Here is a 56209-nt window from a genome sequence, read left to right on the forward strand (position 1 = left end):
CGCCGCAAGCGAGCTGAACGCCAGGGCGCAGACGGCCAGGGCGCGGATCGTGTTGAGCATCTTGCTACCTTTTTCTTCTTATCTGTGGTGAGGCGCGGGGCGCCCGGTGTTGGTGGCGTTGGCCGCGGGCGGCGGAGCTCGGCAGCGCCGGTTCGCGGTCAAGGCTGGTGGCTTGCATGGCAAGGGCTGTGCCAGGGTGGCGATTTTCCGCCAGCGCCGTGACCACGGGAAAAGCCCCGTGACGCAGCGCACAGCGGGTGGCGGAAAACCGCCATACGCCCGCTCGGGCCTAGCGGAATCTTGCCGGTGTCAGCCGAGCGCGACGCCCTGCAGCATGGCCAGCAGGGGCTGCGGATAGACGCCGATGGCGAACGCCAGCAGCGCCACCAGCAACAGCATCATGCCGCCGGCGCGCTGGCCCCAGTCGAAGGGCGCGTCGTGGCGATGCAGATTGGGCTCGCGCAGGTAGAGGGTGACCATCACCCGCAGGTAGTAGAACAGGCCGATGGCGCTGCCCAGCACCAGGGCGCCGAGCAGCCACCACAGGCGCGCCTCGACGCCCACGGCGATCAGGTAGAACTTGCCGATGAAGCCGGCGGTGAGCGGAATCCCGGCCAGCGACAGCATCATCACGGTGAGCACCGCGGTCAGGTACGGGCGGCGCCAGAACAGCCCGCGGTACTCGTACAGGGCGTCGGCGTCGCGACCGCTGTAGGGGGTGGACATCAGGCTGATCACGCCGAAGGCGCCGAGGGTGGTCAGCACGTAGGTCACCAGGTACACCGCGGCGGCTTCCAGGGCCAGGCCGCGGCTGGCCACCAGGGCCACCAGCAGGTAGCCGAAGTGGGCGATGGAGCTATAGCCGAGCAGGCGCTTGAGGTTGTTCTGCAGCAGCGCCAGCAGGTTGCCCACCAGGATCGAGGCCACCGCCAGGGCCGCGAGCAGCTCGTGCAGGGCCGGCGCGGCGGCCACCGGTGCCAGCTGGAACAGGCGCAGCAGGGCGGCGAACACCGCCACCTTGCTGGCAGTGGCGAGGAAGGCGGCGACCGGCGCCGGCGCGCCTTCGTAGACGTCCGGCGTCCACAGGTGGAAGGGCACCAGCGACAGCTTGAAGGCCAGGCCCACCAGCATCAGGCCCAGCGCCGACTGCGCCAGCAGGCCGGGGGTGCCGAGGCTGGCGCCGATGGCGGCGAAGGCCAGGCTGCCGGATTCGGCGTAGAGCAGGGCCATGCCCAGCAGCAGGAAGGCGCTGCCGGCGGCGGAGAGGATCATGTACTTGATCCCGGCCTCCAGCGAGCGGCGGTTGAAGAAGGCGTAGGCGACCAGGGCGTAGGTCGGTACCGAGAGCAGCTCCAGACCGATGAACAGCCCGGCCAGGTGCTGCGCGCTGACCAGCACCAGGCCGCCGCAGGCGCTGAGCAGCATCAGCAGGTAGAGCTCCTCGCGGTTGCCCGGGTAGCCCTTGCCGCGGCCCTCGCCGAGGTAGGCGTGGGCCAGGGTCACGCAGGCCAGGGTGGCCACCAGGATCAGCGCCATGTAGAAGGCGGCGAAGCTGTCGATGCGCAGCAGCGGGGTGACCTCCAGCGGCATCACCCGAAGCGCCGGCAGCAGGGCCAGCAGCGCCAGGTTGAGGCCGATCACGCTGAGCAGAAAGCTCTGCCGATGGCTGCGGCGCCAGGCGATGCCGAGCATCACCGCGATGGCAGTGGCGGCGCAGACCAGCAGCGGCAGTAGGGCGATGAAGTGCTCGAGGCGTAGATCCATGGCCGGCTACCTCGCGACCGTCAGTTGGGCGAAGGCCGCGCTCAGCCACTGCTGCACGCCCTGCATGCTGGCCGCCGAGGTGTCCAGCACCGCCTGGGGGAACAGCCCGAGCCACAGCAACAGCGCCACCAGGCCGAGCAGCATGGCCAGCTCGCGGCCGTCCAGCGCCTGCAGCGCCGCCTCGCTCTTAGCCGGCCCGTAGAAGGCGCGCTGCATCATGATCAGGGCATAGACCGAGGCCAGCACCAGGCCGCTGGCGGCGACGACGGTGAACCAGGGCCAGTCCTTGAACGCGCCGAGCAGGATCAGGAATTCGCCGACGAAGTTGCCGGTGCCGGGCATGCCCAGGCTGGCGGCGGCGAAGAACAGGGTGATCCCCGGCAGGTAGTGCATGCGACTCCACAGCCCGCCCATCTGCCCCAGCTCGCGGGTGTGCAGGCGCTCGTAGAGCTGGCCGCAGAGGATGAACAGCGCCGCCGCCGACAGACCGTGGGCGAGCATCTGCACCACCACGCCCTGCAGCGCCAGGGGGTGGCCGCTGTAGATGCCGATCAGGATAAAGCCCATGTGCGAGACGCTGGTGTAGGCGATCAGCCGCTTGATGTCGCTCTGGGCGAAGGCCAGCAGCGCGCCGTAGATGATGCCGAGCAGGCCGAGGCCCATGGCGATGGGGGCGAATTCGGCCGAGGCGTTGGGAAACAGCGGCACGGCGAAGCGCAGCAGGCCGTAGGCGGCGGTCTTCAGCAGGATGCCGGCCAGGTCCACGGAACCGGCGGTCGGCGCCTGGGCATGGGCGTCGGGCAGCCAGGAGTGCAGCGGCACCACCGGCAGCTTGACCGCGAAGGCGACGAAGAAACCCAGCATCAGCAGGTATTCCAGGCCGGGCGCGAGCTCGGCGCGCAGCAGCAGGGCGTAGTCGAAGGTGAGCACGCCGCTGGCATTGAAGTGGCTGAGCACCAGGCCGAGGATGGCCACCAGCATGATCAGGCCGCTGGCCTGGGTGTAGATGAAAAACTTGGTCGCCGCATTGATCCGCGAGCTGCTGCCGTCCGCCGCGCTGTGCCCCCACAGGGCGATGAGGAAGTACATCGGCACCAGCATCATTTCCCAGAAGAAGAAGAACAGGAACAGGTCGAGGGCGAGGAACACGCCGATCACCCCGCCGAGAATCCACATCAGGTTGAGGTGGAAGAAACCCACCCGCGCCTGGATCTCGCGCCAGGAGCAGAGTACCGAGAGCACCCCGAGCAGGCCGGTGAGCAGGATCATCAGCAGCGACAGGCCGTCCAGCGCCAGGTGGATGTTGATGCCCAGGCGGGGAATCCACGGCTGCTTGAATTCCAGCTCCCAGACCGGATCGCGGCCCGGCATCGGCGCCAGCTGGAAGTCGCCCTGGGCCCAGAGCAGCAGGCCCAGCGCCAGCACCAGGAGCATGGTCAGCAGCGCCAGCCAGCGCGGCAGGGTCTGGCTGCGCTGCTCGCCCAGCCAGCACAGCAGGCCGCCGATAAAGGGGATAAGGATCAGCCAGGGCAGGATCATGCCGCCTCCATGCTAGGGTCGGTTGCCGTTTCGTTCGTGGCCGCGCCGGAGCCGGTTTTTCCGCGGGGCTAGGCACGAGACGCGAAGTTTGGTCGTCCAAATGAGCCGTCGAGTAACAACGCACCGCGGAAAAACCGGCCCGGCCCGTAGGGTTGCGCGGCAAATGGCGCCAGCTGTTGTTGCAGGACTTGGCAAGGGAATGGCCATTACCGGCGTCCTGCGCCTAACCTGGCGCCATTTGGCGCAGCAACGCGGCTCACGAACGAAACGGCAACCGACCCTTAAGTCCATGCCAGGGCTCCCAGCAGCAGCACCGCGCCGCCCGCCAGCGAGGCGGCGTACCAGCGCAGCCGGCCGGTCTGGCTCAGGCTCAGCAGCAGGTGCGCCAGCCGCGCCAGGCGCGGCAGCAGGCCGAGGCCGCGGTCGCAGGGGTCGCGGGCCAGCAGCCGGCACAGCCACAGGTAGGGCAGCACGAACAGCCGCTGGTAGAGCCAGTCGAAGCCCCAGGCCGCGCCCCACCAGGCCACCAGCAGGCGTCCCGGGGCGCTGGCGGCCAGTGCCGCGACGTGCCGGCGCTGGCCGAGGAACAGCCCGGCGGCCAGCGCCACGCCGATGATCGCCACCGCCGAGGACAGCAGCTCCAGGCCCAGCCTGCCGTCGCCGTGGGCCGCGCCGGGACCGGCCGGCAGCACATCGGCCAGCGGCGGGACGATCAGGCCGCCGACGAAGGTCGACAGCACCAGCAGCAGGCCCAGCGGCAGCCAGTGGGCGAGGCCCTGGCCGGGGTGGGCGTCGATCTGCGCCTGGCCGTGGAAGGCGATGAAGATCAGGCGGAAGGTGTACAGCGAGGTGAGCAGGGCGCCGACCAGGCCAGCCGCCAGCAGCAGGCGCTCGCCGCCGGCCAGGGCCTGCCAGAGGATCTCGTCCTTGGAATAGAAGCCGGCGGTCACCAGCGGCAGCGCGGCCAGGGCGCCGCCGCCGACCAGGAAGCAGGCGTAGACCAGCGGCAGACGCCGGCGCAGGCCGCCCATCCTGAAGATGTCCTGCTCGTGGTGGCAGGCGTTGATCACCGCGCCGGCGCTGAGGAACAGCAGGGCCTTGAAGAAGGCATGGGTCATCAGGTGGAAGATCGCCGCCTGCCAGGCGCCGACGCCCAGGGCGAGGAACATGTAGCCGATCTGGCTCATGGTCGAGTAGGCCAGGATGCGCTTGATGTCGCGCTGCACCAGCGCCGCGCAGCCGGCCAGCAGCAGGGTGATGGCGCCCACCGCGCCGACCAGGGCGAGGCTCAGCGGCGCCAGGCTGAACAGGCCGTGGCAGCGGGCGATCAGGTAGACCCCGGCGGTGACCATGGTGGCGGCGTGGATCAGCGCCGACACCGGGGTCGGGCCGGCCATGGCGTCGGCCAGCCAGGTCTGCAGGGGCAGCTGCGCCGACTTGCCCACCGCGCCGCCGAGCAGCAGCAGGGTGGCCAGGGTCAGCAGCGCATCGCCGCTGGCGAAGCGTTGCGGCGCCAGCTCCAGCAGCTCGCGGATGTTCAGCGTGCCGAGGGCGTGGTAGAGCAGGAACAGGCCGAGGGCGAGGAACACGTCGCCGATGCGGGTGACGATGAAGGCCTTCAGCGCCGCCGCGCCGTTGGCCGGGTTGCGGTAGTAGAAACCGATCAGCAGGTAGCTGCACAGGCCCACGCCTTCCCAGCCGAAGTACAGTGCCAGCAGGTTGTCGCCGAGCACCAGCAGCAACATGCTGGCGACGAACAGGTTCATGTAGGCGAAGAAGCGCGCGTAGCCTTCCTCGCCGCGCATGTACCAGCTGGCGAACAGGTGGATGAGAAAGCCGACGCCGCTGACCACGCCGAGCAGGGTCAGCGACAGGCCGTCCAGGTGCAGGGCGATGGCCGGGGCGAACCCGTCCACCTCCAGCCATTGCCACAGCGGCTGGACGTGGACGCCGCCGGCCGGCGGCGCGCTGAGGAACTGCCAGCCGACCCAGAGCGCGGTCAGCGCGGCGAGGCCGACCGAGCCGACGCCGATGGTCGCCGCCTGGTTCTCGCTCAGGCGCCCGCGGGAGAACGCCAGGGCGAGGAAGCCGAGCAGCGGCAGGAGCAGGGTCAGGGGCAACAGGTTCATCCGCGCATCTCGCTGGCCGAGTCGATGTCGAGGCTGTCGTGGCGGCGATACAGCTGCAGCAGGATGGCCAGGCCGATGGCCGCCTCGGCGGCGGCCAGGGTGATCACCAGGATGAACATCACCTGGCCGTCGGCCTGCGCCCAGCGGCTGCCGGCGACGACGAAGGCGAGGGCGGCGGCGTTCATCATCACCTCCAGGCTCATCAGCATGAACAGGATGTTGCGCCGCACCAGCAGGCCCAGCAGGCCCAGGCAGAACAGCAGTACGGCCAGGGCCAGGCCGTGTTCCAGCGGTACCGTGTCGATCATGGCTGGTTGGCCTCCGCGCGGCCGAGGTGGAAGGCGGCGACCAGTGCCGCCAGCAGCAGCATCGAGGCCAGTTCCACCGCCAGCAGGTAGGGGCCGAACAGGCTGATGCCCACCGCCTTGGGCGGCACCGTGGTGTGCCCCAGCGGCTGGCCGCCGTCGAGCCGCCACAGGGCATGCAGCAGCAAGGCCAGCAGCAGCGCGGCGAGGATGCCGGGGCCGATCCAGATGCCCGGGGTCAGCCACTTGCGCTCCTGGGCGATCACCGCCGGACCGAGGTTGAGCATCATCACCACGAAGACGAACAGCACCATGATCGCCCCGGCGTAGACGATGATCTCCAGCGCCCCGGCGAAGGGCGCGCCGAGGGCGAAGAAGCACATGGCCACGGCCAGCAGCGAGATGATCAGGTAGAGCAGGGCGTGGATCGGGTTGTGGTGGCCGATCACCCGCAACGTGGCGAGCAGGGCGATGGCGCCGGAGAGGTAGAAGGCGATGGCCATGGTCAGTGGCTTCCCTCAGGTCTATGTTTTTGGAGCACTTCAGGTGCAAAGGCAGCCGCCGCTTTTGCGTGTGCCGGTAGTTCTGGTTGCGCCCCCTCGGGCGCCTTACTTTTCTTTGCTCGTGCAAAGAAAAGTAAGCAAAAGAAACACGCCCCTGCATCCGGGTCTCGCTGCGCTCGACTCCCCTCTCTCCGGTATCGCTCCGGGGGCCGGCGTACATGGGCCATCCCTGGCCCATTACGCCTCTCGCCGCGTCCCTGCGGCTCGTCCCCCTGCGCAATACCTCCGTTCGGCCTCCTGACGGAGGACTTCGCGCGCCTGATGAATTGAATGTTGGCAGGATCCTGCGTGGTAACCCCTCCGAGGAGCCGCCTGGAGCCTATCGACGCGAATGTTCTCGTCATGGCAACAACCCCTTCACATTGACCGGCTCGGCCTCGTTCAGCGCCGCGCCCTTGGGTTTGCCGGCGATGGCCAGGCCGGCCACCCGGTAGAAGTTGTAGTCCGGGTACTTGCCGGTGCCGGCGATCAGCAGGTCGTCCTTCTCGTACACCAGCTGCTGGCGGTCGAACTCGCACATCTCGAAGTCCGGGGTGAGCTGGATCGCGGTTGTCGGGCAGGCCTCCTCGCACAGGCCGCAGAAGATGCAGCGCGAGAAGTTGATGCGAAAGAACTCCGGGTACCAGCGGCCGTCGGCGCTCTCGGCCTTCTGCAGCGAGATGCAGGCCACCGGGCAGGCCACCGCGCAGAGGTTGCAGGCCACGCAGCGCTCCTCGCCGTCGGGGTCGCGGGTCAGCACGATGCGCCCGCGGTAGCGCGGCGGCAGGTACACCGGCTCCTCCGGGTACTGCAGGGTGTCGCGCTTGCGAAAGGCGTGGGCGAAGATCATCGCCAGGCTGCGTAGCTGGGTGTAGGTGCCGTGCAGGATGTGGCCGATGGCGCGGAACATAGCAACCTCCCTAAGCCGCCGCGACCAGCACCAGGGCGCCGGTCACCAGCAGGTTGAGCAGGGTCAGCGGCAGGCATACCAGCCAGCTGAAGTTCATCACCTGGTCGTAGCGCGGCCGCGGTATGGACGCGCGCAGTAGGATGAACAGCATGATGAAGAACGCCGTCTTCAGCGCGAACCAGACGAAGGGCGGCAGCAGCGGGCCGTGCCAGCCGCCGAAGAACAGCGTTACCAGCAGCGCCGAGACCAGCACGATGCCGATGTACTCGCCGACGAAGAACATCCCCCATTTCATCCCGGCGTACTCGATGTGGTAGCCGTCGGCCAGTTCCTGTTCGGCCTCCGGCTGGTCGAACGGATGACGGTGGGTGACCGCCACGCCGGCGATGAAGAAGGTGCAGAAGCCGAGGAACTGCGGAACGATGAACCACAGGTGCTGGTGCTGGTAGTCGACGATTTCGCGCAGGTTGAAGGTGCCGGCCTGGGCCACCACGCCCATCAGCGCCAGGCCCATGAACACCTCGTAGGACACCGTCTGCGCCGAGGCGCGCAGGCTGCCGAGCAGGGCGAACTTGTTGGCGCTGGACCAGCCGGCGAACAGCACGGCATAGACCGCAAGGCCGGCCATGGCGAAGAAGAACAGCAGGCCGATATTCAGGTCGGCGATGCCCCAGGTAGGGGTGATGGGCACCACGGCGAAGGCGATCAGCAGTGCGCTGAGGGCGACTATGGGCGCCAGGGTGAAGATCAGGCGGTCGGCGAACGGCGGCGTCCAGTCCTCCTTGAAGAACATCTTGATCATGTCCGCGCCGAGCTGGAAGGCGCCGAACGGGCCGACCCGGTTGGGTCCGTAGCGATCCTGCCAGAGCCCCAGCAGGCGCCGCTCCACCCAGCTGAGCAGGGCGCCGCAGAGCACCACGGCGACCAGGATGACCAGTGCCTTGAGCACGGCGGTGAGGATCGCCAGCAGCTCGGGGCTGAGCCAGCTCATGGCCGCACCTCTTCGATGCGCTCGGCCAGCAGGCCGTCGAACACTGCCGGCAGCCCGGCGATGCCATGGGGCAGGGCGAGCAGGCCGGGGGCCAGCCGATCGCTCAGCTGCAGCGGCAGCTCGAACGACTCGCCGGCGATCTGCAGGCGCACCCGCGCGCCCTCGCTCAGGCCCAGGCGCTGGCCGTCGGCGCGCGCCAGGGTGGCGCAGGGCGACGCCATGCGCGCCTGGATCGGCGCGGCCAGGGCGCTGGTTTCCTCGCTGCCGAACAGCTGCTGGCGCGCCACCAGCCGCCAGCAGCCGGGTTCGGCGACGAAGGCCGGCGGAATGTCGTGGCACCAGTCCAGGCGCGCGCCGGAAGGTTCCAGCAGGCGCACGCCGGGGTCGCCGGCACGCAGGTGGCCGCCCACTTCGTCCTGGAACTTGTTCCAGGCCTGCGGCGAGTTCCAGCCCGGCGCCCAGGCGAAGGCCACCTGCTGGCGCGGTTCGGCGCTGCCGGCGTAGCCCTCCATGGAGAAGGCGAAGGCGCTGTCGATGTCCTGCGGCGCACGCGGCTCGTGCACGCTCTGGTTGGCGCGCATGGCGGTGCGGCCGCTGTAGCGGTGCGGCTCGCGCGCCAGCTTGAGGCCCTTGATGCGAAACGCCGCCGACGGCGCCGCCTCGACTATGCCGGCCAGTGCCGGAATCGCCTGGGCGCAGGCGGCGGTGACCTGATCCAGCTGGGTCCAGTCCACCGCGCGGCCGTCGCGGGTGCAGTGCAGGGCGTGCAGCCAGCGCCAGCCCTCGCGGATCAGGCAGTCGGCATCGTAGTAGCTCGGCTCGAACACCTGGAAGAAGCGCTGGGCGCGGCCCTCCTGATTGACCAGGGTGCCGTCGCCCTCGGCGAAGCTGGCGGCCGGCAGCAGCAGGTCGGCGCAGGCGGCGGTGGCGCCGTGCTGGTGATCGAGCACCAGCAGGCTGTCGACCGCCTGCAGCGCGGCCTCGACCACGGCATGGTTGGCGCGGCGGTACAGGTCGTTCTCCAGCACCACGGCGGCCTCGGCCTTGCCGTCGATCAGCGCGTGCAGGGCGGCGTCGGCCGAGTCGCCGCCGAGCAGGGCCAGGCCCAGGCTGTTGGCCTCGCCCAGCACCAGGCCGATGCGCGCGTGCTTGCCGTGTTCGTGCAGGGCCTTGGCGATGCTGGCGGCGGCCTGCAGCAGCGCCGGCTGGCCCAGCGAGGTGCCGGCGATCAGCAGCGGCCGTTCGGCGGCCAGCAGGTCGGCGGCGATGCGCTCGGCATGGCGGCGAGTGGCTTCGTCCAGTTCGGGCACCGCCGGCGCCTCGGCATCCAGGGCGTGGGCCACGGCGAAGCCGAGGCGGGCGATGTCGGCCGGCGCGCCGTGCCAGGGCAGGGCCACGTCGTCGAGGCGGGTGGCGTCCGGCGTGGCGCTGTGCAGCGGATAGCGCTCCTGCTGGCCGATGGTCTTGACCGCGGCGTCGAGCCAGGGCTGCACCTGCAGCGACGCGGCCAGCTGCACGGCCTTGCCCTTGACCATCTGGCGCAGCGCCAGGGCCATGCGCGCGGCGCTCTGGGTCAGGTCCTCGCCGAGCACCAGGGCGGCGTCGCAGCCCTCCATCTCACGCAGAGTGGCGCTGGGCAGCGGGCCGTGCTGCAGCAGCTGCACGGCCAGGTGCAGGCAGTGCAGCTCGCCGGCGGCGATGCCGCTGTAGAAGTGGTCCGCGCCGACCAGCTGGCGCAGGGCGAAGTTGCTCTCCAGGCTGGCGCGCGGCGAGCCGATGCCGATCACCCGCTTGCCGGCCAGGAGCGCCGCGGCGCGGTCCAGTCCGGCGTCCAGGTCGAGCTGCGTGCCGTCGGCCAGCTGCGGCCGCCGTGGGCGGTCGGCGCGGTTGACGTGGCCGTAGCCGAAGCGGCCGCGGTCGCAGAGGAAGTAGTGGTTGATCGCGCCGTGGTAACGGTTCTCGATGCGGCGGATCTCGCCGTAGCGCTCGCCGGGGCTGATGTTGCAGCCCAGCGAGCAGCCGTGGCAGATGCTCGGGGCGAACTGCATGTCCCATTTGCGGTTGTAGCGCGCCGAGTGGGTCTTGTCGGTGAATACCCCGGTCGGGCAGACCTCGGTGAGGTTGCCGGAGAACTCGCTCTCCAGGGTGCCGTCCTCGACGCGGCCGAAGTAGAGGTTGGCGTGGGCGCCGTACACGCCCAGGTCGCTGCCGCCGGCATAGTCCTTGTAGTAGCGCACGCAGCGGTAGCAGGCGATGCAGCGGTTCATCTCGTGACCGATGCAGGGGCCCAGGTCCTGGTTGAGGTGGGTGCGTTTGCTGAAGCGGTAGCGCCGCTGGCTGTGGCCGGTCATCACGGTCATGTCCTGCAGGTGGCAGTGGCCACCTTCCTCGCACACCGGGCAGTCGTGCGGGTGGTTGGTCATCAGCCACTCCACCACGCTCTCGCGGAACTGGCGCGCTTCTTCGTCTTCGATGGATATCCATGGCGCGCTGCCGGCCGGGGTCATGCAGGCCATCACCAGGCGGCCGCGCTGGTCGTTCTCGTCGTTGAACTGCTTGACCGCGCACTGGCGGCAGGCGCCGACACTGCCGAGCGCCGGGTGCCAGCAGAAGTAGGGGATGTCCAGGCCGAGCGACAGGCAGGCCTGGAGCAGGTTGTCCGCCCCGTCGACCTCGTATGCCTTGCCGTCTATATGGATGGTGGCCATCTGCTGCTGCCTCGTCGTCTGCCTTGCCGTAGAAGCGGTTCGCGCCGCGAGTCGATTCGTCTAGCCCACGCCTTCCGCCTGCATCCGTGTGCGCTGCGCGATTCCCGCTTCGAACTCGTCGCGAAAATACTGCAGGGCGCTGGCCAGTGGCTCCACCGCCCCCGGGGCATGGGCGCAGAAGGTCTTGCCCGGGCCGAGGAAGCGGCACAGCTGCTCCAGCGTCTCGATATCGCCCGGCTGGCCTTCGCCGCGTTCCAGCGCGCGCAACAGCTTGACGCTCCACGGCAGGCCGTCGCGGCAGGGGGTGCAGAAGCCGCAGGACTCGCGGGCGAAGAATTCCTCCATGTTGCGTAGCAGGCCGACCATGCTCACCGAGTCGTCCACCGCCAGCGCCAGGCCGGTGCCCAGGCGCGTGCCGTACCTGGCGATGCCGGCGCCGTGCAGCGGCGCATCCAGGTGCTCGGGCAGGAGGAAACCGGTGCCGGCGCCGCCCGGCTGCCAGCACTTGAGGCGATGGCCCGGGCGCATGCCGCCGGCGTGCTCCTCGAACAGTTCGCGCGCCTCGATGCCGAACGGCAGCTCCCAGAGGCCGGGACGCTTGACCTTGCCGGAGAAGCCCAGCAGCTTGCTGCCCATGTCTTCGCTGCCGGGGCGGGCCAGGGCGCGGTACCAGTCGACGCCGTGCTCGATGATCGCCGGCACGTTGCACAGGGTCTCGACGTTGTTGACGCAGGTCGGCTTGCCCCACACGCCCACGGTGGCGGGGAACGGTGGCTTGGCCCGCGGGTTGGCACGGCGGCCCTCCAGCGAGTTGATCAGTGCGGTTTCCTCGCCGCAGATGTAGCGCCCGGCGCCGGTATGCACGAAGAGTTCGAGGTCGAAGCCGCTGCCCAGGATATTGCGCCCGAGCAGGCCGGCGGCTTGTGCCTCGGCGATGGCGCGGCGCAGGTGCTGGGCGCACTCGACGTATTCGCCGCGCAGGAAGATGTAGCCGCGCCCGGCCTTGAGCGCGCGCGCGGCGATCAGCATGCCCTCAACCAGCAGGTGCGGCAGCTGCTCCATCAGCAGGCGGTCCTTCCAGGTGTTGGGCTCCATCTCGTCGGCGTTGCACAGCAGGTAGCGCACCTTCAGCGCCTCGTCGGCCGGCATCAGCCCCCATTTCACCCCGGTGGGAAAACCGGCGCCGCCGCGACCCTTGAGTCCGGAATCCTTGACCTGCTGGACGATGTCCGCCGGGGCCAGCTCCAGCAGCGCGCGGCGGGCCGCCACATAGCCACCCTTGGCGCGGTATTCCTCCAGCCAAACCGGCTCGCCGTCGTCGCGCAGGCGCCAGGTCAGCGGATGGGTCTCGGCCGGGCGCACGACCTGGTTGGCCGGGGCGAAGGAGGGCAGGCGGCTCATTCAAAGGCCTCCAGCAGGGCATCGAGGTGCTCCACCGCGACCTCGCCGAAGGTCTGCTCGTCGATCATCAGCGCCGGCGCCTTGTCGCAGTTGCCCAGGCAGCACACCGGCAGCAGGGTGAAGCGGCCGTCGCCGCTGGTCTGGCCCGGCGTCAGGCCGTGGCGCCGGGCCAGGTGGGCCAGCAGCGCTTCGTGGCCGGCGACGTAGCAGGTCATGCTGTCGCACACGCGGATCAGGTGGCGGCCGACCGGCTGGCGGAAGATCTGGCTGTAGAAGGTGGCGACGCCCTCGACGTCGCTGGCGGGAATGCCGAGCAGCTCGCCGATGGCGGCGATGGCGCCGTCCGGCACCCAGCCGCGCTGCTGCTGGACGATCTTCAGCGCCTCGATCGAGGCCGCGCGCGGGTCTTCGTAGTGCTCGCGTTCGTGCTCGATGGCCGCCTGCTCGGCGGCGCTGAGGACGAAACGGTCGGTCTGGATCAGGTCAGTCTGGCTCATGTGATTAGCGATCCACGTCGGCCATAACGAAATCGATACTACCCAGGTAGGCGATCAGGTCCGCCACCAGGCTGCCCCTGATCACCGCCGGTATCTGCTGCAGATGGGCGAAGCTCGGGGTGCGGATGCGCGTGCGATAACTCATGGTGCTGCCGTCGCTGGTTAAGTAATAGCTGTTGATGCCCTTGGTTGCCTCGATCATCTGCAGGCTCTCGCCGGCGGGCATCACCGGGCCCCAGGACACCTGGAGGAAGTGGGTGATCAGCGTCTCGATATGCTGCAGCGTGCGTTCCTTGGGCGGCGGCGTGGTCAGCGGGTGGTCGGCCTTGTAGGGGCCGGCGGGCATGTTGTGCAGGCACTGCTCGATGATGCGCAGGCTCTGGCGCATCTCCTCGACGCGGATGATGCAGCGATCAAAGGCGTCGCCGTTGGCGGTCAGCGGCACCTCGAAGTCGAAGCGCTCGTAGCCGGAGTAGGGGCGCGCCTTGCGCAGGTCGAAGTCCAGGCCGGTGGCGCGCAGGCCCGAGCCGGTGACGCCCCAGTCCAGGGCCTGGCGAGTGTTGTAGGCAGCCACGCCGACGGTGCGTCCGCGCAGGATGCTGTTGTCCAGCGCGGCCTTCTGGTACTCGTCCAGGCGTTTGGGCAGCCAGTCGACGAACTCGCGCACCAGCTTGTCCCAGCCGCGCGGCAGGTCGTGGGCGACGCCGCCGATGCGGTACCAGGCCGGGTGCATGCGGAAACCGGTGATGGCCTCGATCACCTGGTAGGCGCGCTGGCGGTCGCTGAAGGTGAAGAACACCGGGGTCATGGCGCCGACGTCCTGGATGTAGGTGCCGAGAAACAGCAGGTGACTGTTGATGCGGAAGAACTCGGCGAGCATCACGCGGATCACCTCGACCCGCTCCGGCACGCGGATGCCGGCCAGCTTCTCCACCGCCAGCACGTAGGGCAGGTTGTTCATCACCCCGCCGAGGTAATCGATCCGATCCGTATAGGGGATGAAGCTGTGCCAGCTTTGCCGCTCGGCCATCTTCTCGGCGCCGCGGTGGTGGTAGCCGATCTCCGGCACGCAGTCGACGATCTCCTCGCCGTCCAGTTGCAGGATGATGCGGAAGGCGCCGTGGGCCGAGGGGTGGTTGGGGCCGAGGTTGAGGAACATGAAGTCCTCGTGGGCGCCGTGACGCTGCATGCCCCAGTCCTCGGGGTTGAAGCGCAGCGCCTCCTGCTCCAGGTCCTGCTTGGCCGCATCCAGGCTGAAGGGGTCGAACTCGGTGGCGCGCGCCGGGTAGTCCTTGCGCAGCGGGTGGCCCTGCCAGGTCGGTGGCATCAGCAGGCGGGTCAGGTGCGGGTGGCCGTCGAAGCGGATGCCGAACATGTCCCACACCTCGCGCTCGTACCAGTTGGCGTTGGGCCAGATGGCGGTGGCGCTGGGCAGGCTGAGGTCGTCCTCGGCGAGGGCGACCTTGAGCAGTACATCGCTGTTTCGCTCGATCGACAGCAGGTGGTAGAACACGCTGAAGTCTGCCGCCGGCAGGCCTTCGCGCTTGGTGCGCAGGCGCTCGTCCATGGCGTGCAGGTCGTACAGCATCAGGTAGGGGCGCGGCAGCTGGCGCAGCGCGCGCAGCACCGCCGGCAGGCGTTCGCGGCCGAGCCAGAGCACCGGCATGCCGGTGCGGGTCGCCTGCACCACGAAGGCGTCGGCGCCGAACAGCGCCTGCAGCTCGGCGACCACGTCGTCGTGGCCGGCGGGCGAGGGGGCGAGGCGGGCGCTGCTGGTGCTCATCAGATCTCGTCCGGGCTGCGCAACTGGGTGACCTGGATACGCTCGGCGCGATTTTTCTCGCGCTGCGAGGGCATCTCGGCGCGGTACACGCCCTGATCGCCGACCACCCAGGACAGCGGCCGGCGTTCCTCGCCGATGGACTGCTGCAGCAGCATCAGACCCTGCAGGAAGGCCTCCGGGCGCGGCGGACAACCCGGCACGTAGACGTCCACCGGGAGGAACTTGTCGACGCCCTGGACCACCGAGTAGATGTCGTACATGCCGCCGGAATTGGCACACGAGCCCATGGAGATCACCCACTTGGGTTCGAGCATCTGTTCGTACAGACGCTGGATGATCGGCGCCATCTTGATGAAGCAGGTGCCGGCCACCACCATGAAATCGGCCTGGCGCGGCGAGGCGCGGATCACCTCGGCACCGAAGCGGGCGATGTCGTGCGGCGCGGTGAAGGCGGTGGTCATCTCCACGTAGCAGCACGACAGGCCGAAGTTGTAGGGCCACAGCGAATTCTTGCGGCCCCAGTTGACCGTCTGGTGCAGCACCTGCTCGAGGCGGCCCATGAAGACGTTGCGGTGCACCTGGCCGGCCAGCGGGTCGTCGACCAGCTCGCGCTCGCCCATGGGGTAGCGGCTGCCGGGGGCGTCGGGATCGATGCGGGTGAGCTTGTATTGCATCGCGATGACCTCAGGGTTTGCGTGCGCCGAGGCGCCGGCGGCGTGCCTCGGGGGCCCAGTCCAGGGCGCCGACGCGCCACAGGTAGAGCAGCCCGGCGAGCAGGATGAGGATGAACACGGCGGCCTCGATCAGCCCGGCCCAGCCGCTTTCGCGCACGGCGATGGCCCAGGCGAAGAGGAACAGCGCCTCGACGTCGAAGATCACGAAGAGCATGGCCACCAGGTAGAACTTGGCGGAGAAGCGCAGCCGCGCGCTGCCGGTGGGCACGATGCCGGACTCGAAGGGTTCCTCCTTGCTGCGCCCCCAGGCCTTGCCGCCGAGCAGGCTGGATACGCCGAGCATGAAGGCGCACAGGCCGCCCACCGCCACGAGGAACACTGCCAGCGCCCAGTGCTGGGCGAGCGTTTCGTTCATCACCGTACCCCCGCGAGTGAAATCACTACAGAGGACGGACCGCGTGCTGCTGGATCGATGCGGCCCATCGACCGGGCTGACCGTCGGCTGCAGTGGACGGAAGTTCTCCCATTCCCCGGAAAAGCCTCCATCCCGAACCCACTGGCCTAGCTCCAGTGATTTAAATGCTAGGCGCAGTTATCGGGTTGCGCCGGTATAAATTTCAATATCGTCAGGACATCCAGCAGGGGCGGCATCTGCAGCTTATGGCTGGAAAGGCCATGAATCCGATTGGATGAGCACAACTGGCGAGTCGGAGGCTGAGGTTGGCGAAACTGCAACAGTCGCCATCCCCGCGCAGGTGGGCTCTGTACTACCTGGGCTCCCGCCTTCACGGCAGTGAGGGTAAATGGCCCTGTCAGAACCCTCTTAGTGGCTACTAAATAGCGATAAATAATGAAAAGAGGTGGAGCTATCTCCAATTGATATGTTCCATCGCTCTAGCCGACGTCCCGCTTCGCACAGGCTGCGCCAATCCGAGGCCATGTCCGTTTCGTTGGGGACCTTGCCTTGCCTGGTGCTGCGGGCCTCGAGCGGGACGTCCGAATGGTTCACATCGAATTGATGTAGTCGCGCATCTGCTGGGCCCGCTTGAAGAAGCCGGCGTCGAGCAGCAGCAGGCGGTTGTCATGGCGCCAGGCCACCGCCCAGTTCTCCACCAGATGGCCGTTGCGGTCGATATTGACGATGACCCGGTTCTGGCTGCGGCCGTGCATGGTCTTGCCGCTGCCGGGGCAGTCGCGCTTGAGGAAATGACCGTTCCAGCTGACGCCGCACTCGCGCAGCTCATGACCGCCGTAGTAGGCATGGCTGGTGTTGCGATCCAGCTTGCCCTTGTCGATCAGCCCCTGCATCTGCCCCAGGGTATCGGCAAAGCCGCGGTGCTCCTGTTCGTTGTCGTTGTAATTGAGGGTGGTCAATGGCATGGCGGGGCTCCCGGTAGTGATGGATGGCACCGGCGCTCGCGCTTCTTCGGGCGAGTCGAGCGGCTTCTTCAGCGTAGAAGCTGGTGCCGTACCGTGCCGGTGCGAGGGAGCTCCCTCTCCCGTTGCGGGAGAGGGGATCGCCAGCGCGCTCAGAGCAGCGGTTTGCCGTCGTCGCGGGTGACGATCACGGTGGCCGAGCGCGGGCGGCGGCCGGGGCCGTCCGGCCAGGTGCTGCGGAAGTTGGTGGGGGTGGAGCCTTCACCCGGGTGCTGGATATTGACGAACAGGGTGCGGAAGTCCGGGGTGGCGGCGATGCCCGTGACTTCGCAGCCCACCGGGCCGACCAAAAAGCGCTTCATCTCGCCGGTACGCGGGTCGGCCACCAGCATCTGGTTGTTGCCGAACGGGCCGCTGGCCAGCTGGCTGCCGCTCATGTCGGTCTGGATCCACAACCGGCCATCGTCGTCGAACCACAGGCCGTCCGGGCTGGCCAGGCGGTTGTCGGCGCTCAGCGGCTTGCCGTTGACATCCAGGCTGTCGCCTTCCGGGCCGGCCAGCAGGAACAGGCTCCAGGCGAACGCGCGGCCGGCGTAGTCGCGGCTCAGTTCGCGCCAGCGGATGATATGGCCGTAAGCGTTGGCCGGACGCGGGTTGGCGGCATCGGCGACGGTGCGCGAGCTGTTGTTGGTGAGGGTGAAGTAAACCTCGCCGTTGTGCGGGTTGACCGCGCCCCATTCCGGGCGATCCATCTTGGTGGCACCGACGATGTCGGCAGCCAGGCGGGTATTGATCAGCACCTCGCCCTGGTCGGCGAAGCTCACCCCGGCGGCCTGGCAGGCGGCCTGGAAGGCCTTGTCCTGGATGTCCAGCGCCAGCCATTCGCCCTTGCCGTCGGCCTTGAAGCGCGCCACGTAGAGGGTGCCCTCGTCGAGCAGGCTGCCGTCGCTGCGACCCGGCAGGTACTTGCCGCGGCTGACGAACTTGTAGATGTACTCGTTCTGCGAGTCGTCGCCGGAATAGCAGACCACCGGCCGGCCCGGTTTGACCGGGGCGAACACCAGACCCTCGTGGGCGAAGCGACCCAGCGCGGTGCGCTTGACCGGGGTGGATTCCGGGGCGAAGGGGTCGATCTCGACGATCCAGCCGAAGTGGTTGGGCTCGTTGCGGTAGTCGCCTGTGGCATCGGCGGCCAGGCGGGTGGCGTTGAAGCGCTGGAATTCGTCGCCGGCCAGGTGGTCCCAGCCGTAGCGGCTAGCGCTGCCGACGCCGTAGCGGGTCAGTTCACGCGGGCGCTCGGCGTCGCCACTGGCGAAGTAGCCGGCCCAGTTCTCCTCGCAGGTCAGGTAGGTGCCCCAGGGCGTGAAGCCGTTGGCGCAGTTGTTCAGGGTGCCGCGGGTGACGGTGCCGTCCGGGCTGTAGCGGGTCCGGAGCAGGGCGTGGCCGCGCGCCGGGCCGGCGATCTGCATCGGCGTGGCGCCGGTGATGCGGCGGTTGCGGGCGCTGGGCAGCACCTCCCATTGGCCGCGCACGCGGCGCACTTCCACCACCGAGGCGCCATGGGCGTTGATTTCCTTGCGCACTTCGTCGGCGCTGCTGCGCTTGCCATTCACCAGCGTCGGGCCGTTGGGGTGCAGCAGCGGCGCGTCGATGTACTCGTGGTTGAGCACCAGCAGACCGTGGTCGCTGTTACGACCGCCGCCGCGCTGGCCGTCGATGGGGAAGAAGTGCATGCCGTCGTGATGCATGCCGACCTGGTCGGCCTGGTCGGCGGCGCTGTTGCCGGCGTTGTCGAGAAAGGCCGGAAAGCTGCCGCGGATCGGCGTGCCCCAGGGAATGAAGGGCGTGGCCTTGTAGCCGGGCGGCACGCTGATGGTGTCGGCGCGGGTCACCGCCACCGGGCTGAACGGCAGGCGCCTGCCGCGCTTGTCCAGGCGCTCGAGCAGGTCCTTGAGCGGGTTGCCGGCGGCCTCGGCACTGCCGGGCAGGGCCACGCCGAGAAAGCCCATGACGCTGAGCGCGGCGCCGCCGGCGACCACCTGGCGGCGGCTCAGGCCGGCTTCGATCAACTCGTTGATATGGGGATTGGCGGAGGCGTTGCTGAGCGGCTCGTCGCCGTTGCCGAATAGCACGTCTTGCTCGTGTTCATTGCGCATGGGGGGCTCCTGAGGCTGATCGACGGAGCCATGACGCTAACCAAGCAAGACGACGGGAAAGTGACAACGGCTGTGCGCTGCTGCACAAATCTGCCCGGAGGACGGGCCGTAGGGGGCGTCGTGCGCAGCAGTCGTTGCCAGCGGCAGCGCTGCGCACGACCGCGGCGGCCCGCGACTCAGGCATAAAAAAGCCCCGGCAAGGCCGGGGCGGATTAGGCAAACGAGACGCTGCGGGTGCGTGGCCCGCAGCGGGGGAACCGTTCTTAGTGGAACTGGTTCATGGTGTTGTCTTTACCGCTCGCCTTCAGAGCAGCTTCGCCAGCGAAGTACTCCTTGTGGTTGTCGCCGATGTCGGAGCCAGCCATGTTCTGGTGCTTGACGCAGGCGATGCCCTGGCGCAGTTCCTGACGCTGTACGCCCTTGACGTAGGCCAGCATGCCCTGGTCGGCGAAGTAGCCCTTGGCCAGGTTGTCGGTGGACAGCGCGGCAGTGTGGTAGGTCGGCAGGGTGATCAGGTGGTGGAAGATGCCGGCGTGGGCCGAACCGTCGCGCTGGAAGGTGCGGATCTTCTCGTCGGCGATCTGGGCCAGTTCGGTTTCGTCGTACTCGACGCTCATCAGCTTGGCGCGGTCGTAGGCGGAAACGTCCTTGCCTTCGGCAACCATGGCGTCGAACACCTGCTGACGGAAGTTCAGGGTCCAGTTGAAGGACGGGCTGTTGTTGTACACCAGCTTGGCGTTCGGGATGACTTCACGGATGCGGTCAACCATGGCCTTGATCTGGCCAACGTGCGGCTTCTCGGTTTCGATCCACAGCAGGTCGGCGCCGTTCTGCAGGCTGGTGATGCAGTCCAGGACGCAGCGGTCTTCGCCGGTGCCGGCACGGAACTGGAACAGGTTGGACGGCAGGCGCTTCGGACGCAGCAGCTTGCCACCGCGGTTGATCACCACGTCGCCGTTGCCCAGCTCGGCAGCGGACACTTCTTCGCAATCGAGGAAGCTGTTGTACAGGTCGCCCAGGTCGCCCGGCTCTTTGGTCACGGCGATCTGCTTGGTCAGGCCGGCGCCCAGGGAGTCGGTACGCGCAACGATCACGCCGTTGTCGATGCCCAGCTCGAGGAAGGCGTAGCGAACGGCAGCGATCTTGGCGAGGAAGTCGGCGTGCGGAACGGTCACTTTACCGTCCTGGTGGCCGCACTGCTTCTCGTCGGAAACCTGGTTCTCGATCTGGATGCAGCAGGCGCCGGCTTCGATCATGCGCTTGGCCAGCAGGTAGGTGGCTTCCGGGTTACCGAAGCCAGCGTCGATGTCGGCGATGATCGGCACGATGTGGGTTTCGTAGTTGTCGATCTGCTTCTGGATCTCGGCCGCCTTGGCGTGGTCGCCAGCGTCACGAGCGGCGTCCAGGGCGGTGAACAGCAGGTCCAGCTCGCGGCTGTCGGCCTGACGCAGGAAGGTGTACAGCTCTTCGATCAGGTCGGAGACGGCGGTCTTCTCGTGCATCGACTGGTCCGGCAGCGGGCCGAAGTCGGAGCGCAGGGCGGCGACCATCCAGCCGGACAGGTAGAGGTAGCGCTTGTTGGTGGTCTTCAGGTGCTTCTTGATCGAGATCAGCTTCTGCTGACCGATGAAGCCGTGCCAGCAGCCCAGCGACTGGGTGTAGACGGAGGAGTCGGCGTCGTACTCTTCCATGTCCTTGCGCATGATGTCAGCGGTGTACTGAGCGATTTCCAGACCGGTCTTGAAACGGTTCTGAGCGCGCATACGGGCGACGGACTCGGGGTTGATAGCGCTCCAGCTGCTGCCGAACTTCTCTTTCAGAGCGGCTACAGCCTTGATGTCGTTTTGATATGCGGACATGGTCAATCCTTCAAAAAATGTGTTGGTTGAGCACCGACTACCCACTCAATGCGTGCACGGATGCAGCGGCTGCGGGAGGCTTCCACTTTGACGGCGAGAAAACGGCTGGGGTGAGGATTGACCGCGAGGAGGGGGGATGTGGCGAACAGTTCGGGCGCTTGGCGTGGGCCGGTCGGCTCGTGGAAACCTTGGGCACCTGCCGGGCTGTCGATCTGTCTGACGCTAAACGCTTCCCCGTCCCTCAGGACAACTTCGTTCCAGTCGCAACCTCGTCGTACGGCCTTGTGGGCTGTTGGGACACGGACCGCTACGAAGTGCTTCGTTGGCGATCTGGAGATCCTTTTCAGGACCCCTGGCTAGCGGGAGCGAGGCCATCATGCCTCTCGGCAAAAGCTTCGTCAAACGTTTTGTAGTGGTTTTTTTAGACTACTACATATTCTCAAGACGACCGGCTGGTCATGGCGGAAACCCTCTGGTGCGGGCGTTTCCAGCGTTGCGCGGGATTGCGGGGGCTGTCCATTGGTCGAAAGCGGCGAGGGGCTGCGACTTTGGTCGGGGTCAGTCGAGGGCTTCGACCTTCAGGCGCAGGGTCATGTCTTCGCGGCCCTGGGTGGTGCGTCGCTGGAGGATGTCGCGGCTGCTGGAGGCGGTGTCCTCGTTGACCCCGCCGAGGGTGATCCATTCGCCGAGGCGGCCGCTGACCCGGGTGTCGGTGCTCTGCACGTCGATCACGCCGGGACGGTGGGCGTTGAGGCGGTCGCGCTGGCTGCTGATGCTGACGTGCACCAGCTCGCCGGAGAGGGTGGCGGTGACATAGAAGCCGCGGGTCACATCGCGGTACTGGGTGTCCTGGTAGACCTGGCCGTAGGGGCCGGTGCTGGTGGTGGTCAGCGGCACGCTCTGGCCGACCTGGATCAGCGCCGGATAGCCCTCGGTGGCTTGCACCTGCTGGGTACCGCCGCCGCGGCTGTCGGTGCTGCGGCGGATGATGCGCACCTGGTCGCGGCCACCCACTTCGCCGCGGCCGACCTGCACCTCGGCGTCGCCGGCGCTGAGGCTGCCGTCGACCCGGTAGCCGCGGTCGCTCTGGTAGTTGCTGTCGCTGCTCTCCACGCTGATCAGCAGGCGTCGCGGGCGGGTGTCGAGCTGCTCCAGCAACTGGCGCACCTCGTCGATCTTGGCCGGCGAGGCGTTGACGATCAGCTGGTTGCCGTAGGGGCTGACCCGGCCCTCGTTGCCCAGCACCGACTGCACGACGCCGATCACCTCGTCGGCGGTGCGGTAGTTGAGCGGGATCACCTCGGTGGCCGCCTGCAGCGGCAGGCACAGGCCGAGAAGCAGGGCGGCGAGCAGGGCACGCAGGGTCATAGCAGGAAACTCCGCAGATCGGGATCGCTGATGCTGGTATCCCAGGCCTGGTCGAACTGCGCCTGGCGCTGGCGCACCCGCGCCGGGTCGCGGTACAGGGCGTAGCCGGCCTGCTGGCCGAGCTCGGGGCGCAGCAGCAGGCCCTGGTCGTCGGCGATCAGGTAGGCCAGTTCTTCACTGGGATAATCCGGGTTGAGTTTGCGGATATGCAGGTTGGAGGACAAGCGCCGCGACAGGCCGAGCAGGCGATGCCCCTCCTTGACCGCGCGGGTCGGGTCGCGCACGAGGATGCGCAGGCGCGCGCGCGGCCTGGCCAGAAGGAAGCGGGTGCAGGCCTGCTGCACGCTGCCGTGATGGTAGAGCCAGGGTTCCAGGTCGTCGCTGTACAGGCACAGGCTGCGCTGCGCCTGCTGGATCAGCGCCAGCACATGGGCACGCGCCTGCTGTGGCTGGCTGAAGCGCTCCAGGCGCTCGTGAGCGCCGAGGACGAAGGGCGCCGGCTCCCATTGCGGGGCGTCCGCCGTCGCCGGCTCGGGGTTGTGCACGGCAAAACGCCCCGGCGATTCGAACTCGATAGCCGCGAGCTCGGCCGGCTGCGGGGTATCGCTCGTCTCGAGCGGGGCGTCTTGGTCGTCCATTGCGGCCTCTACTGGCGGGTGCGCACCATGTCCACGTGCGGGATGCCGGCGTCGAGGTACTCGCCGCTGACTATCTCGAAGCCTAGCCTTTCATAGAACGGCGTGGCGTGCACCTGGGCGCTGAGCATTTGCCGATCCAGGCCGCGTTTTTCCGCTTCCGCGATCACCGCCTGCATCAGCGCCTCGCCGACCTTGAGGCCGCGCCAGTCCTTGAGTACCGAGACGCGGCCGATATGGCCGTCCGGCAGCAGGCGCGCGGTGCCCACCGCGTAGTCGCCTTCCTCGGCGAGAAAATGCACCGCTTCGGCGTCTTCGGCGTCCCATTCCAGCTCCGGCGGCACGGCCTGTTCGGCGACGAACACGCTTTCGCGGATACGCCGCAGCTCGGCGTTGTCCTTGTGCCAGTCCGCGACGCGAACTCGGATCTCACTCATCGGCGAACCCCAGACTACCTTGCTTGACCAGTTCCCAGAGCAGGGTACGCCCCTCGTCATCGGCCAGCCAGGCGCCAAGGTTATCGATATGTAACGCATCGGCGCTGCAGATCAGCTTGAGCAGCTCGCGCAGGCGCGCCGACACCAGGCGGCTCTGGCCGCTGGCGAACAGCACCAGATCCTCGCCGACTTCCGACCAGGCCATGCGCGCGCTGGGGTTGCGGATGATCACGGCGCCGTCTTCCAGACTGCCCAGAAATTCTTCTTCGTCGATCTCGATGCCGGCGACTAGCTCCGGATACTTGGGCTCGGTCATGAACTGGCCGAACCAGGTCATCAGCAGGCGCTCGTCGCTCATGTGCTCGTTGAGCAGGGCCTTCAGGCGCTCCAGGGCGTCGCGCTGGATCTGGTTGGGATCCTCGCTCGGCTGGATATCGGCGTCGCTGTAACGCTCCTCCTCGGGGAGGAACTGGCCGAGAAAATCGGTGAAATGGGTCAGGACTTCGGCGGCGCTCGGCGCGCGGAAACCCACGGAATAAGTCATGCAATCATCCTCAGCGGTGCCACAGTGGGCGAGGCGCGGCGGCAGGTAGAGCATGTCGCCGGGTGCCAGCACCCATTCATCGGTTGGTTCGAATTCGGCCAGGATCTTCAGATCGGCGTGGGGCAGCAGCGGGCTTTCGGAGTCGCACATCTGGCCGATCTGCCAGCGGCGATGACCGTAACCCTGCAGCAGGAAAACGTCGTAGTTGTCGAAATGCGGGCCGACGCCGCCGCCGGGCGCGGCGAAGCTGATCATCAGGTCGTCGATGCGCCACTTGGGCAGGAACTTGAAGTCCTCCAGCAGTTCGGCCACTTCCGGGACGAACTGGTCGACCGCCTGCACCAGCAGGGTCCAATCGCGCTCGGGCAGGTTCTGGAAGCTGTCCTCGGCGAAGGGGCCGCGTTGCAGTTCCCAGGGGCGTTCGCCGTGCTCGATGACCAGGCGCGACTCGACTTCTTCCTCCAGGGCCAGGCCGGCCAGCTCGTCCGGGCTGATCGGGCTTTCGAAGCCGGGCACGGCCTGGCGCACCAGCAGCGGTTTCTTCTGCCAGTAGTCGCGCAGGAATTCACGGGCTGTGAGGCCACCCAGCAGTTGCAGCGGAGTATCAGGATTCATCAGTAAGCCATTGAAATAGAAAAAAACCTTAAAACAAAAACGCCCGGCTCAGCCGGGCGTCCTCGAGGCTGGTGCGGATCAGATGCGCTGGGCCTGGGCCACCGCGTTGCCGATGTAGCGGGCCGGGGTGAGTTGCTTGAGCTCGGCCTTGGCCTCGGCCGGCATGTCCAGGCCGTCGATAAAGGCCAGCAGCGCCTCGGGGCTGATGCCCTTGCCGCGGGTCAGCTCCTTGAGCTTCTCGTAGGGGTTCTCGATGGCGTAGCGGCGCATGACGGTCTGGATCGGCTCGGCGAGCACTTCCCAGCAAGCGTCCAGATCTTCAGCAATACGCTGAGCATTGAGCTCCAACTTGCTGATTCCCTTAAGGCTGGCTTCGTAGGCGATCACGCTGTGGGCGAAGCCGACACCGAGGTTGCGCAGCACGGTGGAGTCGGTCAGGTCGCGCTGCCAGCGGGAGATCGGCAGCTTGCTGGCCAGGTGCTGGAAGATCGCGTTGGCGATGCCGAGGTTGCCTTCGGAGTTCTCGAAGTCGATCGGGTTGACCTTGTGCGGCATGGTCGAGGAGCCGATTTCGCCGGCCACGGTCTTCTGCTTGAAGTAACCGAGGGAGATGTAGCCCCAGACGTCGCGGTCGAAGTCGATGAGGATGGTGTTGAACCGGGCGATGGCGTCGAACAGCTCGGCGATGTAGTCGTGCGGCTCGATCTGGGTGGTGTAGGGGTTGAAGGTCAGGCCCAGGTCGCCTTCGATGAACTGGCGGGCGTTGGCTTCCCAGTCGATGGCCGGGTAGGCGGACAGGTGGGCGTTGTAGTTGCCCACGGCGCCGTTGATCTTGCCCAGCAGCGGCACGGCGGCGACCTGAGCGATCTGCCGCTCCAGGCGGTAGACCACGTTGGCCAGCTCCTTGCCCAGGGTGGTCGGCGAGGCCGGCTGGCCGTGGGTGCGCGACAGCATCGGCACCTCGGCGAACTTCACCGCCAGTTCACGGATGGCGCCTGCCAGCTGCCGCATCAGCGGCAGCAGCACGGTGTCGCGGCCTTCGCGCAGCATCAGGGCGTGGGACAGGTTGTTGATGTCCTCGCTGGTGCAGGCGAAGTGGATGAACTCGCTGACCTTGTCCAGCTCCGGCAGCTTGGCGGCCTGCTCCTTGAGCAGGTATTCCACGGCCTTGACGTCGTGGTTGGTGGTGCGCTCGATTTCCTTGACGCGCTCGGCGTGCTCGACGGCGAAGTTCTCCGCCAGCTGGTTGAGCAGGGCGTTGGCTTCGGCGGAGAAGGGCGCGACTTCGGCGATGCCTTCGTGGGCGGCCAGACGCTGCAGCCAGCGCACTTCGACCAGAACGCGGCTACGGATCAGGCCGTATTCGCTGAAGATGGGGCGCAGGGCGCTGGTTTTGCCGGCGTAGCGGCCGTCGACGGGGGAAACCGCGGTGAGCGAGGAAAGCTGCATATGGGCGTTCTCGAGCTGTCGGGCTGAAAAGCCATCCGGGTTGCTGCGCATCGCGCCTGCTCCGATGAAGCGGGCTCTAGCTCAGGTGCCTGGACGGCCTCTGACGAAAAGGGCGCATATCATACATGAAAACGTCCGGCTGACCGCCTATGCGTTGCGCCGGGCGACCGACAGCAGGCTGGCGGCGAAGATCAGTGCGGCGCCGAGCAGTGACAGGCGATCGGGCATCTCGCCCCACAGCAGCCAGGCGATTATCCCGGCGAAGACGATGGCCAGGTAGGCGATCGGGCCGATCAGCCCCGGCGGCGCCAGGCCGTAGGCGCGCGACATGATGATCTGGCTGGCGGTGGCCAGCAGGCCGATGCCCAGCAGCCAGCCGAGCTGGTTGGCGGCGAGCGGCTGCCAGCTCCAGCTCAGCGGAATGGCGGAGAACAGCGCACTGAACAGCGAGAAGTAGAAGACGATGCGCGTCGCCGGCTCGCTGTCGCTCATCTCGCGGATGGAGACGAAGGCGAAGGCGGCCAGCAGGCTGGCGGCCAGGCCGATCAGCGCCGGGCCCTCGAACAGCGCGGCGCTGGGCTTGGCCACCAGCAGCACGCCGAGCAGGCCGATCAGGCTGGTGAGCAGCATGCGCCGGGTCAGCGGCTCCTTGAGCCAGAAGTGGGCGATCAGCGGGGTGAACACCGGCGCCGAGTAGGTGAACAGCATGGCGTCGGCCAGCGGCAGGTGGGCGATGGCGTAGAAGAAGCAGTACATCGCCGCCAGGCCGTAGGTGGTGCGCCACAGGTGCGATTTCAGCCGTGTCGTGCGCAGCGGGCGTACCCCGCGCACCAGCAGCAGCGGCAGGAAGAACAGCACGCCGACCAGGTTGCGGAAGAACACCACCGACTCATTGTTGACGCTGGCCGAGATTTCCCGAATGCCGACGCCGGTAAGGGCGAACAGCAGGGCGGACAGGGCCAGCAGCAGGGCGCCCTGCAGCGGCTTGACGCTGCGGCTCGGCGCGCCCATGGCGGTCAGCTGCGCATCAGTTGGTAGAGTTCCTTGAGCAGCTTGCCGCGGCTGAACACCAGCTGCCAGCGGTGACCGCCGAGCTGGCGCCACAGCCGCGCCGAACGGATGCCGGCGAGCAGCAGGGCGCGGATCTTCGCCGCGTTGCTCGGCTGTTGCAGAAAACGCATGTCGCCGTGCACCTGGATGCGCTGGCGGAAGGTGCTGATGGTGTCCTGGTACAGCCCGCCGCAGGCGGCGATGACGTTGTCGTGGACCAGGCCGAAGTGCTCGACCTGCTGCTGGATCTGATCCAGGCGGCTGCCCATCACCTGCAACATGTCGCCACGCTTGTCCAGCTGGCGTTCCAGGCCGAGCAGGGCCAGGGCGTAGCGCAGCGGCTCGCGCTGCAGCGCCGCGGGGTTGCGCTCCAGCGAGCTGGCCAGCGCGCGATAACCGTCGCGCAAGTTGAGGTCGTCGCCACCGTAGACGTCGAGCGTACTCTTCGGGTCGCGCACCAGCAGGCTGCCGAGCATGCAGCTCATCGACGCCTCGCTGACCTGGCCGGTGCGGGCGATCTTGTCGGCCAGCACGGCGGCCTCGAACACGGCGCCGAGGGCGACCAGTTGTTCCTGCGTCGGGTTCATCGGGCGTCCTCGTACCAGGGCTCGGCGGTCTCGATCACGCCGCCACCGAGGCACACCTCGCCGTCGTAGAACACCACGGACTGGCCGGGCGTCACGGCGCGCTGCGGCTCGTCGAACACGGCGCGGTAGCCGCTTGCGGTCTGCTCCAGGGTGCAGGCCTGGTCGCCCTGGCGGTAGCGCACCTTGGCGCTCAGGCGGCGCGGGCTGCTCAGGTCCACCGGGTTGACCCAGTAGATATCCGAGGCGAGCAGGGCGCGGGAGAACAGCCAGGGGTGTTCGTTGCCCTGGCCGACGATCAGCACGTTGCGCGTCAGGTCCTTCTTCAGCACGTACCAGGGATCGTCGCCGGCGTCCTTGAGGCCGCCGATACCGAGGCCCTGGCGCTGACCGATGGTGTGGTACATCAGGCCATGATGGCGGCCGATGACCTGGCTCTCGGTGGTCTCGATATCACCCGGCTGGGCCGGCAGGTACTGCTTGAGGAAATCGCTGAAGCGGCGCTCGCCGATAAAGCAGATGCCGGTGGAATCCTTCTTCTTCGCCGTGGCCAACTCGTATTTCTCGGCGATGGCGCGCACCTGCGGCTTTTCCAGCTCGCCGACCGGGAACAGGGTCTTGGCGATCTGCTCGCCGCCGACGGCATGCAGGAAGTAGCTCTGGTCCTTGTTCGGATCCAGGCCCTTGAGCAGCTCGGTGCGGCCGTCGACGTCGCGGCGGCGCACATAGTGGCCGGTGGCGATCAGGTCGGCGCCGAGCGACAGGGCGTAGTCGAGGAAGGCTTTGAACTTGATCTCGCGGTTGCACAGGATGTCCGGGTTCGGCGTGCGCCCAGCCTGGTATTCGGCCAGGAAGTGCTCGAACACGTTGTCCCAGTATTCCGCGGCGAAGTTGGCGGTGTGCAGCTTGATGCCGATGCGCTCGCACACGGCCTGGGCGTCGGCCAGGTCGTCCATGGCGGTGCAGTATTCGGTGCCGTCGTCTTCGTCCCAGTTCTTCATGAACAGGCCTTCGACCTGATAACCCTGTTCCAGCAGCAGCAGGGCGGAAACGGACGAGTCGACGCCGCCGGACATGCCGACGATCACGCGTTGGGTGCTAGGTGCTTGCATGGGAGTCTGCGAGTGAAGCCTGAAAAACTGGCGAGTCTACCAGAAAGCCTGCACCCGACGTGTAGGGCGTACTCGCGAAGCAGTACGCCAAGCGCGGGCTATTGTTTCAATCGCGCACCAGCTCCAGCGACCCGCGGATGCCCGCCAGGTAATCGTCCACGCAGCGCAGCACCAGTTCGCTGCGCCAGCGCTCGGGTTGCGCGGCCAGTTCGTCGCGGCTCAACCAGGCGATGCCGTGGATGTCGCTGTCCAGTGCGCGGGCCGGATCGTGGCGCAGCGGGTGGGCGATAAAGCACACCCGTTGGTAGGTCACGGCATTGCTCGGCGCGGTATAGAGGTAGATGCCGAGCAGGCCGCTCAGCGCCACCTCCCAGCCGGTTTCTTCGAGGGTTTCGCGCAGCGCGGCCTGGCGCAGCGATTCATTGGCCTCCAGGTGCCCGGCGGGCTGGTTGAGCACCAGGCGGCCAGCCTTGAACTCCTCGACGAACAGGAAGCGGCCCTGGTCCTCGATGACCGTGGCCACGGTGATATGGGGCTGCCACTCCATTTCTGCTTCTCCAGTGATCTCTATGCAAAAAAGAACCCCGGCACTATGGCCGGGGTTCTCCGTGTTGCCGAGCCCTTATCAGGCGTTCAGCGCGGCCAGAGCGGCGTTGAAGGTGGCGCTGGGGCGCATCACCTGGCTGGTCAGCTCGGGGTTGGAGCGGTAGTAGCCACCGATGTCCACCGGTTTGCCCTGGACGGCGGCCAGTTCGGCGACGATGGTCGCTTCCTGCTCGGTCAGGGTCTTGGCCAGCGGGGTGAAGCGTGCCTTCAGCTCGGCGTCTTCGTTCTGCGCGGCCAGGGCCTGGGCCCAGTACAGCGCCAGATAGAAGTGGCTGCCACGGTTGTCCAGCTCGCCGACCTTGCGCGCCGGGGACTTGTTGTTGTCCAGCAGTTTGCCGGTGGCTTCGTCCAGGGTCTTGCCGAGGATCTTGGCCTTGAGGTTGTCGGTCTTGATCCCGGTTTCTTCCAGGGAGACGGCCAGGGCCAGGAACTCGCCGAGGGAATCCCAGCGCAGGTAGTTCTCTTCGACCAGCTGTTGTACGTGCTTGGGCGCCGAACCGCCGGCACCGGTTTCGTACATGCCGCCGCCGGCCATCAGTGGCACGATGGACAGCATCTTGGCCGAGGTGCCCAGCTCCATGATCGGGAACAGGTCGGTCAGGTAGTCGCGTAGCACGTTGCCGGTCACCGAGATGGTGTCCAGGCCGCGGATCATGCGCTCCATGGACACGCGGATGGCTTCGTTGTAGCCCATCATGCGGATGTCCAGGCCAGTCAGGTCGTGGTCCTTCAGGTACAGCTCGACCTTCTTCTGCAGCTCGCGGTCGTGCGCGCGCTCCGGGTCCAGCCAGAAGATGGCCGGGGTGTTGGACTGACGGGCGCGGGTGACGGCCAGTTTGACCCAGTCGCGGATTGGCGCGTCCTTGGTCTGGCAGGCGCGCCAGATGTCGCCGGCCTCGACCTGGTGCTGCATCAGCACGGTGCCGTCGGCAGCGACGACGCGCATGGTGCCGTCGGCGGTCATTTCGAAGGTCTTGTCGTGGGAGCCGTATTCCTCGGCCTTCTGCGCCATCAGGCCGACGTTCGGCACGCTACCCATGGTGGTCGGGTCGAACGCACCGTTGGTTTTGCAGAAGTTGATCATTTCCTGATAGATGCGCGCGTAGGTGCTCTCAGGCATGACGGCCTTGGTGTCTTTCTGCTTGCCGTCCTTGCCCCACATCTGGCCGGAGTTGCGGATCATCGCCGGCATCGAGGCGTCGACGATGACGTCGCTCGGGATGTGCAGGTTGGTGATGCCCTTGACCGAGTCGACCATGGCCATTTCCGGGCGATGGGCGTAGACCTCGTGGATATCGTGCAGGATCTCTTCCTGCTGCGAGGCGGGCAGGGCCTTGATCTTGTCGTAGACGCTGCTGATGCCGTTGTTCGGGTTGACGCCCAGCTCCTTGAACAGCTCGCCGTACTTGTCGAACACGTCCTTGTAGTAAACGCTGACGGCGTGGCCGAAGACGATCGGGTGGGAGACCTTCATCATGGTCGCCTTGACGTGCAGGGACCACATCACGCCGGTTTCCTTGCAGTCCTGCAGGGTCTTCTCGAAGAAGTCGCGCAGCTTGCGGCAGCTCATGAACATGCTGTCGAACACTTCGCCTTCCTGCAGGGCGAGCTGCTTCTTGACCTCGACCTTGCCGTCCTTGCCGACGAACTCGATGCGCACGTCACCGGCCTTGGCCATGGTGATCGACTGCTCGCTGGAGAAGAAGTCGCCGCCGCGCATGTAGTCGGCGTGGGACTGCGAGGCCATGCTCCACTTGCCCATGCTGTGCGGGTGCTTGCGCGCATAGGCCTTGACCGCGGCCGGGGCACGGCGGTCGGAGTTGCCTTCGCGCAGCACCGGGTTCACCGCACTGCCGAGTACCTTGGCGTAACGGGCACGGACTTCCTTCTCGGCGTCGCTCTGCGGGTCTTCCGGGTAGTCGGGCAGGGCGTAGCCCTGGGCCTGCAGCTCGGCGATGGCGCCCTTGAGTTGCGGCACCGAAGCGCTGATGTTGGGCAGCTTGATGATATTGGCTTCGGGCTGGGTGGCCAGTTCGGCCAGCTTGGCGAGGTCGTCCTCGATGCGCTTGTCGGCGCCCAGTTGGTCGGCAAAGCTTGCCAGGATCCGTCCAGCAAGAGAGATGTCGCGAGTTTCGACGGAGATGTCAGCCGATGCGGCGAAAGCTTCTACAATGGGCAGAAGCGAATAGGTGGCGAGGGCTGGAGCTTCGTCGGTGAAGGTGTAGATGATCTTCGAAGGGGTGGACATTTAGAGTTAACTCTCTTCTTTGCTGAGCGTGCACAGAAACTCGACGTGCGCGGGTAGGCGCCTGAACCCGGTCATTGATCGGGCTGGAGTCGAGGACTCGCCGCGGTGATGTTGGATGCACCAGTAGAGTGTCGAGCATTTCGAGCCAGCCAGCGGTGATAGCCACTGGCCGGTTTCAAGAGGTTGCCGTCCGGTTCGGGACGGGCGCCCCTTATGACTCGTTAGTCACCTAAGCAGTATATCACTGCGACGCCGCGTCGCAGAATGCCCAGTTGTATAAGACCAACGAACATGTGGTTCCACCCGATTCAACTGCGCTACTCTCGGGGGATTGCGCACAGTTCTAACCACAAGATGGAGTCCAGCATGGGATACCAAAAGATCCAGGTGCCAGCCAGCGGTGACAAAATCACCGTCAATGCCGACATGTCGCTCAATGTGCCGAACAACCCGATCATCCCCTTCATCGAGGGTGATGGTATCGGCGTGGATATTTCCCCGGTGATGATCAAGGTGGTCGACGCCGCCGTCGCGAAAGCCTATGGCGGTGCGCGCAAGATCTCCTGGATGGAGGTCTACGCCGGCGAGAAAGCTACCCAGGTCTACGACCGGGACACCTGGCTGCCCAAGGAAACCCTGGAGGCGGTACGCGACTACGTGGTGTCGATCAAGGGCCCGCTGACCACGCCGGTGGGTGGCGGTATCCGCTCGCTCAACGTGGCCCTGCGCCAGGAACTCGACCTTTATGTCTGCCAGCGTCCGGTGCGCTGGTTCGAAGGCGTGCCCAGCCCGGTGAAGAAGCCCGGTGACGTGGACATGGTGATCTTCCGCGAGAACTCCGAGGACATCTATGCCGGCGTCGAATGGAAGGCCGGCAGCCCTGAGGCCGAGAAGGTCATCAAGTTCCTCACCGAGGAAATGGGCGTCAAGAAGATCCGCTTCACCGACATGTGCGGCATCGGCATCAAGCCGGTTTCCGAGGCGGGCACCAAGCGTCTGGTGCGCAAGGCGCTGCAGTACGCCGTCGACAACGACCGCAGCTCGGTAACCCTGGTGCACAAGGGCAATATCATGAAATTCACCGAGGGCGCGTTCAAGGAGTGGGGCTATGAGATCGCCCGCGACGAATTCGGCGCCGAGCTGCTCGATGGCGGCCCGTGGATGCAGTTCAAGAACCCGCGCACCGGCAAGAACATTGTGGTCAAGGACGTGATCGCCGACGCCATGCTGCAGCAGATCCTGCTGCGTCCGGCCGAGTACGACGTGATCGCCACGCTCAACCTCAATGGGGACTACCTGTCCGACGCCCTGGCGGCGGAGGTCGGCGGCATCGGCATCGCGCCGGGCGCCAACCTGTCCGACTCGGTGGCCATGTTCGAGGCGACTCACGGCACTGCGCCGAAGTACGCCGGCCAGGACAAGGTCAATCCGGGCTCGGTGATCCTCTCCGCCGAGATGATGCTGCGGCATATGGGCTGGGTCGAGGCGGCCGACCTGATCATCAAGGGTACCAACGGCGCCATCGCCGCCAAGACCGTGACCTACGATTTCGAGCGCCTGATGGAAGGGGCGACCCTGCTGTCCTGCTCGGAGTTCGGTGACGCGATGATCGCGCACATGTAGCGGCGGGTTGTCGCACAAAGAAAGGCCGGTCAATTGACCGGCCTTTTTCGTGGCGATTTGCCAGGGTACTCAGACTTCGACAGTGCTAGCGGTACTCTGCGCCTGGGGTACTGCCGCAGGGGCGTCCTGGGCGGCGGCACTGATATTGACGGCGTGTAGTCCTTTCGGGCCCTGCACGATCTCGAAGCGGACCGGCTGGCCGGCCTTGAGTGTTTTGTAACCTTCCATCTGGATGGCCGAGTAGTGGGCGAACAGGTCCTCATCTCGGCCGTCGGCCAGGATGAATCCATAGCCTTTGGCGTTGTTGAACCACTTGACCTTACCGCTGAGCATGCTGATATCCCTCTGCAAAGGACTCCATCTCTGGAGTATCATCCACTTCGATTCCGCGCGAAAACCAACCAGGCTGGGCGAGGGCGCGGAACCCCTGATACCCACTAATGGGTATTTATTGTTTGTAACACCCTTTTGCCGATAGTCAAGGCTATGCGGCGGACGGCTGAGAAGTCAGTCAAACTCCCTCTAGCATCCCTGTTCGTCCGGCCCTGAACCTCTGATTTCAGCATGCATGCAAGTAGCCAGATTCGACTAACATTCAATCAGGATCACCCGGCAGAGCATGAGGACGATTCCTCCGGCGTTGCTGTTCAGGAATCCAAGCCAGCATTACAGGCACCACCGATGTACAAGGTGGTCTTATTCAATGACGACTACACCCCGATGGATTTTGTCGTCGAAGTGCTCGAAGTGTTTTTCGGCATGAACCGGGAGCTGGCGACCAAGATCATGCTGACCGTCCATACAGAGGGGCGGGCGGTATGCGGCGTGTTCACCCGTGATATCGCGGAGACCAAGGCCATGCAGGTCAATCAGTACGCTAGGGAAAGCCAGCATCCGCTACTCTGTGAGATCGAGAAGGACGGTTAATGCCGGCCACTTGGGTATGAGGTGAAGCTATGTTGAATCGAGAGCTCGAAGTCACCCTCAATCTGGCTTTCAAGGAGGCGCGCGCCAAGCGTCATGAGTTCATGACGGTCGAGCACCTGCTGCTGGCCCTGCTGGATAATGAGGCGGCGGCCAGCGTGTTGCGCGCCTGTGGAGCCAATCTCGACAAGCTGCGCCATGATTTGCAGGAGTTCATCGACTCCACCACGCCGTTGATTCCCCAGCACGACGAAGAGCGCGAAACCCAGCCAACCCTGGGCTTCCAGCGCGTGCTTCAGCGCGCGGTGTTCCATGTGCAGAGTTCGGGCAAGCGCGAAGTCACCGGCGCCAACGTGCTGGTGGCGATCTTCAGCGAACAGGAAAGCCAGGCCGTGTTCCTGCTCAAGCAGCAGAGCGTGGCGCGTATCGACGTGGTCAACTACATCGCCCACGGCATCTCCAAGGTGCCGGGGCACGGCGATCATCACGAGAACGACCAGGAGATGCAGGACGAAGAGGGTGGCGAGGCCTCGGCCTCCGGCAATCCGCTGGACGCCTACGCCAGCAACCTCAACGAACTGGCGCGGCAGGGGCGCATCGACCCGTTGGTCGGTCGCGAGCACGAGGTCGAGCGCGTGGCGCAGATCCTCGCCCGGCGGCGCAAGAACAACCCGCTGCTGGTCGGCGAGGCAGGCGTCGGCAAGACCGCCATCGCCGAGGGCCTGGCCAAGCGCATCGTCGACGAGCAGGTGCCCGATCTGCTGGCCGACAGCGTGGTCTATTCCCTGGACCTCGGCGCGCTGCTGGCCGGCACCAAGTACCGCGGCGATTTCGAGAAGCGCTTCAAGGCGCTGCTCAACGAGCTGCGCAAGCGCCCGCACGCCATTCTGTTCATCGACGAGATCCACACCATCATCGGCGCCGGTGCGGCGTCCGGCGGGGTGATGGATGCTTCCAACCTGCTCAAGCCAATGCTGTCCTCAGGTGAGATTCGCTGCATCGGCTCCACCACCTTTCAGGAATTTCGCGGCATCTTCGAGAAGGATCGCGCCCTGGCGCGGCGCTTCCAGAAGGTCGACGTGGTCGAGCCGTCGGTCGACGACACCTACGGTATCCTCAAGGGGCTCAAGGCACGTTTCGAGCAGCATCACCATATCGAGTACAGCGACGAGGCCCTGCGTGCGGCGGCCGAGCTGGCCGCGCGCTACATCAACGACCGCCATATGCCGGACAAGGCCATCGACGTGATCGACGAGGCGGGCGCCTATCAGCGCCTGCAGCCGGAAGACAAGCGCGTGCCGCGCATCGAGGTGGCGCAGGTCGAGGACATAGTCGCGAAGATCGCGCGGATTCCGCCCAAGCACGTATCCAGCTCGGACAAGGAGCTGCTGCGCAACCTGGAGCGCGACCTCAAGCTCACCGTATTCGGCCAGGATGCCGCCATCGACTCGCTGGCCACGGCGATCAAGCTGTCGCGCGCCGGGCTCAAGGCACCGGACAAGCCGGTCGGCTCCTTCCTGTTCGCCGGCCCCACCGGGGTGGGCAAGACCGAGGCCGCCCGGCAGTTGGCCAAGGCCATGGGCATCGAGCTGGTGCGCTTCGACATGTCCGAGTACATGGAACGGCATACCGTGTCGCGGCTGATCGGCGCGCCGCCCGGTTACGTCGGTTTCGACCAGGGCGGTCTGTTGACCGAGGCGATCACCAAGCAGCCGCATTGCGTGCTGCTGCTGGACGAGATCGAGAAGGCCCATCCGGAAGTCTTCAATCTGCTGCTGCAGGTGATGGATCACGGTACCCTGACCGACAACAACGGGCGCAAGGCGGATTTCCGCAATGTGATCCTGATCATGACCACCAACGCCGGGGCGGAAACCGCGGCGCGGGCGTCGATCGGCTTCACCCAGCAGGATCACTCCACCGATGCCATGGAAGTGATCAAGAAGAGCTTCACTCCGGAGTTCCGCAACCGCCTGGACACCATCATCCAGTTCGGCCGCCTGAGCCACGAGACGATCAAGAGCATCGTCGACAAGTTCCTCACCGAACTGCAGGCGCAGCTGGAGGACAAGCGCGTCACCCTGGAGGTCAGCGATGCGGCGCGCGGCTGGCTGGCCGAGCGCGGTTACGACGTCATGATGGGCGCCAGGCCGATGGCACGTTTGATCCAGGACAAGATCAAGCGTCCGCTGGCAGAGGAAATCCTCTTCGGCGAGCTGGCCGAGCATGGCGGTGTGGTGCACATCGACATCAAGGATGGCGAGCCCAGCTTCGAGTTCGAGACGGCGGCAGAGGTCGCCTGATCGAATGGCCTCAAGTGCACTGAAAGCCCTGGTGGCTTTCAGTGAGCCAACGAAAACGCCCGGCATATGCCGGGCGTTTTCGTTTGGTGCTTGGCTTAACGGGCGCGGTAGGTGATGCGGCCCTTGCTCAAGTCATAAGGTGTCAGCTCGACGCGCACCTTGTCACCAGTGAGAATGCGGATGTAATTCTTGCGCATCTTGCCGGAGATGTGCGCGGTAACGACGTGCCCGTTTTCCAACTCCACGCGGAACATGGTGTTGGGCAGGGTGTCGACGACAGTGCCTTCCATTTCGAAGCTGTCTTCTTTCGACATGCAGTAAAGCCCTCGGTATCCAGGAAATGGCCCGGTGCAACTGGCGCCAGGCAAAAGCGGCGTGCATTGTGCCCGAAAACAGGAGGCTGCGCCAAGGGGCTTGGCGGGGAGAGCTTGCTCGGTGGTGCGCGCGAGGCTCTAGGTCAGGAGGGTCCAGCGCTGATTGACGAACAGCTCGATGGGGCGGTACTGGGTCTTGTAGTTCATCTTGCGGCAGTTCTTGATCCAGTAGCCGAGATAGACGGCCTGCAGTCCCAGGCGCGCGGTTTCGCCGATCTGCCAGAGGATGGCGAAGCGGCCGAGGCTGCGGCGCTCTTCGCTCGGGTCGTAGAAGGTGTAGACCGCTGACAGCCCGTTGGGCAGCAGGTCGGTCACAGCTATGGCTACCAGGCGACCGCGCAGACGGAATTCGTAGAAACGCGAAAACGGCAGGTCGCGCACCAGGAAGGTGGAGAACTGGTCGCGACTCGGCGGATACATGTCACCATCGGCGTGGCGCTGCTCGATGTAGCGCACGTAGAGCGCGTAGTACTCCTCGGTGAAGGCCGGGCGCACGGGACGCACGCTGATGTCTTGGTTGCGCTTGAGGATACGCCGCTGCTGGCGATTAGGGGTGAACACCGAGGCCGGGATGCGCGCCGGAACGCAGGCGGTGCACTGCTGGCAATGCGGGCGATAGAGGTGGTCGCCGCTGCGGCGAAAGCCCATTTCCGAGAGTTCGGCGTAGACCAGCACGTCCATGGGCTGACTGGGGTCGAGAAACAGGGTGGTGGCCTGTTCTTCGGGCAGATAGCTGCACGGATGAGGCTGGGTGGCGTAGAACTTCAGGCGGGCCAGCTCGGTCATGGCGGTGTCTCGGTAAAGCCTTGCCTAAGAGTGTAAGCCAAGTTCGGCTGCAAGCTACAGGTCCTCAGGCTGCCAGTGGTGCGAGTGGATTCGGGGGTGTAGGGCGGATCGGAACGCCGAGCGCTTGCAGCGCCGGCGGACAGTCCGTCGGGCCATACGGCGTTGCAGCTTCGCGCACGGATCGGTGCCCGCGGCGCTCTAGGCGAGCCAGTTTGCCGTGTTGGGCAGGTCCAGATGGCGCTGCAGGTAGTCGGCGAAAGCCGCGCGTGGGATGGCGCGGGCGCCGAAGCTGTGCAGGTGCTGGGTGGGCATCTGGCAGTCGATCAGGACGAAGCCCCACTGGCGCAGCTTGTCGACCAGGGTGGCGAACCCCACCTTGGAGGCGTTGTCGGCGCGGCTGAACATGGATTCGCCGAAGAACAGCTGGCCGATGGCCAGGCCATAGAGGCCGCCGACCAGTTCCTCGCCCTGCCAGACCTCCACCGAGTGGGCGATGCCGCGGCGGTGCAGCTCCAGGTAGGCGTCCTGCATGCTCGGGGTGATCCAGGTGCCGTCGGCGTAATCGCGCGGTGCGGCGCAGGCGCGGATCACCGCGGCGAAATCCCGGTCGAAGCTGACCCGATAACGCTGCTGGCGCAGCAGCTTGGCCAGGCTGCGGGAGAGATGCAGTTCGTCGGGAAACAGCACGGTGCGTGGATCGGGCGACCACCAGAGAATCGGCTGGCCGTCCTGGAACCAGGGGAAGCAGCCGTGGCGGTAGGCGCCGATCAGGCGATCGGCGCTGAGGTCGCCGCCAGCCGCGAGCAAACCGTTGGGCTCGCGCATGGCCTTGGCCAGTGGCGGGAATGCCAGGGAGTCGCGTTGCAGCCAGGTCAGCATGCGGGGTGTCCGGCGGAGCAGGGCAGGGGAGAGGGCGAGCGAAGCGGCTCGCCCGGGTGGATCAATGGCTGTCGAGGAACTTCTCGACGTCCAGTGCAGCCATGCAGCCGGCACCGGCGGAGGTGATGGCCTGACGGTAGACGTGGTCGGCCACGTCGCCGGCGGCGAATACGCCGTCGATACTGGTGGCGGTGGCGTTGCCTTCGCTGCCGCCCTTGATCAGCAGGTAGCCGTCGCGCATCTCCAGCTGGCCGGTGAACAGCTCGGTGTTGGGCTTGTGGCCGATGGCGATGAACACGCCGGCCAGCGGCAGTTCCTTGGTGGCGCCGTTTTCGGTGCTCTTCAGGCGCACGCCGGTGACGCCGGTCTGGTCGCCCAGCACCTCGTCGAGGGTGTGGTTCCAGTGCAGCTTGATATTGCCGTTGGCGGCCTTGTCGAACAGTTTGTCCTGCAGGATCTTCTCCGAGCGCAGCTTGTCGCGGCGATGAACCAGGTGCACTTCCTTGGCGATGTTGGACAGATACAGCGCCTCTTCCACGGCGGTGTTGCCGCCGCCGATCACCGCCACCACCTGGTTGCGGTAGAAGAAGCCGTCGCAGGTGGCGCAGGCCGATACGCCCTTGCCGGAGAAGGCTTCTTCCGAGGGCAGGCCGAGGTACTGGGCGCTGGCGCCGGTGGCGATGATCAGTGCGTCGCAGCTGTAGGTGCCGCTGTCGCCCTTGAGCACGAAGGGGCGGCTCTGCAACTCGGCGGTATGGATGTGGTCGTAGATGATCTCGGTGTCGAAGCGTTCGGCATGCTTCTGCATGCGCTCCATCAGCGCCGGGCCGGTCAGGCCTTCGACGTCGCCCGGCCAGTTGTCCACCTCGGTGGTGGTGGTGAGTTGGCCGCCGGGTTGGATGCCGGTGATGACCACGGGCTTGAGATTGGCGCGAGCGGCGTAGACGGCTGCGCTATAACCGGCAGGGCCGGAGCCCAGGATAATCAGGCGTGAATGCTTGACTTCGCTCATAAAAAAACCCCATAAGCCTTTGTCACAAAAGAGAATGCGTGCTCCAATTGAGCCGCATGGAAGCTGCTGCCGGCTATGCTACACCGAAGCGGGGCGGGTGCGGGAGCTTGGCGATTGGCCGGTGGGCGACGGGCCTGGGGTAAATCCGTACAATGTCCGCGTTCTGCGGTTAACCATCAGATGGACGCGCCAGGGGCGCAGGAAATGGCTGTTTTGAAGAATTCCACCACGCAGATTCCGGACTGGCGGCAGAAACTTCAGTATCGACTGAAGGAGGGCGCATTGATTGCCCTGGCGGCGCTGTGCCTGTACCTGCTGATGACGCTGCTGACCTATAACGTCGCCGATCCGGCCTGGGACAACAGCGTGCAGGTCGAGCGCATTCTCAACGCCGGCGGCAGCATCGGCGCCTGGCTGTCCAGCGCGCTGTTCGGCGCCCTGGGCTATTTCGCCTACATCTTCCCGCTGCTGCTGGGCATCAAGACCTGGCAGGTGTTCCGCACGCGCAACCAGCCCTGGCACTGGAACGGCTGGCTGTTCTCCTGGCACAGCATCGGCCTGGTATTCCTGATCCTGTCCGGCGCGGCGCTCGGCGACATTCATTTCACGGCCGCGGCCGGCATGCAGGGCTCCGGCGGCGGCATGCTCGGCGCCAGCCTCGGCGACCTGGCCGTGCACGCGCTGAACGTGCAGGGCAGCACCTTGCTGTTCCTGGCGCTGTTCCTGTTCGGCCTGACCGTGTTCACCGACCTGTCCTGGTTCCGCGTGATGGACCTGACCGGCAAGATCACCCTGGACCTGATCGAGTTGATCAACGGCGCCATCACCGGCTGGTGGAACGCGCGCAACGAACGCAAGCAGATGAAAGTGCAGCTGCGCGAGCTGGACGAGCGGGTCAGCGAGGTGGCCGCGCCGGTGGTCAGCGATCGCCGCGAGCAGGCCAAGGTCAAGGAGCGCCTGCTCGAGCGCGAAGAATCCCTGAGCAAGCACATGAGCGAGCGCGAGAAACGCCCGGCGCCGGTGATCACCCCGCCCGCGCCGCCCAAGGCGGCCGAGCCGAGCAAGCGCGTGCTCAAGGAAAAACAGGCGCCGCTGTTCGTCGACACGGCCATCGAAGGCAGCCTGCCGCCGATTTCCATTCTCGACGTCGCCGAGAAGAAGCAGAAGCAGTTCTCGCCTGAGTCGCTGGAGGCCATGTCGCGCCTACTGGAGATCAAGCTCAAGGAGTTCGGCGTCGAGGTGGTGGTCGAATCCGTGCATCCCGGTCCGGTGATCACCCGTTTCGAGATCCAGCCGGCGGCGGGGGTGAAGGTCAGCCGCATCTCCAACCTGGCCAAGGACCTGGCGCGTTCGATGGCCATGGTCAGCGTGCGTGTGGTCGAGGTGATCCCCGGCAAGACCACCGTGGGCATCGAGATTCCCAACGAAGACCGGCAGATCGTGCGCTTCTCCGAGGTGCTGTCGTCGCCCGAGTACGACGATGCCAAGTCGCCGGTGACCCTGGCCCTGGGCCACGACATCGGCGGTCGCCCGGTGATCACCGACCTGGCCAAGATGCCGCACCTGCTGGTGGCCGGTACCACCGGCTCGGGTAAATCGGTGGGGGTCAACGCGATGATCCTGTCGATCCTGTTCAAGTCCACGCCGGAAGAGGCGCGGATGATCATGATCGACCCGAAGATGCTGGAGCTGTCGATCTACGAGGGCATTCCGCACCTGCTCTGCCCGGTGGTCACCGACATGAAGGAAGCCGCCAACGCCCTGCGCTGGTCGGTCGCCGAAATGGAACGCCGCTACAAGCTGATGGCGGCCATGGGCGTGCGCAACCTGGCTGGCTTCAACCGCAAGATCAAGGACGCCATCGAGGCCGGCACGCCGCTGACCGACCCGCTGTATCGCCGCGAGAGCATGGAAGACGAGGCGCCGCAGCTCAAGCCGCTGCCGACCATAGTCGTGGTGGTCGATGAGTTCGCCGACATGATGATGATCGTCGGCAAGAAGGTCGAAGAACTGATCGCCCGTATCGCGCAGAAGGCGCGCGCCGCCGGCATCCACCTGATCCTCGCCACCCAGCGTCCCTCGGTGGACGTGATCACCGGCCTGATCAAGGCCAACATCCCCACCCGCATGGCCTTCCAGGTGTCGAGCAAGATCGACTCGCGAACCATCCTCGACCAGGGCGGCGCGGAACAATTGCTCGGCCATGGCGACATGCTCTATCTGCCGCCCGGCACCGGCCTGCCGATCCGTGTGCACGGCGCCTTCGTCTCCGACGACGAGGTGCACCGCGTCGTCGAGGCTTGGAAGCAGCGCGGCGCGCCGGACTATATCGAAGACATCCTCGCCGGCGTCGAAGAGGCCGGCAGCGGCTTCGAGGGCGGCGGCGGTGGTGGCGAAGGCGGCGAGGGCAGCGAGGAAGATCCGCTGTACGACGAAGCGGTCAACTTCGTCCTGGAAAGCCGCCGCGCCTCCATTTCCGCGGTGCAGCGCAAGCTGAAGATCGGCTACAACCGCGCCGCGCGGATGATCGAGGCGATGGAGATGGCCGGCGTGGTCAGCTCGATGAACACCAACGGCTCGCGCGAGGTGATCGCGCCCGGGCCGTCGCGCGACTGAGAGGTTGTGAATAAATCTACTGCGTTCCGGCGAAACGCGACCTGCCTTCGCTCGCTACGATTTCTTCACAACCGCTGAGCGCGGCGGCCGCGGACAAATCGGCGGATTCGCGGTCTACAAGATTCCACGGCGGCCCCAGCGGCGGCCGAGCAATGCGGGGCGTGGACGTCCCGCCATCCTTCAAGGGGTTTATATGCGTGTTATCCGCCTGCTGATGCTGGCCGCTCTGAGTTTCACCCTGCTGACCGCCCAGGCCGACGAAGAGGCGGCCACCCAGCGCCTGACCGAACTGCTCAACCAGGCGCAGACCATCAGTGCCCGTTTCTCCCAGCTCACCCTCGACGCCAGCGGCACCCAGCTGCAGGAAACCGCCGGGCAGCTGGTGCTCAAGCGTCCAGGGCTGTTCCGCTGGCACACCGACGAGCCGATGGAGCAGTTGCTGGTGTCCAACGGCCAGAAGGTCTGGCTGTACGACCCGGACCTGGAGCAGGTGACCATCCAGACTCTCGACCAGCGCCTGACCCATACCCCGGCGCTGCTGCTGTCCGGCGACGTGTCGCAGATCCGCGAGAACTTCGAGATCAGCTACAAGGAAGGCGGCAGCGTGGTCGACTTCATCCTCAAGCCCAAGGCCAAGGACAGCCTGTTCGACAGCCTGCGCCTGTCGTTCCGCAACCGCGTGCTCAACGACATGCAGCTGATCGACAGCATCGGCCAGCGCACCAATATCCTGTTCCTCAACGTGAAGATGAACGAGCCGGTCGAAGATCACCTGTTCAGCTTCGACATTCCGCAAGGGGCGGACGTCATTCAGGAGTAAGGCGTGGACCTGTTCGGTCGGCAACCCGTCGCACAACCCCTGGCCGCGCGCCTGCGCGCGACCAGCCTGGACGAGTACGTCGGCCAGGAACACGTGCTCGGCCCGGGCAAGCCGCTGCGCGAGGCGCTGGAGCAGGGCGCCCTGCACTCGATGGTCTTCTGGGGGCCGCCGGGCGTGGGCAAGACCACCCTGGCACGGTTGCTGGCCAAGGTCACCGATGCGCACTTCGAGACCATTTCTGCGGTGCTCTCCGGGGTCAAGGAGATCCGCCAGGCGGTGGAGGTGGCCCAGCAGCACGCCGCCCAGTATGGCCGGCGCACCATCCTCTTCGTCGACGAAGTGCACCGCTTCAACAAGAGCCAGCAGGACGCCTTCCTGCCCTATGTGGAAGACGGCACGCTGATCTTTATCGGCGCCACCACGGAAAACCCCTCCTTCGAGCTGAACAACGCGCTGCTGTCGCGCGCCCGCGTCTACGTGCTCAAGAGTCTCGATGAGGCGGCGATGCGCAAGCTGGTGGGCCGTGCGCTGAGCGAGCCGAAGGGCCTGGCCGGGCGTAACCTGAGCCTGCCGGAGGAGAGCTTCCAGATCCTCCTGGCCGCCGCCGACGGCGACGGCCGGCGCCTGCTCAACTTCCTCGAGAACGCCGCCGACCTGGCCGAGGATGGCGGCGAGATCGGCGTGGAGCTGCTGCAGAACCTGCTGGGCGACAGCCGCAGGCGCTTCGACAAGGGCGGCGAGGCCTTCTACGATCAGATTTCCGCGCTGCACAAGTCGGTGCGCGGCTCCAGTCCCGACGGCGCGCTGTACTGGTACGCGCGCATGCTCGATGGCGGCTGCGACCCGCTGTATATCGCCCGGCGGGTAGTGCGCATGGCCAGCGAGGACATCGGCAATGCCGACCCGCGGGCCCTTACCCTGTGCCTCAACGCCTGGGACGTGCAGGAGCGTCTGGGCAGTCCCGAGGGCGAGTTGGCGGTGGCCCAGGCCATCGTCTATCTGGCCTGCGCGCCGAAGAGCAACGCGGTGTACACGGCATTCAAGGCGGCCATGCGCGACGCCGCCGAACAGGGCTCGCAGGAAGTGCCGCTGCACCTGCGCAACGCGCCGACCAAGCTGATGAAGCAGCTCGGCTATGGCGACGAGTACCGCTACGCCCATGACGAGCCGGATGCCTATGCCGCCGGCGAGGATTATTTCCCCGAGGCGCTGCAACCGCGCCAGTACTACGACCCGGTACCGCGTGGCCTGGAGCTGAAGATTCGCGACAAGCTCAAGCACCTGCGCAATCTGGACGCCAGCAGTCCGAGGCGGCGGCGAAAATGATGGTTCGCGTGGCGCTTGCCGTGGCCCTGGGGGGCGCGGCCGGTTCGGTTATGCGCTTTCTGGTCGCGAGCTGGGTCGCCGGTCACTGGCCGCGGCATTTCTACCTGGCTACCTTCGCGGTGAACCTCCTCGGTTGTCTGCTGATCGGCCTGTTGTCCGGCCTGTTTCTCACCCGCAGCGATCTGCCGCTGGAGCTGCGCACCGGGCTGATTACCGGAGTGCTGGGCGGCTTCACCACCTTTTCCTCCTTCAGTCTGGAGATGTTGAAGCTGATGGAGGGCGGTCGCGCCGTCGAAGCCTTCGGCTACCTGGCGTTCAGCATCATCGGCGGCCTGCTGGCGGCCTGGGCCGGGTTGAGCCTGGCCCGATTGGCATCCTGACCCGCTAAGGCTTTACACTCCACAACCCGCGCCACACTGCTGGCCACCACCATTTCGCCGTTGTCTTGAGACCCGAATATGCTCGATTCCAAACTTGTCCGCACGCAACTCACCGAAATCGCCGAGCGCCTCGCCACGCGAGGCTTCGTCCTCGACGTCGCCCGCTTCGAGGCCCTGGAGAGTCAGCGCAAGGCGGTGCAGGTGCGCACCGAGCAACTGCAGGCCGAGCGTAACAGCCGTTCCAAGGCCATCGGCCAGGCCAAGGCGCGCGGCGAGGACATCGCGCCGCTGCTGGCCGAAGTAGACCAGCTGGGCAGTGACCTGGAAGCGGGCAAGCGTGAACTCGATGCCATCCAGAACGAGCTGGACAACCTGCTGCTGAACATTCCCAACCTGCCGCACGAGTCGGTGCCGGTCGGCGAAGACGAGGACGGCAACGTCGAAGTATCGTGCTGGGGCACCCCGCGCAGCTTCGATTTCGCGGTCAAGGATCACGTCGCCCTCGGCGAGCAGCACGGCTGGCTGGATTTCGAGACCGCCGCCAAGCTCTCCGGCGCCCGTTTCGCCCTGCTGCGCGGCCCCATCGCCCGCCTGCACCGCGCCCTGGCGCAGTTCATGATCAACCTGCATACCGGCGAGCACGGCTATGAGGAGGCCTACACCCCGTACCTGGTGCAGGCCCCGGCCCTGCAGGGCACCGGCCAGCTGCCGAAGTTCGAGGAAGACCTGTTCAAGATCGCCCGCGAAGGCGAGGCGGACTTCTACCTGATCCCCACCGCCGAGGTGTCGCTGACCAATATCGTCGCCGGTGAGATCCTCGACGCCAAGCAGCTGCCGCTGAAGTTCGTCGCCCACACCCCCTGCTTCCGCAGCGAGGCGGGCGCCTCCGGTCGCGATACCCGCGGCATGATCCGCCAGCACCAGTTCGACAAGGTGGAGATGGTGCAGATCGTCGAGCCGAGCAAGTCCTTCGAGGCGCTGGAAGGCATGACCGCCAACGCCGAACGCGTGCTGCAACTGCTCGAGCTGCCATACCGCAAGCTGGCCCTGTGCACCGGCGACATGGGGTTCTCCGCGGTGAAGACCTACGACCTGGAAGTCTGGGTGCCGAGCCAGGACAAATACCGCGAGATTTCCTCCTGCTCCAACTGCGGCGACTTCCAGGCCCGCCGCATGCAGGCGCGCTACCGCAACCCGGAAACCGGCAAGCCGGAGCTGGTGCACACCCTCAACGGCTCCGGGCTGGCGGTGGGGCGTACCCTGGTGGCCGTGCTGGAGAACTACCAGCAGGCCGACGGCAGCATCCGCGTGCCCGAGGTGCTCAAGCCCTATATGGGCGGCATCGAAGTGATCGGCTGAGCCGGTGCAGAATAGGGGTGGCGCGGCCACCCCGTTTTTTAGGCGGAATGCCGGACGATGATCGTCGCGCGTAGGGTGCGCATGGTGCCCCCTACTAAGCTCGCCTTACTACCTCTTACGAGGCTGATCTGATGCAGTTCCTTCCGCTGTTCCACAAGTTGCAGGATCGCCCGGTGCTGGTGATCGGCGGTGGCGAAGTCGCCCTGCGCAAGGCGCGCCTGCTGAGCGACGCCGGCGCCCGTCTGCGCGTCGTCGCGCCGGAGATCCGCAGCGAGCTGCAGGAATTGGCAGGACCGGCCGGTATCTTCCTGCGTGGCTACCAGGCCAGCGACCTGCAGGGCGTGGCCCTGGTGATCGCCGCCACCGACGACGAGCCGCTCAACGCGCAGATTTCCGTGCAGGCCCAGGCACTGGGGATTCCGGTCAACGTGGTGGACGCGCCGGCACTGTGCAGCGTGATCTTCCCGGCCATCGTCGACCGTTCGCCGCTGATCGTCGCGGTCAGCAGCGGCGGCGACGCGCCGGTGCTGGCGCGGCTGATCCGCGCCAAGATCGAGACCTGGATTCCGGCCACCTATGGCCAGCTGGCCAACCTGGGCAAGCGCTTTCGCGAGCGGGTCAAGCAGCTGTTCCCCGATGTGCAGCAGCGCCGGGTGTTCTGGGAGGACGTCTTCCAGGGCCAGGTGGCCGAAAGCGTGTTCGCCGGCAAGCCGGAGGAGGGCGAGCGTCTGCTTGAAGCGCGTCTGGCTGGCGCCGCACCGCGGGCGCTGGGCGAGGTGTACCTGGTCGGCGCCGGTCCGGGCGATCCCGACCTGTTGACCTTCCGCGCCCTGCGCCTGATGCAGCAGGCCGATGTGGTGCTCTACGACCGCCTGGTGGCGCCGGCCATCATCGAGCTGTGCCGCCGCGACGCCGAGCGCATCTACGTCGGCAAGCGCCGCGCCGACCACGCCGTGCCGCAGGAGCAGATCAACCAGCTACTCATCGACCTGGCCCGCCAGGGCAAGCGGGTACTGCGCCTGAAGGGCGGCGATCCCTTCATCTTCGGCCGCGGCGGCGAGGAGATCGAGCAGCTGGCCGCCGAGGGCATTCCCTTCCAGGTGGTGCCGGGTATCACCGCCGCCTCCGGCTGCGCGGCCTATGCCGGCATCCCGCTGACCCATCGCGACCATGCGCAGTCGGTGCGCTTCGTCACCGGCCACCTCAAGGACGGCAGCAGCGACCTGGCCTGGCAGGATCTGGTGGCGCCCAACCAGACCCTGGTGTTCTACATGGGGCTGGTGGGGCTGGCCGGCATCTGCGAGCAACTGATCGCCCATGGCCGTGCGCCCACCACCCCGGCGGCGCTGATCCAGCAGGGCACCACGCAGAACCAGCGGGTGTTCACCGGTACCCTGGCGAGCCTGCCGCAGTTGGTGGCCGAGCATGAGGTGCATGCGCCGACCCTGGTGATAGTCGGCGAGGTGGTGCAGTTGCGCGACAAGCTGGCCTGGTTCGAAGGGGCGCAGAGCGACGTCTGAGCGGGGCGCGTTTGTGCTCAGCACCCAGGGTGGATGAGGTCTTCTGCATCCACCGTTACTCCTGTCAGAGTGGATCGATAAAGCGCGATCCACCCTGCCGGATGGTGGCTTCTCCCGGGGGCGGCTTCAGCCGCGAATCAGCCTATTCCTAGCGCTGGAACACGCCCTTGCCCGGCAAGCGTTGGCGATCATGGGGGTGATTGAAGTCCAGCTTCGGCCCCTTCGGAATAACCCCGGTCGGGTTGATGCTGGCGTGGCTGGCGTAGTAGTGCGACTTGATATGGGTGAAGTCCACCGTCTCGGCGATCCCTGGCCACTGGTAGAGCTCGCGCAGCCAGTTGGACAGGTTCGGATAGTCCTCGAGGCGCCGCAGGTTGCACTTGAAATGCCCGTGGTAGACGGCATCGAAGCGGATCAGCGTGGTGAACAGGCGGATATCGGCTTCGGTCAGGTACACACCGGCCAGGTAGCGTTGCTCGGCCAGTAGCGCCTCCAACTCGTCGAGGGCGGCGAACAGTTCGTCGAAGGCCTCCTCATAGGCCTCCTGAGTGGTGGCGAAGCCGGCACGGTAGACACCGTTGTTCACCGCCGGGTAGATGCGCTCGTTGAGCTGGTCGATGCGCTCGCGCAGCGCTTCGGGATAGAAATCCAGGCGATTGCCGGTCAGCTCATCGAAGGCGGAGTTGAACATGCGGATGATCTCCGCCGATTCGTTGCTGACGATGCCGCCGGTGTGCCTGTCCCACAACGCCGGCACCGTGACCCGGCCGCTGTAGTGCGGGTCGTCGGCGGTGTAGCGCTGGTGCAGGTAGCGCAGGTCATCGAGGCGGTCGCCGCTGGAGCCGAAGGCGCGGTCGAAGGTCCAGCCATGCTCGCGCATCAGCCAGCCGACCACCGAAACCTCGATCAGTGGCTCCAGCCCCTTGAGCTTGCGCAGGATCAGCGTGCGGTGGGCCCAGGGGCAGGCCAGCGACACGTAGAGGTGGTAGCGTCCGGCCTCGGCCTTGAAGCCGCCGTCGCCGCTCGGCCCGGCACTGCCGTCGGCGGTGATCCAGTGGCGGCGCTGGGCGTTCTCGCGCTGGAAGCGACCGCTGTCCCCGGTGTCGTACCACTGGTCGTGCCAGCGTCCATCGATCAACAAGCCCATCGCGCCTTCCTCCGTTTCGAATGAATCTGGAGTCTAGCGCCAGAGGCTCGATGGAAAGGTGGAAAAAACCGGTTGAACCCTTCGATCAGTTCGATTGGAGGCGGCGGCTCCAGCGTCGCTCGGCTTCGGCGAACGCCTGCTCGCGCGGCAGCCCCAGGCCGCGCAGTGCCAGGGCCATGGTGGCGATCACCGCCAGACGGCCGTAAGCGTCTTCGCGCTCGCCGCGCCAGAAGACGAGCAGCTGTTCGGGCTGCAGGCTTTCCGGTTTGACGTGGCGCTGCGCCGACAGCGCCGGCCATTCCTCGTCCCAGGCCTGGCCGTCCTGCGTGCCATAGAGGTGGCAGGCGGCATCGGGATTGACCTCGATCTCGCCGCCTTCGCCCTTGATCACTATGGCGTGATCGCCGAGCAGCTGGCTGGCCTCGCGGTGCACCGCCTGGTAGCCGGGATGGAAGATGCTCTGCAGGCCGCAGCGTGCGCCGAGCGGATTGAGCACACGCGCCAGGGAATGAATCGGCGAGCGCAGGCCGAGGGTGTTGCGCAGGTCGATCATGCGCTGCAGCGCTGGCATCCAGTCGCCCAGGTGGCTGTAGGCGAGGCGGTGCTGTTGCAGGGCGGCGTCCACCGCCGACCAGTCGCGGCACAGGGGAATCCCCAGTGGTTGCAGCAACTGCTCGCAGTACAGGCGGCCGGCGGTATGCGCGCCACCGCCATGCAGGAAGATGCGCACGCCGCTGGCGGCCAGCGCCTTGGCCGCCAGCAGGTACCAGGGCAGATGCCGCTTCTTGCCGGCGTAGCTCGGCCAGTCCAGATCGACATCGATGGCAGGCGTTGCCAGGCGCGCGCGCACCGCCTCGGTGAAGCCGGCCAGTTCCTCGGCGCTTTCCTCCTTGTGCCGCAGCAGCATGAGGAAGGCGCCCAACTGAGTGTCCTCGGCCTTGCCGTCGAGCAGCAGACCCATGGCCTCGCGGGCTTCCTCGCGGGTCAGGCTGCGCGCGCCGCGCTTGCCCTTGCCGAGGATGCGCACGAACTGGGCGAAGGGGTGTTCGGCGGGAGTGATCAGGTTCATAGGCAATTGGTCGGTTTCGGCAGGCCGGCGAGCTTGGCCGCCAGTTTGGCTGGGGTGCCCTTGAACAGGCGGTTGAGGTGCAGGCTGTTGCCCTTGTCCGGACCCAGCTTGAGGGCCACGTACTTGATCAGCGGGCGGTTGGCCGGCGACAGCTGGAATTCGGCGTAGAAGGCGCGCAGCAGCTGGAGAATCTCCCAGTGCTCGGCGCTCAGTGGCAGGTCTTCGGCCGCGGCCAGGGCCTCGGCGACCGGCTCGGACCAGTCCTGCAGGTCGACCAGGTAGCCGTCCTTGTCCAGGGCGATTTCACGGCCGTCGAGGTTCAGGACGTTCATAACCAGCTGTTGACCTTGGCGTAACGGCTGCACAGTTCGACGAAACCGGGGTAATCCACCGCCTGCACCCGTTCGGGCGCCGTCAGGCCGCGGGCAGCGAGGTCTTCGTCCAGCGCATAGAGGGCGATGCCGCTCGGCAGCAGTTGCAGCGCCTGCAGGTTGGCGGTGTTTGGCTGCAGCGCGTAGAGCGCATCGCCGGTGAGCAGCAGGGCATCGTTCGCGCCGAGCAGGCGCAGGCAGCTGACCAGGCGGCTGTCGGCGAAGGGCGAGTGAGAGAGGATATGCAGGGTGGCCATCAGAGGGTGATCACCTGGTCGTAGCGGTCGAGTAGGCTGGTCAGTGCGCCGTCGTCCAGGCGCTGCACCGCGAGCTGCAACTCGGCATCGTCGAGGCCGCGCTCGCTCAGGCTGCGGGCGCTGGCATATAGCGCCTCCACGCCGAACAGCGGCAGGGCCTGCAGGTTGGCACCGAGATCCTTCTGTTGCACGGCCCCGGGCTGTTGGCCGGCGGCCAGCTGGAACACGCCATCGTCGAGAAACAGCAGGCCGATGGGCAGGTCGAAGGCGCCGCCGGCCAGGGCGATGTCCAGTGCCTCGCGGGCACCGGGGCCGCTCCAGGGCGCCTGACGACTGATGATCAGCAGCGACTTGCTCATTACTGGCCTCCGAAGCAGATCAGGCGGTCGGCCTGCTGCGCCGCCTCATGCAACTGGCCGAGGCCGGACAGCTCCCAGGGCGCCTGCAGGTTGGCCGCCGGCCGTGCGTAACGCTGCGCCTCATCGGCATCGAGCACGCCGCGGCGCAGGGCGGCGGCGATGCACACCACGGCGTCCAGCCCGTGCTCGCTGACGAACTCGCGCCATTCCCGCGGCAGGTCGAGCTCGTCCTGCGGGCTGACCACGTTGCTGGCCGCGCTGTGCACGCCGTCCTGGTAGAAGAACAGGCGCACGATCTCGTGGCCGCCGGCCAGGGCGGCCTGGGCGAAACGCAGGGCGCGGCGGGAGGCGGGCAGATGGGGCGCAGCGAACAGGGCGATGGCGAATTTCATGGAGCGTCCGGCGAGGCAAACTGACGGCAATGATAAGGCCAGGGGCGCATGGCAGACAAAGAGTCCTTGACGGTGTCTTGGTGGGCGCGGGCTTTGCGCCAACAAGCGCGCAAAGAAAAGCCCGCCGAGGCGGGCTTGAAGGGGGACGAAAAGGATCAGTCGTCGCCGCCCATGATGCCGAAGATCTGCAGCAGGCTGACGAACAGGTTGTAGATCGACACGTACAGGCTGATGGTGGCCATGATGTAGTTGCGCTCGCCGCCATGGATGATGGCGCTGGTCTGATAGAGGATGCAGACCGAGGAGAACAGCACGAAGCCGGCACTGATGGCCAGTTGCAGGCCGCTGATCTGGAAGAAGAAGCTGGCCAGCACGGCGGCGAGCAGGACGAAGAAGCCGGCGGTGATGAAGCCGCTGAGGAAGCTCATGTCCTTGCGGGTGGTCAGCACATAGGCGGACAGGCCGCAGAATACCAGCGCGGTCATGGAGAAGGCCGAGCTGATCACCTCGGCGCCGTTGGCCATGCCCAGGTAGCGGTTGAGGATCGGCCCGAGGGTGTAGCCCATGAAGCCGGTCAGCGCCAGGGTGGAAACCAGGCCCCAGGCCGAGTCACGCAGCTTGTAGGTGAGGAAGAACAGGCCGTAGAAGCCGATCAGCACCACGAAGAAGTTCGGGTAGGGCAGGTTGGCGCGCTGGCTGAGGAAGGCGACCAGGCCGCTGAAGGCCAGGGTGATGGCCAGCAGGCCGTAGGTATTGCGCAGGACGCGGCTGACTTCCAGCTGCTCGGCCTGCGAGTGATTGAGTACGTAGTCTTGCTCTTGCATGGCGACGCTCCTGTGGCACAAGGGTTCCGATATTCGAATGTTCCCGATCATAGCAGAGCCCGGCGCAGTGCCAAGGCGCAGAGTTTGACAGTGTGTTGCGTTCCGGTAAGATTGCCGCCCGCACTGCAGCGGAGGTGTGGCCGAGTGGTTTAAGGCAACGGTCTTGAAAACCGTCGATGGGCAACTATCCGTGAGTTCGAATCTCACCGCCTCCGCCAATTCCTTTTGCCTTGACGCAATTTCTGATCTTTATCTGGCGCTTGCTTTTTGACTGCCGTGCGCCAAGCTAGGTCAGGCCTTGGCTTTTTGCTAAGGTGACCGACAAGTTCAACCTCACCGCGTACGCGGTGGCTGACAAGGTGCAACGAGGTGGCCGATTGATTAGGGTGCTGGTGGTCGACGACCACGATCTGGTTCGCACAGGCATTACGCGCATGCTCGCCGACATCGACGGCCTGCAGGTGGTGGGCGAGGCCTGCACCGGGGAAGAATCCCTGCTCAAGGTGCGTGAGCTCAAGCCGGACGTGGTGCTGATGGACGTCAAGATGCCCGGCATCGGCGGCCTGGAAGCCACGCGCAAGCTGATGCGCAGCCATCCCGACATCAAGGTCGTCGCCGTCACCGTATGCGAGGAAGATCCCTTCCCCACGCGCCTGTTGCAGGCCGGCGCCGCCGGTTACCTGACCAAGGGCGCGGCGCTGGAGGAGATGGTCCAGGCCATCCGCCTGGTGTTCGCCGGCCAGCGCTACATCGACCCGCAGATCGCCCAACAACTGGCACTGAAGTCCTTCCAGCCGCAGAGCAACGGCTCGCCGTTCGACCTGCTGTCCGAGCGCGAGATCCAGATCGCGTTGATGATTGCCAACTGCCACAAGGTGCAGAACATCTCGGACAAGCTGTGCCTGTCGCCGAAGACGGTCAATACCTACCGCTACCGCATCTTCGAGAAGCTCTCCATCACCAGCGACGTCGAGTTGGCGCTGCTCGCGGTGCGCCACGGCATGGTCGACGCCGTCAGCTGAAGATGTCCGCCCCCTTCGATTCGAGTGCCTTCCTGGCGACCTGCAGCGGTCGCCCCGGCGTCTATCGCATGTTCGACGGCGAGGCCAAGCTGCTCTACGTCGGCAAGGCGAAGAACCTGAAGAAACGCCTGGCCAGCTATTTCCGCAAGACCGGCCAGGCGCCCAAGACCGCCGCCCTGGTGGCGCGCATCGCGCAAATCGAAACCACCATCACCGCCAACGAGACCGAGGCGCTGCTGCTCGAGCAGACCCTGATCAAGGAATGGCGGCCGCCGTACAACATCCTGCTGCGCGACGATAAGTCCTATCCCTACGTGTTTCTCTCCGACGGCGACTTCCCGCGCCTGGGCATCCATCGCGGCGCCAAGAAGGCCAAGGGGCGCTACTTCGGCCCCTATCCCAGTGCGCTGGCGATCCGCGAGAGCCTCAGCCTGCTGCAGAAGACCTTCCTCGTCCGCCAGTGCGAGGACAGCTACTACAAGAACCGCACGCGGCCATGCCTGCAGTATCAGATCAAGCGCTGCAAGGGGCCTTGCGTCGGCCTGGTCACGCCCGAGGAATACGCCGAGGACGTGCGCCACTCGGTGATGTTCCTCGAAGGGCGCAGCAACGCCCTGAGCGACGAACTTTCCGCCGGCATGGAAAAGGCCGCCATGGCCCTGGAGTTCGAGCGCGCCGCCGAGCTGCGCGATCAGATCGCCCTGCTGCGCCGGGTGCAGGATCAGCAGAGCATGGAAGGCGGCAGCGGCGACGTCGACGTGATCGCGGTGATGCTCAATCCCGGCGGCGCCTGCGTGCACCTGATCAGCGTGCGCGGTGGCCGGGTGCTGGGCAGCAAGAACTTCTTCCCTCAGGTGGCGATCGAGGAGGAGGGCGGCGACGTGCTGATGGCCTTCCTCGCCCAGTACTACCTGGGCAATGTCGAGCGCGACCTGCCGAGCGAGCTGATCGTCAACGTGCAGCACGAGGATTTCGCCACCCTGATCGAGGCGGTCGAATCCTTGCGCGGGCGCAGCCTGAGCATCAGCCATCGCGTGCGCGGCACCCGCGCGCGCTGGCAGCAACTGGCGGTGACCAATGCCGAGCAGGCGCTGGCCGCGCGTCTGGCCAATCGTCAGCATCTGGCCGAGCGCTTCGAGGCGCTGGCCACGGTGCTGCAGATGGACGAGCCGCCGCAGCGCATGGAGTGCTTCGATATCAGCCATTCCAGCGGCGAGGCGACGGTGGCGTCCTGCGTGGTGTTCGGCCCGGAAGGCCCGCTCAAATCCGATTACCGCCGCTTCAATATCGAGGGCGTCACCGCCGGCGACGACTACGCGGCGATGCATCAGGCGCTGACCCGGCGCTTCAGCAAGCTCAAGGACGGCGAAGGCAAGCTGCCGGACGTGCTGCTGGTGGATGGCGGCAAGGGCCAACTGGCCATGGCTCGCGAGGTGCTGCAGGAGCTGGCGGTGCCCGACCTGGTCCTGCTCGGCGTGGCCAAGGGCACCACGCGCAAGCCGGGGTTGGAGGTGCTCTATCTGAACGATGCCGAGCACGAATTCACCCTGCCGGGCAACTCGCCGGCGCTGCATCTGATTCAGCAGATTCGCGACGAGTCGCACCGTTTCGCCATCACCGGCCACCGCGCCCGGCGTGGCAAGGCGCGGCGCACCTCGAGCCTGGAGGAGGTGGCTGGCGTCGGCCCGAAGCGCCGGCGCGAGCTGCTCAACCACTTCGGCGGCCTGCAGGAACTGTCCCGCGCCAGCGCCGAGGAAATCGCCAAGGCGCCGGGAATCAGCAAAAAGCTCGCCGAGTTGATTTATGCCACCTTGCACAGCGAGTAGAATGCCCGCTCACCTCGCAGCCCAGTTGTGCCGATGAATATCCCCAACTTGCTTACCGTGCTCCGGGTTCTGCTGATCCCGGTCTTCATCCTGCTGTTCTACTTGCCGTTTTCCTGGAGCTACTGGGCCGCCAGCGCAGTCTTCGCCATCGCCGCCGTGACCGATTGGCTGGACGGCTATCTGGCACGGCGCTGGGAGCAGGGCACGCCGTTCGGCGCCTTCCTCGACCCGGTGGCGGACAAGCTGATGGTGGCGGTGGCCCTGGTGCTGCTGGCCGCCGAGCACTCCAACCTGTGGCTGACCCTGGCCGCGGCGACCATCATCGGACGCGAGATCGTGGTCTCCGCGCTGCGCGAATGGATGGCCGAACTGGGTGCGCGCGCGCATGTGGCGGTGTCCAATCTGGGTAAATGGAAAACCGCGGCGCAGATGGTGGCGCTGGTGATCCTGCTGGCCAATCCGCCGCAATTCACCTTCTGGGTATTGCTCGGTTATGCCCTGCTGATCATCGCCGCAGTGCTGACGTTGTGGTCGATGCTGCAGTACCTGCTGGCCGCCTGGCCGCACCTGCGCACCACCTCGGAAAAGAAATAAGTATTTTTGAATCAAAGGGTTGACGCGGCGATTCGATTCTATAGAATGGCGCCCGTCACCAAGACAAGCGGGAATAGCTCAGTTGGTAGAGCACGACCTTGCCAAGGTCGGGGTCGCGAGTTCGAGTCTCGTTTCCCGCTCCAGTTTTACACGAGTCGCCACGGCGGCTCGTTTGATTTAAGGCTGAGTTGCAGAGTGGTTATGCACCGGATTGCAAATCCGTGAACGCCGGTTCGATTCCGACCTCAGCCTCCAATTCAAAAAGCCTCGTAGATCCATGATTTACGAGGCTTTTTTATTACCCCAAGGCAATCCCCATGCCTTGCGGCTGCTGTAGGCGCTGTATATAGTCCAGCCCTTCAGCGCAGCGCTACCGCCCGAATGGCGAAATCGGTAGACGCAGGGGACTTAAAATCCCTCGCCAGCAATGGCATGCCGGTTCGAGTCCGGCTTCGGGCACCACTTCAAATCAAGTGCTTACGGATTTTCTGGGTCGCGCCAGTTCGTCCGCAATTCTATTTTTTCCGCAATTATCTTGTTGGCGATACCTCTTTGCCTCGGCGCCCTCTGATCTAGTGTTTTGTCATGACCATCGTCGCGCGCACTGCTTGCAGCGCGGCGGAGGAGATTCGCGCCTACCTGGCGTCCGGCGCGATCCGTTGATCCCGATAGGCCTGGCCATGGGCCGGCATGGGTGGAGTCGAACGATGGACGAGAACCTTTCCAAGGAGTCGCTGGCGCACCTGGTTTCTCTGGCCGGGCTGAGTGTCGAGACGCTGAACAGCCGCTGTTTCTGCATCAGTCTCGATGACGAGGCGCTGCGCGTCGCTTTGCAGCGCAGCCTGGGCCGGCCCGAGCTATATCGCCTGGTGCGCGAGCGCTGCCCCTACCTGTTCGCCGCCCAGCCGGTGTTCGTCGCTCCTGCCCAGTTGCAGCGTATGGCCGAAGTGATCGCCGCGGTCGAATCGGTGGTGGCGCTGCCGACCTACCGCGAGCGGGTACTGGCGCGAGCGCCGGTCATCGCCCGGCACGATCCCGGTGCCCGGGGCGTGTTCTTCGGCTACGACTTCCATGTCACCGAGGCAGGCTTCGGCTTGATCGAGATCAACAGCAATGCCGGCGGCGCCATGCTCAACGCGCTGT

Annotated in this window: 52 protein-coding genes and 4 tRNA genes (2 of these 56 cut by a window edge); 17 read left to right on the plus strand and 39 right to left on the minus strand. The window is 66.1% G+C overall.

Annotated elements, in window-relative coordinates:
* The 27 genes from EA796_RS05170 to EA796_RS05300 form a co-directional block, all read right to left on the minus strand.
* On the minus strand, positions 1 to 60 hold the 5' portion of the coding sequence (locus EA796_RS05170) for a TRAP transporter substrate-binding protein (protein ID WP_122107796.1). 948 nt of this gene lie to the left of the window's left edge; the window shows 60 of its 1008 coding nt (coding positions 1-60); it begins with the start codon at positions 58 to 60; its stop codon lies beyond the left edge, outside the window.
* A 249-nt stretch (positions 61 to 309) separates the two neighbouring features.
* Positions 310 to 1764 (minus strand): NADH-quinone oxidoreductase subunit NuoN, encoded by a 1455-nt coding sequence (gene nuoN / locus EA796_RS05175; protein WP_122107797.1) that lies wholly within the window; start codon positions 1762 to 1764, stop codon positions 310 to 312.
* A gap of 6 nt (positions 1765 to 1770) precedes the next feature.
* On the minus strand, positions 1771 to 3303 hold the full coding sequence (gene nuoM, locus EA796_RS05180) for an NADH-quinone oxidoreductase subunit M (RefSeq protein ID WP_122107798.1): 1533 nt from the start codon (positions 3301 to 3303) through the stop codon (positions 1771 to 1773).
* A gap of 281 nt (positions 3304 to 3584) precedes the next feature.
* Positions 3585 to 5432: an NADH-quinone oxidoreductase subunit L gene (gene nuoL / locus EA796_RS05185; RefSeq protein ID WP_122107799.1), complete on the minus strand. Its 1848-nt coding sequence runs from the start codon at positions 5430 to 5432 to the stop codon at positions 3585 to 3587.
* Positions 5429 to 5737, minus strand: coding sequence for an NADH-quinone oxidoreductase subunit NuoK (gene nuoK, locus EA796_RS05190; protein ID WP_122108003.1), 309 nt, complete (start codon positions 5735 to 5737; stop codon positions 5429 to 5431). The genes nuoL and nuoK overlap by 4 nt, the downstream gene beginning before the upstream one ends.
* Positions 5737 to 6240 (minus strand): NADH-quinone oxidoreductase subunit J, encoded by a 504-nt coding sequence (gene nuoJ, locus EA796_RS05195; protein WP_122107800.1) that lies wholly within the window; start codon positions 6238 to 6240, stop codon positions 5737 to 5739. Before nuoJ ends, nuoK begins: the two co-directional genes overlap by 1 nt.
* Before the next feature lie 400 nt (positions 6241 to 6640).
* A complete protein-coding gene (gene nuoI, locus EA796_RS05200) occupies positions 6641 to 7189 on the minus strand; it encodes an NADH-quinone oxidoreductase subunit NuoI (RefSeq protein ID WP_122107801.1) in 549 nt (182 codons plus the stop codon).
* 10 nt (positions 7190 to 7199) lie between these two features.
* Positions 7200 to 8180 carry an NADH-quinone oxidoreductase subunit NuoH gene (gene nuoH / locus EA796_RS05205; protein WP_122107802.1) on the minus strand — a complete coding sequence of 327 codons (981 nt, stop codon included), beginning with the start codon at positions 8178 to 8180 and terminating at the stop codon, positions 7200 to 7202.
* Positions 8177 to 10888: an NADH-quinone oxidoreductase subunit NuoG gene (gene nuoG / locus EA796_RS05210; protein ID WP_122107803.1), complete on the minus strand. Its 2712-nt coding sequence runs from the start codon at positions 10886 to 10888 to the stop codon at positions 8177 to 8179. The genes nuoH and nuoG overlap by 4 nt, the downstream gene beginning before the upstream one ends.
* 60 nt (positions 10889 to 10948) lie before the next feature.
* A complete protein-coding gene (nuoF, locus tag EA796_RS05215) occupies positions 10949 to 12289 on the minus strand; it encodes an NADH-quinone oxidoreductase subunit NuoF (RefSeq protein WP_122107804.1) in 1341 nt (446 codons plus the stop codon).
* A complete protein-coding gene (gene nuoE, locus EA796_RS05220) occupies positions 12286 to 12786 on the minus strand; it encodes an NADH-quinone oxidoreductase subunit NuoE (RefSeq protein ID WP_122107805.1) in 501 nt (166 codons plus the stop codon). The genes nuoF and nuoE overlap by 4 nt, the downstream gene beginning before the upstream one ends.
* A 4-nt stretch (positions 12787 to 12790) precedes the next feature.
* Positions 12791 to 14569, minus strand: coding sequence for an NADH-quinone oxidoreductase subunit C/D (nuoC, locus tag EA796_RS05225; protein WP_122107806.1), 1779 nt, complete (start codon positions 14567 to 14569; stop codon positions 12791 to 12793).
* Positions 14569 to 15243 carry an NADH-quinone oxidoreductase subunit B family protein gene (locus EA796_RS05230; protein ID WP_021442956.1) on the minus strand — a complete coding sequence of 225 codons (675 nt, stop codon included), beginning with the start codon at positions 15241 to 15243 and terminating at the stop codon, positions 14569 to 14571. Before EA796_RS05230 ends, nuoC begins: the two co-directional genes overlap by 1 nt.
* A gap of 10 nt (positions 15244 to 15253) precedes the next feature.
* Positions 15254 to 15658, minus strand: coding sequence for an NADH-quinone oxidoreductase subunit A (locus EA796_RS05235; RefSeq protein ID WP_021442957.1), 405 nt, complete (start codon positions 15656 to 15658; stop codon positions 15254 to 15256).
* A 590-nt stretch (positions 15659 to 16248) separates the two neighbouring features.
* A complete protein-coding gene (locus EA796_RS05240) occupies positions 16249 to 16623 on the minus strand; it encodes a hypothetical protein (protein WP_021442958.1) in 375 nt (124 codons plus the stop codon).
* Between the two features lie 149 nt (positions 16624 to 16772).
* A complete protein-coding gene (locus EA796_RS05245) occupies positions 16773 to 18776 on the minus strand; it encodes a PhoX family phosphatase (RefSeq protein ID WP_122107807.1) in 2004 nt (667 codons plus the stop codon).
* 263 nt (positions 18777 to 19039) lie between these two features.
* Positions 19040 to 20635: an isocitrate lyase gene (locus EA796_RS05250; protein ID WP_021445845.1), complete on the minus strand. Its 1596-nt coding sequence runs from the start codon at positions 20633 to 20635 to the stop codon at positions 19040 to 19042.
* Positions 20636 to 21193: 558 nt separating this feature from the next.
* Positions 21194 to 22003, minus strand: a complete 810-nt coding sequence (locus EA796_RS05255; protein ID WP_122107808.1) for a secretin N-terminal domain-containing protein — start codon at positions 22001 to 22003, stop codon at positions 21194 to 21196.
* Positions 22000 to 22641 (minus strand): histone acetyltransferase HPA2, encoded by a 642-nt coding sequence (locus EA796_RS05260; protein WP_122107809.1) that lies wholly within the window; start codon positions 22639 to 22641, stop codon positions 22000 to 22002. Before EA796_RS05260 ends, EA796_RS05255 begins: the two co-directional genes overlap by 4 nt.
* An 8-nt stretch (positions 22642 to 22649) precedes the next feature.
* A complete protein-coding gene (locus EA796_RS05265) occupies positions 22650 to 23075 on the minus strand; it encodes a GNAT family N-acetyltransferase (RefSeq protein WP_021445848.1) in 426 nt (141 codons plus the stop codon).
* Positions 23068 to 24234, minus strand: a complete 1167-nt coding sequence (locus EA796_RS05270; protein ID WP_021445849.1) for a cupin domain-containing protein — start codon at positions 24232 to 24234, stop codon at positions 23068 to 23070. The genes EA796_RS05265 and EA796_RS05270 overlap by 8 nt, the downstream gene beginning before the upstream one ends.
* 78 nt (positions 24235 to 24312) lie before the next feature.
* Positions 24313 to 25683 carry an adenylosuccinate lyase gene (gene purB, locus EA796_RS05275; RefSeq protein WP_122108004.1) on the minus strand — a complete coding sequence of 457 codons (1371 nt, stop codon included), beginning with the start codon at positions 25681 to 25683 and terminating at the stop codon, positions 24313 to 24315.
* Positions 25684 to 25830: 147 nt separating this feature from the next.
* Positions 25831 to 26694, minus strand: a complete 864-nt coding sequence (locus tag EA796_RS05280) for a DMT family transporter (protein WP_122107810.1) — start codon at positions 26692 to 26694, stop codon at positions 25831 to 25833.
* Between the two features lie 5 nt (positions 26695 to 26699).
* Positions 26700 to 27320, minus strand: coding sequence for a high frequency lysogenization protein HflD (gene hflD, locus EA796_RS05285; RefSeq protein ID WP_122107811.1), 621 nt, complete (start codon positions 27318 to 27320; stop codon positions 26700 to 26702).
* Positions 27317 to 28429 (minus strand): tRNA 2-thiouridine(34) synthase MnmA, encoded by a 1113-nt coding sequence (gene mnmA / locus EA796_RS05290; RefSeq protein ID WP_122107812.1) that lies wholly within the window; start codon positions 28427 to 28429, stop codon positions 27317 to 27319. Before mnmA ends, hflD begins: the two co-directional genes overlap by 4 nt.
* Before the next feature lie 106 nt (positions 28430 to 28535).
* Positions 28536 to 28976 carry an NUDIX hydrolase gene (locus tag EA796_RS05295; RefSeq protein WP_122107813.1) on the minus strand — a complete coding sequence of 147 codons (441 nt, stop codon included), beginning with the start codon at positions 28974 to 28976 and terminating at the stop codon, positions 28536 to 28538.
* Between the two features lie 78 nt (positions 28977 to 29054).
* Positions 29055 to 31283: an NADP-dependent isocitrate dehydrogenase gene (locus EA796_RS05300; RefSeq protein ID WP_122107814.1), complete on the minus strand. Its 2229-nt coding sequence runs from the start codon at positions 31281 to 31283 to the stop codon at positions 29055 to 29057.
* A 366-nt stretch (positions 31284 to 31649) separates the two neighbouring features.
* On the opposite strand from EA796_RS05300, the gene icd reads away from it, so the two are divergent.
* Positions 31650 to 32906 carry an NADP-dependent isocitrate dehydrogenase gene (gene icd, locus EA796_RS05305; RefSeq protein ID WP_122107815.1) on the plus strand — a complete coding sequence of 419 codons (1257 nt, stop codon included), beginning with the start codon at positions 31650 to 31652 and terminating at the stop codon, positions 32904 to 32906.
* A gap of 69 nt (positions 32907 to 32975) precedes the next feature.
* Here the strand turns inward: icd and cspD are convergent, their stop codons facing one another.
* The gene (gene cspD / locus EA796_RS05310; protein ID WP_031303859.1) at positions 32976 to 33239 is read right to left on the minus strand and encodes a cold shock domain-containing protein CspD; all 264 of its coding nucleotides are present in this window, start codon (positions 33237 to 33239) and stop codon (positions 32976 to 32978) included.
* A gap of 231 nt (positions 33240 to 33470) precedes the next feature.
* Here cspD and clpS point away from each other — a divergent pair, with 231 nt between their 5' ends.
* Both clpS and clpA read left to right on the plus strand, forming a co-directional pair.
* A complete protein-coding gene (clpS, locus tag EA796_RS05315; RefSeq protein ID WP_031303861.1) occupies positions 33471 to 33833 on the plus strand; it encodes an ATP-dependent Clp protease adapter ClpS in 363 nt (120 codons plus the stop codon).
* A 29-nt stretch (positions 33834 to 33862) separates the two neighbouring features.
* Positions 33863 to 36133, plus strand: a complete 2271-nt coding sequence (clpA, locus tag EA796_RS05320) for an ATP-dependent Clp protease ATP-binding subunit ClpA (RefSeq protein WP_122107816.1) — start codon at positions 33863 to 33865, stop codon at positions 36131 to 36133.
* 95 nt (positions 36134 to 36228) lie between these two features.
* Here the strand turns inward: clpA and infA are convergent, their stop codons facing one another.
* The 4 genes from infA to trxB all read right to left on the minus strand — a co-directional run bounded on the left by infA (position 36229) and on the right by trxB (position 39184).
* A complete protein-coding gene (gene infA / locus EA796_RS05325; RefSeq protein ID WP_002553999.1) occupies positions 36229 to 36447 on the minus strand; it encodes a translation initiation factor IF-1 in 219 nt (72 codons plus the stop codon).
* A 138-nt stretch (positions 36448 to 36585) separates the two neighbouring features.
* A complete protein-coding gene (locus EA796_RS05330) occupies positions 36586 to 37293 on the minus strand; it encodes an arginyltransferase (protein ID WP_122107817.1) in 708 nt (235 codons plus the stop codon).
* 198 nt (positions 37294 to 37491) lie between these two features.
* Positions 37492 to 38172 (minus strand): leucyl/phenylalanyl-tRNA--protein transferase, encoded by a 681-nt coding sequence (gene aat, locus EA796_RS05335; protein ID WP_122107818.1) that lies wholly within the window; start codon positions 38170 to 38172, stop codon positions 37492 to 37494.
* 61 nt (positions 38173 to 38233) lie between these two features.
* Positions 38234 to 39184: a thioredoxin-disulfide reductase gene (trxB, locus tag EA796_RS05340; RefSeq protein ID WP_122107819.1), complete on the minus strand. Its 951-nt coding sequence runs from the start codon at positions 39182 to 39184 to the stop codon at positions 38234 to 38236.
* A gap of 204 nt (positions 39185 to 39388) precedes the next feature.
* Between trxB and ftsK the strand changes: the two genes are divergently transcribed.
* From ftsK to cysG, 6 genes are all read left to right on the plus strand, one after another.
* Positions 39389 to 41800 carry a DNA translocase FtsK gene (gene ftsK / locus EA796_RS05345; protein WP_371921457.1) on the plus strand — a complete coding sequence of 804 codons (2412 nt, stop codon included), beginning with the start codon at positions 39389 to 39391 and terminating at the stop codon, positions 41798 to 41800.
* A gap of 193 nt (positions 41801 to 41993) precedes the next feature.
* Positions 41994 to 42620, plus strand: a complete 627-nt coding sequence (lolA, locus tag EA796_RS05350; protein ID WP_021442562.1) for an outer membrane lipoprotein chaperone LolA — start codon at positions 41994 to 41996, stop codon at positions 42618 to 42620.
* Between the two features lie 3 nt (positions 42621 to 42623).
* Positions 42624 to 43946: a replication-associated recombination protein A gene (locus tag EA796_RS05355; protein ID WP_122107821.1), complete on the plus strand. Its 1323-nt coding sequence runs from the start codon at positions 42624 to 42626 to the stop codon at positions 43944 to 43946.
* Positions 43946 to 44326, plus strand: a complete 381-nt coding sequence (crcB, locus tag EA796_RS05360; protein WP_031302765.1) for a fluoride efflux transporter CrcB — start codon at positions 43946 to 43948, stop codon at positions 44324 to 44326. Before EA796_RS05355 ends, crcB begins: the two co-directional genes overlap by 1 nt.
* Positions 44327 to 44404: 78 nt before the next feature.
* Entirely contained in the window at positions 44405 to 45685 is a 1281-nt protein-coding gene (gene serS, locus EA796_RS05365; protein ID WP_122107822.1) for a serine--tRNA ligase, read from the plus strand.
* 131 nt (positions 45686 to 45816) lie between these two features.
* Positions 45817 to 47205: a siroheme synthase CysG gene (gene cysG / locus EA796_RS05370; RefSeq protein ID WP_021442558.1), complete on the plus strand. Its 1389-nt coding sequence runs from the start codon at positions 45817 to 45819 to the stop codon at positions 47203 to 47205.
* A gap of 148 nt (positions 47206 to 47353) precedes the next feature.
* Here cysG and EA796_RS05375 read toward each other — a convergent pair whose 3' ends face one another.
* The 7 genes from EA796_RS05375 to EA796_RS05405 form a co-directional block, all read right to left on the minus strand.
* Positions 47354 to 48352: a glutathione S-transferase family protein gene (locus EA796_RS05375; protein WP_021442557.1), complete on the minus strand. Its 999-nt coding sequence runs from the start codon at positions 48350 to 48352 to the stop codon at positions 47354 to 47356.
* An 85-nt stretch (positions 48353 to 48437) separates the two neighbouring features.
* On the minus strand, positions 48438 to 49421 hold the full coding sequence (locus tag EA796_RS05380) for a glycosyl transferase family protein (protein ID WP_122107823.1): 984 nt from the start codon (positions 49419 to 49421) through the stop codon (positions 48438 to 48440).
* The gene (locus EA796_RS05385; RefSeq protein WP_021442555.1) at positions 49418 to 49753 is read right to left on the minus strand and encodes a TusE/DsrC/DsvC family sulfur relay protein; all 336 of its coding nucleotides are present in this window, start codon (positions 49751 to 49753) and stop codon (positions 49418 to 49420) included. Before EA796_RS05385 ends, EA796_RS05380 begins: the two co-directional genes overlap by 4 nt.
* Complete coding sequence (gene tusB / locus EA796_RS05390) at positions 49750 to 50049, minus strand: sulfurtransferase complex subunit TusB (protein ID WP_122107824.1); 300 nt, start codon at positions 50047 to 50049, stop codon at positions 49750 to 49752. Before tusB ends, EA796_RS05385 begins: the two co-directional genes overlap by 4 nt.
* Positions 50049 to 50408 (minus strand): sulfurtransferase complex subunit TusC, encoded by a 360-nt coding sequence (gene tusC, locus EA796_RS05395; protein ID WP_122107825.1) that lies wholly within the window; start codon positions 50406 to 50408, stop codon positions 50049 to 50051. Before tusC ends, tusB begins: the two co-directional genes overlap by 1 nt.
* Complete coding sequence (gene tusD, locus EA796_RS05400; protein ID WP_021442552.1) at positions 50408 to 50800, minus strand: sulfurtransferase complex subunit TusD; 393 nt, start codon at positions 50798 to 50800, stop codon at positions 50408 to 50410. Before tusD ends, tusC begins: the two co-directional genes overlap by 1 nt.
* 155 nt (positions 50801 to 50955) lie before the next feature.
* Positions 50956 to 51624, minus strand: coding sequence for a Bax inhibitor-1/YccA family protein (locus tag EA796_RS05405; RefSeq protein WP_122107826.1), 669 nt, complete (start codon positions 51622 to 51624; stop codon positions 50956 to 50958).
* A 130-nt stretch (positions 51625 to 51754) separates the two neighbouring features.
* Between EA796_RS05405 and EA796_RS05410 the strand changes: the two genes are divergently transcribed.
* The 8 genes from EA796_RS05410 to EA796_RS05445 all read left to right on the plus strand — a co-directional run.
* Positions 51755 to 51842: transfer RNA gene (locus EA796_RS05410), tRNA-Ser, on the plus strand.
* A gap of 159 nt (positions 51843 to 52001) precedes the next feature.
* Complete coding sequence (gene uvrY / locus EA796_RS05415; protein ID WP_031302763.1) at positions 52002 to 52646, plus strand: UvrY/SirA/GacA family response regulator transcription factor; 645 nt, start codon at positions 52002 to 52004, stop codon at positions 52644 to 52646.
* 2 nt (positions 52647 to 52648) lie between these two features.
* A complete protein-coding gene (gene uvrC / locus EA796_RS05420) occupies positions 52649 to 54472 on the plus strand; it encodes an excinuclease ABC subunit UvrC (protein ID WP_122107827.1) in 1824 nt (607 codons plus the stop codon).
* Positions 54473 to 54505: 33 nt separating this feature from the next.
* The gene (gene pgsA / locus EA796_RS05425; protein WP_122107828.1) at positions 54506 to 55066 is read left to right on the plus strand and encodes a CDP-diacylglycerol--glycerol-3-phosphate 3-phosphatidyltransferase; all 561 of its coding nucleotides are present in this window, start codon (positions 54506 to 54508) and stop codon (positions 55064 to 55066) included.
* A 67-nt stretch (positions 55067 to 55133) separates the two neighbouring features.
* Positions 55134 to 55209, plus strand: a tRNA-Gly gene (locus EA796_RS05430).
* 38 nt (positions 55210 to 55247) lie between these two features.
* Positions 55248 to 55321 (plus strand) — tRNA-Cys (locus tag EA796_RS05435).
* Between the two features lie 120 nt (positions 55322 to 55441).
* Positions 55442 to 55528 (plus strand) — tRNA-Leu (locus tag EA796_RS05440).
* A gap of 245 nt (positions 55529 to 55773) precedes the next feature.
* On the plus strand, positions 55774 to 56209 hold the 5' end (the start) of the coding sequence (locus tag EA796_RS05445) for a hypothetical protein (protein WP_122107829.1). 884 nt of this gene lie beyond the right edge of the window; 436 of the gene's 1320 nt are visible here — the first part of the coding sequence; its start codon is at positions 55774 to 55776; its stop codon lies beyond the right edge, outside the window.

Origin of the sequence: Pseudomonas sp. AOB-7 (assembly GCF_003696305.1) — a bacterium.
Lineage (GTDB): Bacteria > Pseudomonadota > Gammaproteobacteria > Pseudomonadales > Pseudomonadaceae > Aquipseudomonas.

Bases quoted from the DNA above. Each gene is read 5' to 3' on its own strand.
- nuoN (WP_122107797.1), bottom strand. From the start codon at position 1,764: ATGGATCTACGCCTCGAGCACTTCATCGCCCTACTGCCGCTGCTGGTC.
- nuoM (WP_122107798.1), bottom strand. From the start codon at position 3,303: ATGATCCTGCCCTGGCTGATCCTTATCCCCTTTATCGGCGGCCTGCTG.
- nuoL (WP_122107799.1), bottom strand. From the start codon at position 5,432: ATGAACCTGTTGCCCCTGACCCTGCTCCTGCCGCTGCTCGGCTTCCTC.
- nuoJ (WP_122107800.1), bottom strand. From the start codon at position 6,240: ATGGCCATCGCCTTCTACCTCTCCGGCGCCATCGCCCTGCTCGCCACG.
- nuoI (WP_122107801.1), bottom strand. From the start codon at position 7,189: ATGTTCCGCGCCATCGGCCACATCCTGCACGGCACCTACACCCAGCTA.
- nuoH (WP_122107802.1), bottom strand. From the start codon at position 8,180: ATGAGCTGGCTCAGCCCCGAGCTGCTGGCGATCCTCACCGCCGTGCTC.
- nuoG (WP_122107803.1), bottom strand. From the start codon at position 10,888: ATGGCCACCATCCATATAGACGGCAAGGCATACGAGGTCGACGGGGCG.
- nuoF (WP_122107804.1), bottom strand. From the start codon at position 12,289: ATGAGCCGCCTGCCCTCCTTCGCCCCGGCCAACCAGGTCGTGCGCCCG.
- nuoE (WP_122107805.1), bottom strand. From the start codon at position 12,786: ATGAGCCAGACTGACCTGATCCAGACCGACCGTTTCGTCCTCAGCGCC.
- nuoC (WP_122107806.1), bottom strand. From the start codon at position 14,569: ATGAGCACCAGCAGCGCCCGCCTCGCCCCCTCGCCCGCCGGCCACGAC.
- EA796_RS05230 (WP_021442956.1), bottom strand. From the start codon at position 15,243: ATGCAATACAAGCTCACCCGCATCGATCCCGACGCCCCCGGCAGCCGC.
- EA796_RS05235 (WP_021442957.1), bottom strand. From the start codon at position 15,658: ATGAACGAAACGCTCGCCCAGCACTGGGCGCTGGCAGTGTTCCTCGTG.
- EA796_RS05240 (WP_021442958.1), bottom strand. From the start codon at position 16,623: ATGCCATTGACCACCCTCAATTACAACGACAACGAACAGGAGCACCGC.
- EA796_RS05245 (WP_122107807.1), bottom strand. From the start codon at position 18,776: ATGCGCAATGAACACGAGCAAGACGTGCTATTCGGCAACGGCGACGAG.
- EA796_RS05250 (WP_021445845.1), bottom strand. From the start codon at position 20,635: ATGTCCGCATATCAAAACGACATCAAGGCTGTAGCCGCTCTGAAAGAG.
- EA796_RS05255 (WP_122107808.1), bottom strand. From the start codon at position 22,003: ATGACCCTGCGTGCCCTGCTCGCCGCCCTGCTTCTCGGCCTGTGCCTG.
- EA796_RS05260 (WP_122107809.1), bottom strand. From the start codon at position 22,641: ATGGACGACCAAGACGCCCCGCTCGAGACGAGCGATACCCCGCAGCCG.
- EA796_RS05265 (WP_021445848.1), bottom strand. From the start codon at position 23,075: ATGAGTGAGATCCGAGTTCGCGTCGCGGACTGGCACAAGGACAACGCC.
- EA796_RS05270 (WP_021445849.1), bottom strand. From the start codon at position 24,234: ATGAATCCTGATACTCCGCTGCAACTGCTGGGTGGCCTCACAGCCCGT.
- purB (WP_122108004.1), bottom strand. From the start codon at position 25,683: ATGCAGCTTTCCTCGCTCACCGCGGTTTCCCCCGTCGACGGCCGCTAC.
- EA796_RS05280 (WP_122107810.1), bottom strand. From the start codon at position 26,694: ATGGGCGCGCCGAGCCGCAGCGTCAAGCCGCTGCAGGGCGCCCTGCTG.
- hflD (WP_122107811.1), bottom strand. From the start codon at position 27,320: ATGAACCCGACGCAGGAACAACTGGTCGCCCTCGGCGCCGTGTTCGAG.
- mnmA (WP_122107812.1), bottom strand. From the start codon at position 28,429: ATGCAAGCACCTAGCACCCAACGCGTGATCGTCGGCATGTCCGGCGGC.
- EA796_RS05295 (WP_122107813.1), bottom strand. From the start codon at position 28,976: ATGGAGTGGCAGCCCCATATCACCGTGGCCACGGTCATCGAGGACCAG.
- EA796_RS05300 (WP_122107814.1), bottom strand. From the start codon at position 31,283: ATGTCCACCCCTTCGAAGATCATCTACACCTTCACCGACGAAGCTCCA.
- icd (WP_122107815.1), top strand. From the start codon at position 31,650: ATGGGATACCAAAAGATCCAGGTGCCAGCCAGCGGTGACAAAATCACC.
- cspD (WP_031303859.1), bottom strand. From the start codon at position 33,239: ATGCTCAGCGGTAAGGTCAAGTGGTTCAACAACGCCAAAGGCTATGGA.
- clpS (WP_031303861.1), top strand. From the start codon at position 33,471: ATGCATGCAAGTAGCCAGATTCGACTAACATTCAATCAGGATCACCCG.
- clpA (WP_122107816.1), top strand. From the start codon at position 33,863: ATGTTGAATCGAGAGCTCGAAGTCACCCTCAATCTGGCTTTCAAGGAG.
- infA (WP_002553999.1), bottom strand. From the start codon at position 36,447: ATGTCGAAAGAAGACAGCTTCGAAATGGAAGGCACTGTCGTCGACACC.
- EA796_RS05330 (WP_122107817.1), bottom strand. From the start codon at position 37,293: ATGACCGAGCTGGCCCGCCTGAAGTTCTACGCCACCCAGCCTCATCCG.
- aat (WP_122107818.1), bottom strand. From the start codon at position 38,172: ATGCTGACCTGGCTGCAACGCGACTCCCTGGCATTCCCGCCACTGGCC.
- trxB (WP_122107819.1), bottom strand. From the start codon at position 39,184: ATGAGCGAAGTCAAGCATTCACGCCTGATTATCCTGGGCTCCGGCCCT.
- ftsK (WP_371921457.1), top strand. From the start codon at position 39,389: ATGGCTGTTTTGAAGAATTCCACCACGCAGATTCCGGACTGGCGGCAG.
- lolA (WP_021442562.1), top strand. From the start codon at position 41,994: ATGCGTGTTATCCGCCTGCTGATGCTGGCCGCTCTGAGTTTCACCCTG.
- crcB (WP_031302765.1), top strand. From the start codon at position 43,946: ATGGTTCGCGTGGCGCTTGCCGTGGCCCTGGGGGGCGCGGCCGGTTCG.
- serS (WP_122107822.1), top strand. From the start codon at position 44,405: ATGCTCGATTCCAAACTTGTCCGCACGCAACTCACCGAAATCGCCGAG.
- cysG (WP_021442558.1), top strand. From the start codon at position 45,817: ATGCAGTTCCTTCCGCTGTTCCACAAGTTGCAGGATCGCCCGGTGCTG.
- EA796_RS05375 (WP_021442557.1), bottom strand. From the start codon at position 48,352: ATGGGCTTGTTGATCGATGGACGCTGGCACGACCAGTGGTACGACACC.
- EA796_RS05380 (WP_122107823.1), bottom strand. From the start codon at position 49,421: ATGAACCTGATCACTCCCGCCGAACACCCCTTCGCCCAGTTCGTGCGC.
- EA796_RS05385 (WP_021442555.1), bottom strand. From the start codon at position 49,753: ATGAACGTCCTGAACCTCGACGGCCGTGAAATCGCCCTGGACAAGGAC.
- tusB (WP_122107824.1), bottom strand. From the start codon at position 50,049: ATGGCCACCCTGCATATCCTCTCTCACTCGCCCTTCGCCGACAGCCGC.
- tusC (WP_122107825.1), bottom strand. From the start codon at position 50,408: ATGAGCAAGTCGCTGCTGATCATCAGTCGTCAGGCGCCCTGGAGCGGC.
- tusD (WP_021442552.1), bottom strand. From the start codon at position 50,800: ATGAAATTCGCCATCGCCCTGTTCGCTGCGCCCCATCTGCCCGCCTCC.
- EA796_RS05405 (WP_122107826.1), bottom strand. From the start codon at position 51,624: ATGCAAGAGCAAGACTACGTACTCAATCACTCGCAGGCCGAGCAGCTG.
- uvrC (WP_122107827.1), top strand. From the start codon at position 52,649: ATGTCCGCCCCCTTCGATTCGAGTGCCTTCCTGGCGACCTGCAGCGGT.
- pgsA (WP_122107828.1), top strand. From the start codon at position 54,506: ATGAATATCCCCAACTTGCTTACCGTGCTCCGGGTTCTGCTGATCCCG.